The sequence below is a fragment of the Pedobacter sp. N36a genome (assembly GCF_014472395.1).
Lineage (GTDB): Bacteria > Bacteroidota > Bacteroidia > Sphingobacteriales > Sphingobacteriaceae > Pedobacter.
The window spans coordinates 403,700-461,370 of sequence record NZ_JACSZW010000004.1 but is presented as its reverse complement, the minus strand read 5'-3'; the positions used below and the strand labels follow the sequence as shown (position 1 = coordinate 461,370).

Sequence of the window (57,671 nt, the reverse complement as noted above, 5' to 3'; positions counted from 1 at the left end):
AATGCACGATTACCATTTCTATTTAGTGGCTTTCGCGATTTTGAATGCGCTAGTAGGATTTTACTATTATTTCAAAGTAATTGTAGCGATGTATTTCAAAGAAGGTGCGGAAGTAGAACTGGAAACACCTGTACAGTATAAAGTTGTATTGGCTTTGTCACTGATCATTACCGTTTTCCTTGGGATTTATCCTGCTGTAATTTTAAATCTGATATAGTCATTTCTGTAGATAATTATATGTAGTTTTACGAATAATTGAACTATGCAAGATTTCTGGAACTCATTACAGCAATTCATTGATCCTGAAAAACTACTTAAAGAAGGTGGTTTTTATGTTGTAATGTTTGTGATCTTCGCCGAGACAGGTTTGTTTTTTGGTTTCTTCTTACCAGGGGACTACCTGTTGTTTCTTGCCGGCATGTTCGTTGCTACAGGCAAATTAGACGTCAACTTATATGTGTTGATCCTCGGACTAATTATTGCCGCCGTATCAGGTAACTTTACTGGCTACTGGTTTGGTCGAAAGACGGGCCCCGTACTGTACGAAAGAAAGGACTCTTTCTTCTTTAAAAAACGCTATTTGAAGGCTGCCGAAGATTATTATAATAAACAGGGGGCCTTTGCACTGATCATGGGGCGCTTTGTACCAATTGTAAGAACTTTTGCACCGATTTTTGCTGGTGTAGTAAAATTAGACTTTAAAAGATTTGCATTATATAACTTTGCAGGTGCAATTATTTGGATTGCTTCCTTAACTTTGCTGGGTTACTTTCTTGGCAAAAGATTTGAAAAAGAAATTAACGATTATTTATTATACATAATTATAGGTTTTATTGTCATCACCACCATTCCGCTGGTTTACACATTCGTAAAGAAGCAAGTAGTGAAAGAAGACAAGGACGATATATCAAACACTGAACATTAAAAATGATTAAAGACGAGCGTCATCCGTGGCATTTTGTTTCTCCAGGTGAAAACTTACCTGAAACAGTAAATGCAATTATTGAAATTCCTAAAGGATCTAAAGCAAAATACGAAATCGATAAAGATTCCCACCTGATTAAATTAGATAGGGTACTTTTTTCTTCTGTAATGTACCCGGCCAACTATGGTTTTATTCCACAAACTTATTGTGATGATAATGACCCTCTGGATATCCTTGTACTTTGCTCTGTTGATGTTTACCCAATGTCAATCGTAGAAGCAAAAGTTATTGGTGTCATGCACATGGTGGATAATGGTGAACAAGACGATAAAATTATTGCAGTAGCAAAAAATGATATGTCTGTAAACTACATCAATGATTTAGCAGAATTGCCTCCTCATACGATGAAAGAAATTGTAAAGTTCTTCCAGGATTATAAAGCCTTAGAGGAAAAACAAGTTACTATTGAGCACCTTTTAGGCGTTCGATATGCGCATAAAGTGATACAAGAAAGTATCCTACTTTATGACCAGAAGTTTAGAAATCAAACATCTTAATGGAAGGATTCAAGATATTTTTAACATTCTTCTTAGTAGCACTGAACGGATTTTTCGTTGCAGCAGAGTTTGCAATTGTAAAAGTTCGGGCATCACAAATTGAAATTAAAGCAAAATCAGGAAACAGGGTAGCAAATATTGCAAAATATATTACTCAGCACCTGGATGGATACCTAGCTGCCACGCAGCTAGGTATTACTTTAGCCTCTCTGGGCTTAGGTTGGGTGGGTGAATCTGTGATGCACAGCCTGATCCACGACATGTTAGTTGGCTTTAATTTTTCTGAGATTTACATCTCTTCCATCTCTACCGCAATCGCCTTCTTATTTATCACCGTAATGCACATTGTATTTGGTGAGCTGGCGCCTAAATCGGTTGCAATACAACGCCCGGTAGCGACAACACTGTTTATTGCAGTGCCATTACAAGCGTTTTATTTGATCTTCAGACCCTTCATCTGGGTATTGAACGGATTTGCAAACATGATCCTTAAAATCTTTGGAATCTCAACTGTAGGAGGCCACGAGTCTGTTCACAGTACTGAAGAACTTCATTATTTATTAGATCAGGGTAAGGAAAGTGGGGCCTTGGATACCAATGAGCATGAATTGATTAAAAATGTCTTTGACTTCAACGAAAGAGTTGTAAAAAATATTATGGTTCCAAGAACCAAAATATCAGGTATAGAATTGTCTACTCCTCCAGCAGCTGTGATTGATAAAATCATCGGAGACGGATATTCCAGATTACCGGTATATGATGGTATTATTGATAAAATCATCGGTATTATTCATGCCAAAGATATCTTACCACTCCTGGCTTCTAAAAAAGACTGGGTATTACAAGACATCATCAGAAAACCTTATTTCGTTCCTGAAACGAAAAAAATCAATGACCTGCTGAGTGAACTTCAGCAGAAACGCATTCAGATCGCAATCGTCATCGACGAGTTTGGTGGTACCGCAGGTATGGTTACACTCGAAGATATCGTAGAAGAGATCGTTGGAGAAATCCAGGATGAGTATGATGAAGAGAAACCAACAGTAGAGAAAATCTCTGAAACTGAATTCATTATTAATGCTTATGCCACAGTTTATGATGTGAATGAGCATTTACCGCACGACCTTCCCGAGGATGAGGATTTTGATACCGTAGGCGGATTGGTGTCACATGCTTTTGGTAAAATACCGGAAGTGGGCGACAGCGAAGAATGCTACGGATACTTATTTACCATCCTAAAGAAAACAGAGCAAAATATTGAAACCATAAAGCTTGAACTTGTGATTGATAAAAGCGATATGGTAGACAACCATTAAACCTTTTACACAATGCACGTTTTTTATACCCCTGATATTGAGGCCACCGAGTATTCTTTAAATGAAGAAGAAAGTAAACATTGTCTGAAGGTCCTGAGATTAGGCATGGGCGATGTGGTGAACCTGATGGATGGAAAGGGAGGTTTTTATGAAGCGGAAATCATCGGAGAAGGAAAGAGAAATGTCCAGCTCCGTGTGATTAAATCCATTCAGGAATATCAAAAACGAAATCACCACCTGCATATCGTAGTGGCCCCTACAAAAAATATCGATCGACTGGAATGGTTCCTTGAAAAAGCAACCGAGATAGGGATCGATGAAATTACTCCGATCATCTGCGAGCGTTCTGAAAGGAAAATCATCAAAGAAGATCGGCTTAATAAAGTGATTACATCGGCGGTGAAGCAGTCTTTACAGGCTTACCACCCAGTTTTAAATCCACAGATCTCCTTCATAGATTTTCTTAAAATAGAAAATAACTCCATTAAAATGATTGCGCACTGCATCGATGGAGAACCTCGTTTGTACATCAGCCAGGTGGTTGAACCTCATCAAAAATACACCGTTTTAATTGGTCCGGAAGGTGACTTTAGTCCGAAAGAAATTGAACTCGCTTTGCAGAACGGCTTTAAACCATTAACTTTAGGTAATACACGTCTTAGAACAGAAACTGCTGCATTAGCAGCTTGCTTTGAGGTGAATTATTTAAACAGATGAAATTAAAAATAGGCCTGGTTGTCGGATTGATGTTTTTGTTGTGTGGCTTTAAGCCGCCAACTTATAAGATGGCGAAGCTGAAATATAATGGAGGAGGGGATTGGTATGCCAATAGAACCGCACTTCCAAACCTCATCGAGTTCTGCAACAGGAATCTGAACACCAATTTCGCCCCTCAGGATGCTACTGTTGAAGTGGGCAGTGCAGAGTTGTTCAATTACCCTTTCGTATACCTGACCGGACATGGGAATGTGGTTTTCAGTGATGCTGAAGCACAGAATCTGCGAAAATACTTGAGCGGTGGCGGTTTCCTGCACATTGATGATAATTACGGACTGGATAAGTTTATCCGCAAAGAAATGAAAAAGGTATTCCCCGAGCTTTCTTTTGTAGAACTTCCGCCAAATCATCCGCTCTATCAGCAAAAATTTAAGTTTCCAAATGGCTTACCGAAGATCCACGAACATGATGGGAAAGCACCTCAGGGCCTGGCAATAATCAGGGAGGGGAGAGTGATTTGTTATTACACCTTTGAATGCGATTTGGGCAACGGTTGGGAAGATTTCGGCACCTATCCAGATGACACACAAGATAAGCGCTTAAACGCGCTAAAAATGGGCGCTAATTTAGTTCAGTATGCACTAACACAATAACAATGAAGGTAAAAGTAAATGAGCAATACAATTTTGAAGTCGCCGTTTCTGCAAATACATTAACGGTAGATGGGCAGGCACTGGAGATGGATGCCAAAACGTTATCAGGAACCACTCAGCATATTATTTATCAGCATAAATCCTATAATGTAGAAGTCTTGGAGCGTGAAGAAGGAGGAAAACAGGTGAGCATCAGGGTTAATGGAAATATATACCAGGTGGAAGTTGAAGACCAATATGACGAATTACTGAAGCAATTGGGAATGGATAATGCTGCAGGGACTAAGGTTCAGGAACTGAAAGCACCTATGCCTGGCCTGGTATTACAGCTAATGGTGGCCGAGGGACAGGAAGTCAATAAGGGAGACAGCTTGCTTGTATTGGAAGCCATGAAGATGGAGAATATCATTAAATCACCTGCGACAGGAACTGTAAAGCGAATCTTGGTGCAAAAAGGAGATAAAGTAGAGAAGAACGGAATTCTGATTCAGTTTGCTTAAAACATAAAATATCAGGCATAAAAAAAGGGAGCGATCAGCTCCCTTTTTTTAGGTATCTATCGTGACTTGAATGCCCTTGCTGGTTTTGGTTTAAACTGCGGTTTTCCGGTAGACCTGATTTCAGATGCACCTAACATCGTCATCGCACAGCGGAAGCCTATATCAGCAGTAGATTCATCCTGCTGCAGGAATCTTCTGGTAGCTGGGTTTAACCATAAAGCCTGATCATCCCATGATCCACCTTTATAAACTCTTGATTTATCTGTAACCAGGGTGATTTCGCCATATAACTCATTCGCTTTATCGCGATACCCTCTTTGGTCAGCGTAGGTATTTGAAGTAGGCGTAGTGGCAGCAGGAGCTGCAGCTTGTTTTTCTGCCCAGGTTTGTTTCTTATAAGACTTGGCATCAGTCAGCACAGGCCTATTGTATTTATCAATTTCTATCTTTCCACTAATGGGATCAGCTACCTTTTTATCCTGGTAATAGTTACCTCTATATGGATTGAAGGCATCAGCAGCTTCGAAGGTTTTTGCACGGTAAACGTCGGCAACCCATTCATTTACGTTTCCAGCCATGTTGTACAAGCCAAAATCATTCGGCATATAAGACCTTACCCCAACGGTTAAACCACCTTTATCATTCAGTGATCCACCAACACCCATATAATCTCCTTTAGTTCTCTTAAAGTTCGCTAAAATCAATCCTCTGGTATTTCTTTTGGCAGAGCTTAATCCCAGGCCATTCCAAGGATAGATTTTATTGGCATTGATGTTTTCATACTGGGTGTTACCAATTAAGCCAAGGGCAGCATATTCCCATTCTGCTTCTGTTGGTAAGCGGTAAGGCTGTTTGATGATCCCATCTTCCAATCTTACATTTCTGGTTGCACCAGATCTACCGCCTGTATTTGCTGCTCCGGCTGCATTTCCTGCATTGGCTGGATTCAGGTCTTTCATTGCTTTTTTTCCTTTATCATCGTATTGTCCACTCAGATAAATTTCAGTGTTGAAAGCGCCTCTTGAGTTGTTGGTTGAGGCCGCTGCTGCATTAGAATTCCCAGTACCATTCAGGTCTTTAAAGCTCGTCATATATCCCTTTTCGCGGAGTAAAAGCTCATTTACACGATCGGTTCTCCAGGCGCAATATCTATCTGCCTGCTCCCAGGTAACACCTACAACCGGATAATCCTGGTAAGCAGGGTGTCTTAAATAGTTGTCTACGTAAGGTTCGTTATAGGATAGGGGTCTGCGCCACACTAAAGTGTCAGGGAGTTCGTTATAATAGTATTCGTGATCTGCTGGGTAGTTGGTGCGAATCCAGTTCAGGTACTCGAGCCAGTTGGTGTTGGAAACTTCAGTTTCATCCATATAAAAGGAAGAAACAGTAGTCTCTCTTTTGTGATTGTAATTGCTCAGTTCTTCCCCAGCAACGTTAATTGCGCTTCCGCTCATCACAAAAACACCGCCTTCAATTTCTACTAATCCTGGACCGGGGCCACGTTTAAATTTTTTATTTACTTCAAAGCCACCAAACTCTCGCTTGTTATACGCCATTCCTGTCTTCTCCGAAGTTCCTGATTTTTTGCTGCAGGAAGAGAGAGAAGCTACGATTACAATAGATGCAATCGAATAATATAAGTATGATTTTTTCATATTGAGGGATCTCATAGTGCTTTAACTGTTAAAATTACATAAAAAAAGACTTATTGAGCAATAAAAAATTTGAGTTAAGTAAAAAATAATCTTTATCAATATATGTTTTGCGCATATCTGAGGGGGTTTTTGCCATAATTTGTCGTAATTATGAGATGTTTTCGGCCAATAGGATCAGGTAATATCTGGTGATAAAATGGAATCTGTTTCTTTTCAGCTTTGAATAATTACGGTAGAATCCTCAATAATTCGGCTGAATACATATTAAGATGGGCTTTATTGCTTAATTTCGAAATCCGGCTCAGTAACCTTAAAATTGAACAAGAAACCGGGATAAGAAAATAGGAATACGTAGAAACTAACAGATATAGAAATGAAGATTAAGGTAGGATTTGGCTTTGATGTGCACCAGCTGAAGGATGGACATCATTTTATGGTAGGTGGTGTAAATTTGGAACACCATAAGGGTGCTTTTGGTCATTCAGATGCGGATGTATTGCTGCATGCGATTTGCGATGCATTACTTGGTGCCGCAAATCTGCGCGACATCGGTTTCCATTTTAAAAATACGGATCCACGTTGGAAAGGAATCAGCAGCCTGATCCTGTTGCAGGAAAGTGTGAAACTGGTTAAGGAAAAAGGATTTGAAATTGGGAATATTGATGCGATGCTTTGCTTAGAAGCACCGAAAATAAATCCTCATATTCCAGCGATGCAGCAGCACATTGCCACAGCAATGGGAATGGATGTGGAGGACATTTCAATTAAAGCAACCACCAACGAACAAATGGGATTTATTGGGAGAGAAGAAGGGGTAGTCGCTTATGCGGTTTGCCTGATTCAAAAAGTATAAAAATGAAGCAGCCGGTAATCAAGGTTACTGGCTGCTTAAAAATCAAACTACTCCTCTAAATAACCAAATCTCCCTTGGTTATAATCTGCAATAGCTTGCTGAATTTCTTCAGGCTTGTTCATTAAAAACGGTCCGTAATGCGTGATAGGCTCATGGATTGGCGCTCCGCTTAAGATGAGTACTACGCTATGCTGAATGCCTTCTACCGCAATTTCCTCGCCTTCATTTTTGAAATAAACCAATTGATCTGCCTTCGCAATTGAGAAGTTATTCACCTTAATTTCTCCTTCAATGACCATAAAAGCGGTATTAAAATCAGCAGGGAAGTTAAAACTTGCTTTTCCATCTTTATGCAGACGAAGATGGTAGACATGCATTGGTGTAAAGGTACTTGCTGTTCCTTTGGTACCCTGATATTCACCAGCAATGACCTCCACTAAGCCAGACTGATCAGGCAATTCATGTTTAGCAATCGATGCCTGACTAAGCGCCTGATATTTCGGCTTACTCATCTTGTCTTTCGCCGGCAAATTGACCCATAGCTGAACCATTTGGAAAGCGCCGCCCATTTTACTGAAAGCCTCTTCGTGATACTCTTTGTGTAAAATACCACTTGCTGCTGTCATCCATTGTACACCTCCAGGGTAGATCACGCCGCTATTTCCAGCGCTATCGTGATGAGCGACGGCCCCATGATAAGCGATGGTGACGGTTTCAAATCCACGATGTGGATGCACACCTACACCCCTAGGCTCATTTCGTGCAGAAAACTGGATTTTGGCATTGTAGTCCAGCAGGAAAAAAGGACTCATTTGGAGCTTATACCCACTGGGAAAAAAATTATGAACCCTAAATCCGTCTCCAACCATTTGAGGTACCGGCGGATTCAACACCGCCGATACCTGTTTTATATTTTCATTCATTTACGTCTCCATTCTAAATTAAGATGGACGTGATGTTTTTAAGCTTGTTTTACAAACTGTAATTCGCCTAATATTCTTACGTCCTCACTCACCATCACACCACCAGTTTCTAATGCGGCATTCCAGGTTAAGCCAAAATCAGTTCTGTTGATTTTACCGCTGATGGTAAATCCTGCTTTTGTATTTCCCCATGGATCTGTTGCAATACCGCCGAATTCTACATTTAATTTGATCGGTTTAGTAATTCCTTTAACGGTTAAATCACCTTTTAAAACGTAATCACCACCGTCTTTTTCAAATGAGCTGGAAGTAAATGTCATTTTAGGGAATTGCTCAGCATCAAAGAAATCACCGCTTTTTAGGTGGTTATCTCTGTCTGTATTTCCGGTATCAATTGAGCTTAGTTCTGCTTCAAAAGTAACTTTAGCATTTTCAAAATCATCGGTGTCTGAAGTTAAAGACGCCGTTAATGAATTGAAACTACCAGTTACTGTAGTGATCATTAAATGTTTTACTTTAAATTGTAGTTCACTGTGAGTTGGGTCTAATGACCATTGAGTAGTTGCCATAATATTGTTGTTTTTAGATTTTCTTTATTTACAACACAAAATTACGGCCACAAAGCTAGACATACATTGATGTATGATAAGAAAAGATTAAACTTTAAAATGCTTGTGTGCGAGGTCTTTACGAACCCTGCTCAGCGACTCTGGTGTGATGCCCAAATAAGAAGCAATCATCCATTGCGGTACCCTTAAGGTGAGGTTTGGATAAAGCTGGATGAAGTTCAGGTACCTTTCTTCGGCAGTCGCACTGAGCAGCATATTGATCCTTTTATGCATGAAACGAATGGAATTGTTCAGCATGGTGTTGTTAAAATCATACATACAAGGCACATGTTTTGACGCTTCATCAATGAAATTTTTAGGCATGACTACCGCCAGAGTTGGCTCAATGGCATCAATGAAAAATTCTGAAGCTTCATTAAACATCCCATTCCGGTCGGAAAGCCACCATTGCTCAGGGGCAAACTGGATGATATGTGTTTTTCCTTTTGCATCTATAGAATAGCTACGCAGCAACCCGTTCAGCACAAAATAACCATGTGGAGATACTTCTCCTTTCATCAGGATCATTTCATTTTTATCAAAGCTCTTTACTTTTAAGCGGTCGGAAATTAAGTCGAATTGCTCGTCTGTAATGGCAACCTTCTTCTGTAAATAGAGTTTGAACGGCTCAAGCATATATGATATAGATAAAACCTATTTTTTACTAGGTTCGATATTGGAGAAGTCTACACCGCATTTGCAATTAGACGCACAGCCTCCTTTTTTAGGAGATACTGATCTGAGGATCATACGCCCTATGTAAAATAGAGCAGCGATGAAAAGAATGACAACTAATATGGTTTGAATATCCATAATACAAAACTAGTTAAAGCCTGCATTAGGCAGGTCTGTTAAATGTAAATTTACTTTTCCACCAGGCCAACCGTTCCGCCAACCCAATCGAAATCCTGGTTATATCTCACGCCAATCATTTTCCCCCGACTTAACCGGGCAAGGCTGATGCAAAGTACAGGTTCTTTTCCTTCCGGCCAAAGGTACATGAGCCTGATTTCTACCTTAATGCCACCATCTGGTGCCTGGACAACCGGCTCATAGCTTACTTTCCTCTGTAGGATCCAATTTTCAGGGTCAGAAATATTTTCAATGTCTTTCTTTTGAACATCAATCAGGACGCCCATACCTGCAAATGAAAACAATGGTTTGAGTACATAATTTTCTAAATCTTCAGGGATGACCTTCAAATCTTTTAAGAAATGAGTGAGCGGTACAAAGTCACTGGTTAAAAAAGGCATGGTGTATTTGCTGATTCGGTAAAACCAGTTTGGATGTGCGACCCATTCTATGTCCAGTGCAGCTCTTGGATCAAAACTATCTTTGAAAATAGCGGTATTCTGACCAATTTCATCAAAGATTAACCGGTTGTAAATTCGCTTTAAAAAGACCTGTTTACCCTCTTCCAGGTAGTAAAGCCGGTTTCCTTCCTTTTTTATGTCGCGAAGGCTCAATACTTTTATACCCAGGTATTCTGCGGTGATGAAAAAATCAATTGCCGTTTTCTGATGTGGAGCGTCAATGTCCATCAAGGCTACTTCATGGGCCTGATGTCTGCCAACGATGACCTCTTTCAGCAGTTCAAGATAACTTTGCTCATTGAGTCCGCTGAAATAAGGGGTCAATGCGGTGGATAAACTGAAAGAGTGTTGAAAGGTCTTTGCTAAATGATTCTGAAAACCATAAAGCGAAGGGAATCCTTGCAGCTCAATTAATTTGGGAGTCAGTTTTCCCTCCTCATCTTTACAAATCCCAAAGTCGAAGGTGAGAAAATGAGGATGGGAGTTTTCTGCAGGAACATACCATTCGCTTGGAATTGACTTTTCCGTCAGTTTTTTAAAGTTTTCCGCTTTAATCAAAGCTATAATCTCTTCGCCAGCGGCGATCAGCTGATCTTTTAAGCGCTCAGGAAGAAAAACCGGGCTTTCTGCCACTCTAAATGGGATTTCAATAAAGCCCTTCTCCAGTTCCTTCAAGAATAAAGCATACTGTTCCGTCGTAAATTGCTCATTAAAAGAAGTCCTGTAACTATTGATCATACTTTGAGTTCTTGGTCTTTTACTGCGGTTAGGCTTATTCAGCCTTTTTAAGCTTCTTGAAAAGCATTCAAGGCTTCATTTAAAAAGTTGGGTAAGATCAGGCTTTGGGTCAGGCTGATTCTATTTGGATCGTCTACGCTATTCAGCATGTCCAGGTATTTTTCTTCCCCATGGTTTTCAATAATTGCTTTTTTCTTATCTTCCTGCAGCAGATATAGTTTCATGCCTACAGGATCTGCTTCCGGATGAAATTGTGTGCCCACAATTTCTGGTGTAAAGCGAATGGCCATCACACAGCGCTCCAGATGTACATGCGGACGTTCTTTTTCTATGGCCAAAACCTCGGCTTCATTGTTAGAAAAGAAAATATCTTCCGGATTAACCACCTGCCAGTCTCTGCTGTCTACGGTGTAAAAAGGATTTGGCAAGCCATTGAATACCGCATCATTCTCGCCTTCTTCTGTCAGGTAAATTGGAAAGATCCCGAAAGCCGTAGAACGTCTTTTGATCACTTTTCCAACCCCAAATTTCCTGCAGGCCATTTGAAAAGAATGACAAATTAAGAAAACATGTTTCTTTTGATGTTCATTTTTCTGATTGAAAATCTCCAATTCGTCGATTAATGCAAAGAAATCATTTTCCCACTGCAGGCCAATACCATCAAAAGGGCTTCCTGGGCCACCACTCGAAATGTAAATGTCATAACTGCCATCAGGAATTTCCCCTTTTAGCCTCAAATCAAAAAGGTCAAAAGATAGGTTGATCGCTGTTTCTTTTTGATAACGAAGCAAAACTTCTTGTATCCCGCGCATTCCCTGATTTGCGACTCCATTATTCATGTCAATTACAGCAACTCTAATGTTGTTTTTATCCCTGGTCATATTTATCTGGCACCGATTAATGTTTGTGAGGTAATATAATCTACTACCGATTCAAAGTTACCATTTTGTTCGTAAACAGCCAATTGCCTGTCTGCACCAGTTCCATTAGCCAATATCGTATGCACATATTTCAGGTCTTCTCTGCAGCCCAGATCATCCACCACATCATCTACAAAATCGAGTAATTCCAAGACCAGATTTCTGCAGTTTACTTCCATTTCTTTTCCAAAATCGATCAGGTTTCCATCGATTCCATATCTTGCTGCTCTCCATTTATTCTCATTTATCAAGGCCCTGGAGTAACTGATGAATTTCATGTTTTGCAGGCGCAGCTTGTATAATTTAGCGCATAATGCCTGAAATAAGGCTACAAATGCCATTGTCTCATCAATTAACATCGGACAATCGCAGATCCTGAACTCTATAGTTTCAAAAAATGGATGTACCCGAATGTCCCACCATATCTTTTTAGCATTGTCAATACTATTGGTTTTGATCAGTAACTTTACGTAGTTGTCATAGTCTTCAATACTATTGAAAATATCAGGGATTCCTGTTCTCGGAAACTTGTCAAATATTTTCGTTCGAAAAGATTTATAACCTGTATTTCTGCTCTCCCAGAAAGGAGAATTTGTGGATAAAGCGAATACATGAGGTAAGAAATAACGGACCTGATTGGCAATATGGATTGCCAATTCCCTGGATTGAAAGCCCACGTGTACATGCAGACCAAAGATTAAATTAGACCTGGCTGCTTCCTGCAGTTCATTGACAATCTCGCTATATCGCGGATGCTCGGTAATCAATTGCTTTTCCCAATGTGAAAATGGATGTGTGCCTGCGGCACCAATCCTTAAGCCTTGTTCTCCTGCCAATTGGGATACCGTATACCTTAATTGCGAGATTTCTGCGCGTGCCTGCTCTGTATTTTTACAGATGCCGGTACCCACTTCTACCACTGCCTGGTGCATTTCTGCCTTCACCTGGTCTTTGTGTATTTTTTGTGCCGCCTCTACAATCTTCTGGTCATGAGAGGTCAATTCGCGTGTTACAGGATCAATGACCATGTATTCTTCCTCGACGCCAAGTGTGAAAATATTCATCGTCTAATTTTTAGCTGTTGGTTCTTGGTTATTTATAGCTGATACTTGTTTATGTCACCATCCCTAATTGCTAATGACCTGCAGCATGTTAATGGAATTTATCCATGCGCCTCTTAAACTTTCGCTTTTTCAATTAATGGAACACCGGCTGCAGAAGTGCGGATATATTCACCCCAGGTCAGGTTGTCCCGACCCTCAATATGTGCTTTTGCGCGTTCTATAGCATACCTTGCGGAGGTTTCAACGACCCATTCAAAGTTTTCCAATCCTACACTTGATACGTCAGCATCCGGTGCCGGATTACAAAAATCAATGGCATAAGGAACCCCATCTCTCACTGCAAACTCAACCGTGTTGAAGTCGTAGCCCAGGTATTCATTCAATTGAATCACATAATCATGAATGGTTTTCAATAACTTTTCACTGGAAGGTGGAGTAGCTACTGAATACCTTAAATGTGCCGGATTTCTAGGCTCATACTGCATGATTTTTACATATTTCCCACCGATACAATAACATCTGAAATATTCATCAAAAATGATTTCTTCCTGGAGCATCATGACCGTTTGCTTGGTTTTACTGTGTTTCTCAAAGAAATCTTCCTTATCGGTAAGTTTATAGACTTCTTTCCAGCCACCGCCATCGAATGGTTTCATGTAAGCGGGGAAGCCTGTATACTCAAAAATTCCTTCCCAATCCATTGGGAAAGCGAGGTTGCTGAAGGAAGCTTCAGAAGTGTCTTCAGGTTGATCGTAAGAGGGGATTAAGGCGGTTTTTGGAACGGGAATTCCGAGTTTAATCGCCAGCGCATTGTTGAAAAATTTCTCATCTGCACTCCACCAGAATGGATTATTGATGACAGCTGTTCCGGTAATTGCTGCATTTTTCATGGCTGCACGATAAAAAGGAACGTCCTGAGAAATACGGTCAATGATCACTGCATAATCTAATGGTTTGGCTTGAAAAATCTTGTCTATGCTCACAAATTCAGCAATGATATCTTTTCCTTCTATTTCATTTACGCGTTTTATAAAGGCCGCAGGAAAGGATCTTTCCTGTCCGAATAAGATTCCGATTTTTTTCATTCGTTTAATGGTTATATAGGTTTTTTACTGATGTCTATGCTGGATGTAGGTTAAATTCCATCGCTTTTTAAACAAAACAAATAAGTTAATGTTCTGTATGGTATTTGTTTACTATTTCATTTCGTCATGAATTACTGATGCTTCATCATGGAATATGCCCGGGTTATAGGATCAGAGTTGTGAAATATATGCCGGAAACATTTCCCGCCAGATGGGCCAGTCATGGTCCGCATGGTCACGAATATCCAGCCAATGGTCAATTCCTTTGGCCGTTAATATTTTCGAAAGCTTTTCATTGTCTGGCTTACATGGATCTCTGTCGGTGGTTCCTAATGCAATTTTCATGTTCCACAATTCCCTGTTTTGATCATGAGGTAAAAAGTCGATTGGGTTATTGAAATAAGCATCATCATTATAGAAGCCGTCCAATTGTCCGCGAATGTCAAAAATACCGCTCATGCTAAATAAATGGCTCACCAGCCATGGATGTCGGAAGGCAAAATTTGCCGCGTGGTAACCGCCAAAGCTGCATCCGGCAGTAATGATTTTTTCCTTCCCGGTTTCTTGTCGGGCAATAGGGGCAAGCTCTTTCAGGATCAGCTGGTCGTACCAGATGTGGTTTCTAATCCGATCCGCAGGGCTGAGGCTTTTATTGTACCAGCTCAGTTTATCAATACTGTCTACACAGTAAATTTTGACTTTTCCAGCATCTACAAACTGCGCCACAGATTCCAGTAATTTGAAATCTTTAGGCTCGTAATACCTCCCCATACTCGTGGGAAACAACACAATCGGATAGCCACTTTCTCCAAAGGTCAACAGCTCAAAATCTGCGCTCAAATGCGGACTATACCATTTTTTATAGGTCTCAACCATAATACAGAAATTAGCTGCTTTAAGGTATAAAAAAGTATTTTCAAACGCAAGGCAATATTTGCATTTCTTTCTATAAATCTGTGGGTTAAGTAAAAATATTGGCAGTACTAAGGATGTTTTAGGAAGAATAGTACCTTTGCAGGCTATACCATTGTTATGTTACTTTCCAAAGTTGCCCGTACTCCGCATTCCATGAAGTCTGCCGTTTTAAAGAGAGAAGTCCTGATTGATCTTTTTATCCCAAATAACTTACTCGGGAATGAAATCTTAAACCTGCTGCTTTTAAATGACGGGCAAGATGCGACAGCCTTGGGGCTGGAGCAGACTTTGAATGGGCTTTATGAGAAAAACAGGCTGGAGTCTTTGGTTCTAGTTGCCATCCATGCACCTGAAAACCGTACTCGGGAATACGGAATTGCAGGTGCTCCGGATTTTCTAAACAGAGGTGCCTCCGCGAATTTATACCGTGATTTCATCCTCACAGAACTGCTGCCTTACATTCAAGAGCAGTTGGGCATGCCAATTCTCGGGAAAAAAGGATTCGCAGGATGTTCGCTTGGTGGGATTTCAGCATTTGATATCGTTTGGAACAATGCGGAATATTTTGACTTCGCAGGTGTGTTTTCAGGTGCTTTCTGGTGGCGTAAAAAAGACCTTAAAGACGGATATACAGATGAAGATCGTATTGTACATCAAATGATTCAAGAGGCCAGCAGTGTTCCTGAAATCGGGGGCAGCCCGAAGCTAAAATTCTGGCTCATGACCGGCACAGAAGACGAAACTGCCGATAGAAACCATAACCTGATCATCGATTCCATTGATGATACTATCGATATCATCAAAGCGCTGCTAAAAAAAGGATACCAGCGTCCGGAAAATATTACTTATTACGAAATGGTAGGAGGTAAGCACAATGTCGAAACCTGGTCTAGCGTCATGCCTACTTTTCTTTGCTGGGCTTTTGGTCGGAAAAACGCCCTGTAGCGATATTTTCAATCTCATCAGAAGGATAAATAAATACGCCCTCTTTGGTTGTTAAAGACATTTTTAACATTGCCAAAGCCACATTTTCAACCTTTATACTTCTGTATTTTCGTAGGCCGCCAACCATTATGGGCTTTAAAAAACGCATCAGCCCGATCATCAATGCTTCTGCCGGACGGTGTTCCTGCCTGTCGCCATCTAATACAGATGGCCGGTAAATATGAATGCTTTTGAAAGGAATACTTTGCAGATCGCGCTCTGTTTCTCCTTTAGTGCGGGAATAAAAAATACTTGAGTTGGGGTTCGCGCCCATGGAAGAGACCAAATGATACTGGGAAGCACCATTTGCCTGCGCAATCGCCGCCGCATCTAAAGGATATAAGTAATCAATTTTCCGGTATTGTGCCAGATCCGGTGTTTTACTTTTTGTGGTCCCAAGGCAGCAGAAAACTACATTTCCCTGGATTTCTGGGCCATAATCGTTCAACCGGTCGAAATCTACCACCAGCTGTTCCAGTTTTGGGTGTTCCTGATTCAATTTCTTTCTAACCAGCACCAAGACAGCCGTATAGTCCGGACTATCGAGCAGCTGTGTTAACAAACTCGTCCCTATTAAGCCACTCGCACCAAGTATTACTGCTTTTTTCTTCATATTGAATTTTTATAGGCCGGTTTCGTTTTTAGGACAAGCCCCGTGATTTTTTGAGAATAAATACCAATTGATTTTTCTGATGTACCAAAATACGAATTCCTGCCTGTAGCTGCAATAAACCTTAATAATAAAACGGTCATTGTTATGGTAATATAAAACGCGGGTTATTTTTCATTATTTGCTCTTAACTAATTGATTGATATGTCGATAATAAACTGTATCTTTGCGCAAAAATTTACACGCATTTTATGCAAAAAATAAGAAATATAGCTATCATAGCACACGTTGACCACGGCAAAACTACACTGGTTGATAAGATCTTACACTCTTGTTCAATCTTCCGTGATAACGAACAATCCGGAGATTTAATACTTGACAATAACGATTTGGAACGTGAACGTGGTATTACCATCGTTTCCAAAAACGTTTCTGTGATGTACAAAGATGTAAAAATCAACATTATTGATACCCCTGGTCACGCCGATTTTGGTGGTGAAGTAGAACGTGTATTGAAAATGGCTGATGGAGTATTGTTATTGTGTGATGCGTTTGAAGGTGCAATGCCTCAAACTCGTTTCGTTACACAAAAAGCTTTAGCCCTTGGTTTAAAACCGATCGTTGTTGTAAACAAAGTAGATAAAGAAAACTGTCGTCCAGAAGAAGTTTATGAGCAAATCTTTGAATTGTTCTTCAACCTTGAGGCTACAGAAGATCAATTAGATTTCCCTGTAATCTACGGTTCATCTAAACAAGGATGGATGAGTACAGACTGGCAAAAACCTACTACCGATATCTTCGCATTATTAGATGCTGTAGTAGCTAACATTCCTCCTGCACCGACAAATGAAGGTACACTACAAATGCAGATCACCTCTCTAGATTATTCATCTTTCGTAGGTCGTATCGCAGTTGGACGTGTTCACCGCGGTTCAATCAAAGAAAACCAACCGGTTACTTTGATCAAACGTGACGGTAAAACTGTAAAATCAAGAGTAAAAGAATTATATACTTTCGAAGGTCTTGGAAAAATCCGTGCTACTGAAGTAAGATCTGGTGATATCTGCGCTGTTGTAGGTATTGAAGGATTTGATATCGGTGATACTATCGCTGATTTTGACGCTCCAGAGCAATTGCCAGTAATCAAAATTGATGAGCCAACAATGAACATGTTGTTCACCATCAATAACTCACCATTCTTCGGTAAAGAAGGTAAATTTGTAACGTCTCAGCGTATCAAAGAACGTCTGTACAAAGAAATGGAGAAAAACTTAGCCCTTAAAGTGGTGGAAACGGAATCTCCAGATGCTTACTTAGTATATGGTAGAGGTATTCTCCATTTATCAGTATTGATCGAAACGATGCGTCGTGAAGGTTATGAGCTTCAGGTAGGTCAGCCACAGGTGATCATTAAAGAAATTGATGGTAAAAAATGTGAGCCTATTGAAACTTTAATCGTTGACGTTCCTGGTGAAGTTGCGGGTAAAGTAATTGAATTGGTAACACAACGTAAAGGTGAATTGTTGATCATGGAGCCTAAAGGAGATTTACAGCATTTAGAGTTTGAAATCCCTGCACGTGGTATCATCGGATTAAGAAATAACGTATTAACTGCTACTGGTGGTGAAGCGATTATGGCTCACCGTTTCAAAGCTTATGAGCCTTGGAAAGGTGTAATCCCTGGAAGATTAAACGGTGTTTTAGTTTCAATGGAAAAAGGTAGTACTACTGCTTATTCAATTGATAAATTACAAGATCGTGGACGTTTCTTCGTTGATCCAGGTGTTGATGTTTATGAAGGTCAGATTATGGGTGAGCACATCCGTGACAATGACTTAGTAGTAAACATCGTTAAAGGTAAAGCTTTAACCAACATGCGTGCTTCAGGTACTGATGATAGCAACCGTATTGCTCCGGCAATTAAGTTCTCTCTGGAAGAAGCTATGGAATACATCCAGGCTGATGAGTACATCGAAGTTACTCCATTGAGCATGCGTTTACGTAAGATTCACTTGACTGAAGCTGCACGTAAAAACAACAAAAACTAATCCGCTTTTTAGCAAGATTAATAGGTTGAAAAAGCCCCTGAACAAAATGTTCAGGGGCTTTTTCTATTTATAAGTCATAAGTCACGCCCCATCCTCCATAGCCCCTTCTTTTTTCTTAATTTTGTACCATATAAAACATAAATACAAGCTCAGATGGAATCATTGAAAGGAAAAAATGCAATCATTACCGGTGCCGGAAAAGGACTTGGACGTGCGGTAGCTATCGCTTTAGCACAAGAAGGTGTGAACGTAGGTCTAGCCGCAAGAACAATTGCCGATTTGGAAAAAGTTGCTGCAGAATTGGCACAATATGGTGTCAAAACTGCAATCGCAGCTATGGATGTCTCCGATATCAATGGCGTAAATATCGCTGTCGAATCTTTAAAATCGGAACTGGGTGCAATTGATATCCTGATCAATAATGCCGGAATCGGTGCCTTCGGTTCTTTCATGGAACTGGAGCCAGCGAAATGGGAAGAAATTATAAAAGTGAACCTGTTGGGGCCTTACTATGTCACTCGTGCCGTACTCCCTGAAATGATCGAAAGAAAAACTGGTGATATCATCAATGTATCTTCAACCGCAGGAAAAAATGGAGCAGCAGTAACGAGTGCCTACAGTGCTTCGAAATTTGGATTAATCGGAATGTCTGAATCCTTAATGCAGGAAGGTCGCAAACACAACATTCGTGTCACGACTTTAGTACCAAGCACGGTGGCTACAGATATGGCAATCGACTTGAAACTAACAGATGGTAACCCTGATCGCGTGATGCAGGCAGAAGATTTTGCAGAACTGGTAGTTTCTCAATTGAAACTTAACCGCAGGGTCTTTGTGAAAGAAGCTGCATTGTGGTCTACTAATCCTTAGTTTTCAAAAGAAACATCATAGAGGGAGGAGCGCTCAGCTTTTCCCTTTTTTGTGGAAAATGAAAAGAAGACTTAATCGTTTGTTCGGCGATGGCGGATATAGTACTGCCCTAAGTTCACTGCAATGAAAAGATGGTTGATGACATTGGGTATGAAACCATAATATTTAGTGAAGATCTTGAAACGCTCTTTCAAACTCGCTGCGTGTTTCTTTTTAGAAATTCCGCCAACCAGGTATTTGGCCACATAACTGTGCGTATTGACAATACTGGAAGCATTTTTAGCAGCCCTGATGATCCAGTCGATATCTGCGCTATACTTATATTGTAAATCAAAAGGTCCCGCCAGACTGCGTTTCACATAGATCGCCTGGTGGCTGATACACATGCCATACCTAAAACTTCTCCAGCTAAAAGTTTCCGGAGCCCGGTGCCTTCTTTGTCCCAGGCTATGCCAGTTCTCATCGTACATTTCTGTCTCACCATAATAAATGTCAGCCGCAGAAGTACTTTCAAATACCTCCGCAACTGTGACCGGCGAATAGATTTCATCACCGGAATTCATGAACAGCACATAATCACCAGTAGCCAATGCGAGCCCTTTATTCATGGCATCGTAAATCCCTTTATCAGGCTCCGAAATAAACTGCGCCAGGCGAGATTTATAATTGTAAATCGTGTCTTTAGTGCCATCCGTAGAAGCCCCATCAATCAAAATGTATTCAATATTCGGATAAGTCTGATTCAACACAGAAAGCATGGTGCGCTCAATATCCTTTACATTATTATAAACGATGGTGATGACGCTGAGCTTTGGTTGCATAGGGTGATTTTTTTAATGAGGCTGTGAATTAATCAGCGATTGATACAATAATAAGTGTTTTTCTGCAATAACTGACTCCGAGAATTTAGTTAATATTGTTCTTCTGGCTTCTTTCTGGATATCAGGAGCGTTTTCGTCGTGGTACAGCCACTCGATTCCCGTGGCCAGGTCTTCCGAAGATTTGTACTCCGCTAAATAGCCATTTTCAAGGTGTTTCACCATGTCGGGTATACCACCTGTTTTAAAGGCCACCACCGGCGTTGCGCAAGCCAAACTCTCCATCACCGTATTCGGTAGGTTGTCTTCCAGGGAAGCCGTAATAAACACATCTGCGGCGGAGTAACATTTGGCCAGGTGATTGTCGTTGCTGATGGTTCCTAAAAACGTGGTTTTGAAAGGAAAGTCTGGCATGTTTACATGGTCTTTATTGCCAAAAATGACCAGTTCAATGTTTTCTTTTATGATCCCAGGTCTCCTGGCCAGGTCATTTAAAGCATCAATCAAATAAGAAGTCCCTTTGTGTTTGTCATTCTTGGAAGGCATAAAACCACTCATCAGTACAAACTGATCAGGATTTATCTTTAATATTTTCTTGGCTTCCGATTTTACATAAGGCTTGAAAACCTTGGTTTCAATGGTGTTTGGGATCACAGTCACTGCTCTGGTTCCCATTAAACTGCTCAACTTTACAGAATCTGCCATCCAATGACTCGGTGCCACAATGTGGAAATTCAATTCAGAGTACGCCTTTTTCTTTTGTAACCAGTTTCTATGAGAAAAATCATCTTTGCCGCTAAATTTTAACAGCGGACAATTGCCGCATTCCTTATGGTAATTCTCGCAGGAATAACGCACATGGCAACCACCAGTAAACGCATTGCTGTCGTGAAAAGTCCAGACCACCGGTTTCTCCAGCTCATCAATCTGTGCCAGGAATTTTGGCGATAAAAATCCATGGTTGATCCAGTGGATGTGAATAACATCCGCGGCTTTTACTTTAGGGTGATGAATGACGGATCTGCCGAACCATTGTAAAGAAAAGGGGGTTTTTAGCGCTTTAGAGAAAGCTTTCGACAAATATCGCTCCGCCAGAATCTTCACAATAGCCACCGCTTTCTGAAATGGACTCCTGTTAAAAGCAGTTGTCAGTTTGCTTTCTTTAAATTGAAAATAAACCATCACTTCAGAATCTATGTCATGCGCCTTTAACGCCTCACTTAGCCTCAGACAAGCCCTTCCGGCACCGCCATTTCCTTCGTATGTATTTAAGTGAACTACTTTCAATCTATCAAAATTAGCGGTTATTGTTAAATTCTTCTGTATTTTCGTTCCAAACTTGTAAAGCCGGTTCGCCTGCCGATAAATTTAATTTAAAAATTGAAACAATCCTAAGCCCTAAGCTGACAAATGGTATATGATGATAATATGACATTAAATCGGGACTTTGAAAACAATTAAATGAGCAGAAACCAATCATAAGATAATTAAATAGCTAAAAATATAATATGGAAAACCTGTTAACCGACAGACAGTTTTGGGTGAATTATTGGGAAAGTAAAACCGATTTATTGGTTAATATTCCATCAAATTATTTGTTTCATCAGGAACTTGGCGAAATTATCAACAAACAGGGCGTAAAAACGGCAATCGAACTGGGAGGCTTTCCAGGATACTATGCCGTATTTCTGAAAAAATATTTTAAGCTGGATGTGACACTGCTCGACTATTTTGTGCACCAGCCGGTGACCAACGCACTGTTGGAAGCCAATCAGTTGAAATCTAGTGACATCAATATTATCGAAACAGATTTGTTCAACTATCAGCCCGTTCAGGAGTTTGACCTGGTCTTGTCCTGTGGACTGATCGAACATTTCAATGATACCGCTGACATTATCAATCGTCACATTGCTTTTGTAAAACCTGGAGGAACCTTATTCATCACCCTTCCGAATTTTAAAGCCCTGAATGGCTGGTTCCAAAAGTCTTTCGACCGCGAAAATTATGATAAACATAACATAAACTGCATGGATCCTAAGCTGCTGGCCAGTATTTGTGAGCAGGCAGGCCTGGAAGTCCTGCAATCCAGATATTTCGGAAATTTCAGTCTCTGGCTGGAAAATGAACAGCAAAAACCGTTAAGTGTTCGTGTTTTGAAGAAAACCCTTTGGTTTGCAGGAAAAATATTTACTAAAATCATCCCTTTTAATTCCCAAGTATTGTCTCCTTATATTATCTTAGAAGCAAGAAAAAAGTAAAAAGATAATGGGACTAAGCTGGGGCTACTCACCTAAAGTTGAAAAATATATACCGCTAGGAGATTATCCGGCAGATCAGTACCTCATCATTGCGCAGCAAGTGATTGAAAATCTGGGCTGGAAGCTAAGCCATGTTTCAGAATCCGGTTTAATAGCCTATACCGGGCTTTCTTTTCAATCCTATAGCGAAGAGATTTCCATCCGCATCAATTATAACTTTGCCGTTTTCAAAAGCGAATGCGTAGGTGTTCAGCTCTTGTTCAATGATTATGGGAAAAATGAAGAGAACCTTCAGAAATTCTTTGATGAGTTTGAATATGTTCAATTTCATCTGAAGGATGTGTGGAAACAAAAACTCGAACAATTTCATGAACATATTGCTTCTCAGGACGACCAGTATTTTGAAAAAGCGCCCTTAGCCATTAAGAATAAGATCAAAAACGTACTTTACCTGTTTATCCCACGAGCAGGATATATGGTGACACCGCTGCTTTTAATCGCCAATATATTATACTATCTATTCATTATTGCAGCCTTTACACTACAGGTCCTTAAATTTAAAGACCTCAGTTTAACGCCTTTTGAATGGAAGGAAATCGGAGAAAAACTCTTTTTAAATCTGGGTGCAGACTCCAGAGATGCGGTTTTAAAGGGGCAGATTTGGCGATTGCTGAGCCATCAATTCATTCACTTTTCTTTTACGCACCTGTTCTTTAATATGTATGCACTCATTTATATCGGCCTCATGGTGGAGAATAAATTGGGCAGCTGGAAAACATTAGCCGTTTACCTGTTGAGCGGTGTTTGTGGTGGGTTGATCAGTGTGGTGCATTATAAAACAGGGATTATGGGGGGCGCATCCGGCGCGATTATGGGGATGTTCGGTTCCTATCTTGCCTTACTCCTTAGCAATGCCTTTGAAAAAAATGCCAATAGAGCATTGCTGATCAGTACCCTGATCGTTACTGCTTTTATGCTGTTAAATGGGTTGATGGGCAAAAAAACAGATAATTCTGCACATTTTGGCGGCGTAATATCTGGATTTGTACTTGGTTACCTCTTTTATAACTCAGTGATTTTCAAAATTAACCTGCCAATATATTGGAGAACAGCCACTGCCTTTCTCCTGGTACTGATCTTAGGAGCAGGAGTCATGCGATTTTCACCCATCTATCAGATCAAGGAATATGCTAAGCTTCGCGAAAAATTGATGGGTAATGAACTGGCATTTAATGAAATTTATAGCCTTCACCAGGGAATGTCTAAAGCTGAAAAGTTGCAGCTCATTAAAAGATGCGCCCTTGATTCCTGGAAAAGGAACCTTGCAATGGTCAAACGCACGGAAACGATGGTGTTATTAGATAAAGACAAGGTTGATCTGGAGTTTAGAACAAAAAAAGCGAAAAAAGGCTATGAACTTGGATTGATGCTATATCAAGATTATCAATCAGATGACCGGCCCCTAAAATCTAAAATTCAGCGGAAATTAGATGAGCTGACCCACATAAACCAGGCGGAAAGAGAGCAGATCACTATGGAAGACTAGAACGGCCTGTTTCCAGGACTAGCCTAAACGCTGTTTAACATATCTTTTGACCCTTTCCCATAAACTACCTTTACGGGTAGACAAGAAATTTTTAATGGTCTCATAAGCAGTATTGTCCTCTTTAATTTCCTCTGGAAACTGCTGAATCGGCTTAGGATTAATGATCACATTATAGATGTCGTTGATCCCGGAATGGATTCCAGTTCCATCATGGCCAATATTATTCACCAGCGACTGTGAAGGATTCAAAGTCAGTCCCCCTTTTAAGAAGATGGAAGCGTACCAGCGGATTGCCCAGGAGTTATTCTTCCCATTTTTAAAATCCTGCATCTGCTTCCAGAAATTCATTTTATGCTCAATAGAAAACTCAGACTTCTTTTTTGCATCAAACTGACCCATTAAAGTATCAATATTAGGTTCGAAATGCTGCCATGCACGATCCCAGGTCGCCCATCCCCAACTGGTTGCTGCACGATAGAAAAACGACTCAGGAAGATTATTCTCTTTTAGCGGATACATGTAAGCCCCGATGTGCATTACCTTCTCTTCCTCGCGGTAGCGGCTTAAAGCCTCGTTGAAATAAGTAAGGGTAAAAGGGGAAGTGATCAGGTCATCTTCCATTACAATCACCTGCTGGTAATCTTTTACCAGTCGGCTTACACCAGCGATGACCGAATTTGCCAATCCCATATTCTCCGGACGCTCAATAATCTCCACAGATCTGAACCCATCAATGCTTTTCAGCAGCTCGCGAACCTCCATGACCTTTGCCTGATCTTCTGCGGATTTAAATCCATCAGAAAATACAAATAACCGGCTTTCTGAAGCCAGTTGATTCTGCTGCAAAAATTTAATAGTACGTTCCGTATGCTGTGGACGGTTATAAACGAATAAAGCAATGGGTGCAAAAAGCTGCATATTAGAAGATCTCCAGGTTTTGGTTTGACTTTTTAGTGAGCACAGTATAGGCGTTCCCAAATTGTTCCCGCTTATTTTTTCCTAGAATGGCACCTAAAATATTTTTAATGCGGTGCTCCAGCTCTATTTTTAACGTAGGCAGTAATGTTTTAGGTGTTTTCTTGACTTTGAATTCGCAGAATTTAATGGTGTCAATAGGGGTAAGGGTGGTTTTATCTGCTTCTATTACAAAGCCTTCACTTTGCAAAAGAAAACGAATCAATGTGGGGGTGTACATGTTGATATGGCCATAATCCAGGAAGTGTTTCATCCTTTTATCGACACCAAAACGGTAGTCTAAAGGCACTTCAATAACCAAATATTTAGCAACTCTTTTTAGCTCTCTCAGCAGTACTCTTTCATGCTCCACATGCTCCAGAACATGGGAAAGGATGATGAGGTCAAAACTGTCGTCCGCGTAAGGAATGCTATAGCCATCAAAGCGGTTTACCTCTTTTAATTTGCTCAAATTGCGTTTCCTGATGAGCTCAACGCCACTATCCGCTATTTCCAGTGCATAGAGCTCTGTGCCAAAATTCCACTCATTTAGGTAATGTAAAATACTGCCATCTCCCGCGCCTACTTCCAATATCTTCTTTGGCTGAATTCCCTGACATACCTCTATCAGGTTTTTTGCTTTGGATTTTGCACCAAGCATACGCCATTCTACATCGCTACCCGTGTAAAAGTCGTTGTATGAGGCTACGATATCTTCTGTGATGATGGCCATTTGATTAGTCTTTTATACCGTCAATGATCAATGAAGAATAACCCAGGGGTTCATTAAAGCGCTTATCGAACCTTCTGGACCTTAGAATATGGCCGTCTTCACTTTTCCAGTCTACAAAATGAAACTGTTTGTTCTCATCATAGTATTCTAAAAGTTTCACACGGAAACCTGCATCTTCCAATACTTTGCTCAGCTTCTTATAGTCGTATAACAACTTATGGTCATGGGAACCTTCACCATGACCGCCAGGTTTTACCTGTTCGATATAAGCTGGATTAGGGTGAAAACCATCTGGAACCGCGATCCTGATACTGCCGCCTTTCTCCATAAAAGTATAGCAGTTTTTTAGTGCGATCAGGGCATCCGCATAGCTGATGTGTTCAAAAACATGTTCTGCGAGGAATTTTGAAGCTTTCTTTTCGCCTAATAAATTTTCAAAGGAACTCTTTTCTAATAAATTTAAACTCTCAATATTAGTCGGTAACCAGTTTTCATAGTCGGTATTCTCTGAACCTATGATGATGTTCAAAGGGCCGGACGATTTCTTGATTTTGGACTTCAATTGTAGGAGATCCAATATGTTTTTTGGTTTTAATACGATTGATCTTACTACCTTTCTTAAGGAATTCATCTGTATAATGTGTTTTTGTAAGAGGAAACGGTCATGAAATCATGTGTCGGTTCACCTGTATGGCTTAAATTTGTCCCTGCAGCTCAATGATAGGTTGCAGGTCATTTGAGTGTCAAAGTTAAAATGTTAAACGCAAAAAGCTAATATATCCGTATAATTATTGGATCAGATAATTTTCTTAAGCTTACTTAATTGCAGCGGGCCTGTTTTTGATCTTTTCAAACAGGGTAATGAGGAATAGAGATTTAAGCATCATGATGCCCTGCTGCCGTGTTTTCGGAACAAATAAAATCATGAAATTGGAACTCGCATAGGCAATTAATGTAGCCACTGCCGCACCCATAATCCCATATTCTGGAATCCACAAGATGTTTAAAACAATATTGATAATAGCGCCAGCGCCAGTACGGAGCATGGAAAGCTTAGTGTAACCTTCCGCAATGAGGAATTGCCCGCTGGCAGTGCCAAGAAAAGTGAAAACCCCTGCCCAGATATGGACCGACAATACATGCGCTGCCGGCCAGTAGTCAGGAGTATACAATATTCTGTAGATCAGAGGTGAAGCAAAGGTCATAAAAAGCGCAATGCTCAAACTGATCCAGACCATTAAGTCGTACATGTTCTGCATCCTGCGCTGATACCTTTCCGGATCATCCCTTTTCGCATTCATAATGGCCGGAAAAACAGCCGTTACAATGGCTACAGGGATGAAATACCAGGCTTCAGAAAATTGGGCTACCGTGGCATAAATCCCTTGCTGTGCAGAACCTAAATATCCCTGAATCATCAGCGTATCTATCTTCATATAGATAGAAATCAGGATGGCCGAAAAAGCCATTGGCCAGGAATTTTTTAATAGAAAACGTGCTAGAGGACTTTCAAATTTCCATTCAAATATAGATCCTCCTTCTTTTTGGTATAGATAAACGTAACCAAGTGCCAAGGCAATCACATCAAACAATAAGGCGGCGATAAACCAAGTCAGGCTCATGCCTAGTACAATCAATAGCAATTTGAAGGCAGCAGACAATAGGTTTCCCATCACCTGCACCGCCATTATAAATTTTCCTTGAGCCCTGGATTGAAAATAGCTATCAATGATATTAAATGCTTGAACAAGCCCAGTAAAACTGACCACCATGATATAAGACAAGGGTGCGTCTACGGTAGTTAGGTCTACCGCAAAATGGTAAGCGAGATAAATCAGGGGGAGCACAGCGATACCGCCGATGAGTTTTAAAGTAAAAGCCGTCCCGAGTAATTCGTTTTTCTTCTCCGGGAAACGCAGGAGCTCCCTGGTTACAAAACCATCTAATCCCAAAGCTGCTGCGGCAATAAAAAACGTAATAAATGCAAGTGGGTAATTATAAACTCCGAATACTTTTGGACCTAAATAATTACCAACAGCGATACTGGCCACTATTTTTATGCCCATGCTGCCCACTCGGGCAATCATCAGCCAGCCTGCATTTTTTGCGTATTTCTCTATCGCTCCCTGGTCAAAGCCAGGAATACTTGGGATTTTCATGCTCGCCTGTTCTTGCTGAAATTAACTTAAGGGTGCTCCAACAGGAACCGCACAATCATGACCTGGCAGGCCATGTGCCGGGTTTATTTTCGCTTCTTTCTGGTTGACAGGAGTACTTGGAGGCGTTGCTGCAGGTGCTGCCGTTTGTGGGACAACCACTGGTGCAGAAGCTGCTGTTCCTGTGCTTGGCGCTGTTGATGCGCTGGCATTCAATGGTGCTCCAACTGGAAGTGCACAGTCATGAAAAGGTTGTCCATGTGCTGGATTGTTTGCTGGTTTTTCTCCGCTAGCCATAGTTGGACTAGCCGAAGGAAGGCCAGCAGGTGTAGGAGTTACTACATTCTGACTTTGCTTAGGTTCACTGTTACAGGCGGAAAGTGCCAGAACAAAACAACTGATATAAAGGATCCTTTTCATATTTATACATTTATTAACCTTCTAATAGAGATAAAAGATAAGCAAAGATGTGAAATTTGTTGGGTTATCGCAGGTAGCTTTGATCAATCCTATGTAATTGTTGCAAATGGTGGTTCAGGTGGATTTTAATAAAACTCAGCCAATGAAACGGATTCAGATAGCCAAACCTTGGGTGCGGCATTTTTAAGTTTTTATTTGCATTTGGCAGCAGTAAAGTATCCTTCTCCAGTTGTTGAACGAAGTCATCTATTAAGGACGTAGCCTCTGCCTTGCTGATTTTTTTCAGCCTTTCCGCCAGTCTTTTCGGTGCTTTATACCTTCTTCCCGGTGGAAGGCTGCCTAAAAATAAGATCAGCTTGACCATAAAAGCGGTAGGCTTTTGCTCCCCCTCACCAGTAATCGCAGCCCTCAGTTGCTTTAAAGAAAGGATACTGGAATCAAAAATATGAAAATATACTTCACTGTAGGACCAGCCGCCAATAGGAGGGGTTTCGAGAAAACGATCTTCCTCCAGCTCATTTAGTTTCTTTTGATAAGCCAGCACGATTTGCTGGATCTTTTTATAGTCTCTGCCAGTACTCATTTGTTCTAATTTTGTGTAGCGATATAGTCAATGAATGCTGATTTGTCTGTCGGGAAGCGAAAAAGATTCGCCATTCTCATGGCATTTTTTTTATCAGCAATGAAAGGATAAATATATTTTGCAAAGGCCAGTTGATCTCCGCCAAATTTCAATAACCTCAGTAATTCATAAGCCTGATCTGCAGTTATCCAAGAGCTCTTCAAAGCTATTTTTACTAATTTCACTTGGCCATCAGCCCAGCTTTCCCTATTTATCATAGATAATAATTGCTTGAATTCATCAGCAGTCATCACCTCAGGCCTGTCCTCGATTTGCCCTGGACCAGGTCGGTCACTGAAAATTGCGCGGTCCCAGTTGTCCAATGCATACTGACCACGGTCGTATAAATTTAAGGTACTGATGTTTCTCCAACCCCCACGACTACTATAACCGGCCAATAAACGGGCATTCATCGGTAAATTGATGCGTCTGCGGAATACCTCCGCATTGTCTTTCATCACGACTACCGTAGGAGCGCTATTGCGGATTTCATAAAAACGGAATCGCCCTTTTGAGGATCCGGCAAATTCATCATCTACATACACAACGTAATTTCCACGTTCCGGGATTTCTATAAATAATTCAGCAGTACTGCGGGTATGTTGTGCAAAGATAAAATCGCTCTGCAAGAGCAGCACAAGGAGGAACAATAGTTTTCTCATAGGGTTTTGAGCAATAGGTTTCAGGACTTGTTCTGATAAGAATAAGCAATTAAAAATGATTTAACAAATCTTCCAAATGATTAATTTGCCAGGCTACATCCTGTGGCTTTTCCTTATGCAGTGGATTAAAAAAGATGGCCTGAATCCCGAAGTCCTGTGCTCCGCGAATATCCGCCTCCAGACTGTCGCCAATCATGATACTTTCCGGTTTTGTCGCTTTTGCCTTGGCTAGGGCATATTCAAAAATGGCTTTGTCGGGTTTATTCACACCTACATCTTCAGAAATGATCACATTTGAAAAGTATGGATTTAAACCGGATTTGTCCATTTTCGTCAGGGTACTCTCTTTAAATCCGTTAGAAATGATATGTAGCGTGTATTTCTCTTTCAGATAGGTCAATACCTTTTTCGAACCTTCAAACAGGTGGGTTCTAATGGGGGTAAGGCGTACGTAATCGTCTTCAAACTGCAGAGGAATCAATTCCGGGGAGACACCCAGCTGCGTAAAAGTCTTACTGAAACGTTCAGACCTTAAGGCTTCTTTAGTAATCTTTCCTAAATGATATTCAGCCCATAACAAATGGTTGTTCTCAGTGTAAGTTGCAATGAAGGCTTCCGGAGAAGTGAGCCCCAATGCGGCAAGTTTATACTGATGGTACAATTCCATAAGGGTCTCCTCTGCGTTTTTATCAAAATCCCAAATCGTATGGTCTAAATCGAAGAAAATATGTTTAATCATGCTGCTGTTCCTTTATCCTAATCATCAATAATGTATGGTTATGCTGATGAGCGTTGCAAAGATAACAACAACCAGAACTTTTAAGTATCTAAGTAATTTTGTAGCCAATGTGTACTGTCGATGTGCATTTTCTGGGGTAATAGGGGTTAAATAATTGAAATAATGAGGGAAATTGTTGACCATCGTCAGCAAAATATAAAAGGCAGTGGCCACCATTGGCAGGCTATAAATATCAGAACGATGGCCAAAACTATCGGTCGTGCCCGAAAAATTAAAATGAACAGGAATGTCCTGCATATTGAAAATACACACATAACCATAGACCCATCAGCAGAAAAAGGCCAATTCCTTCAATTATTTTAAAGCGGATTACTGTTTTATGCCATAAGCAAGATCTCCTGCGTCGCCTAATCCAGGTACAATATAAGACTTACTAGTCATTTCTTCATCAATAGCACCAAACCATAATTTTGCCTTCGGGAGGTTGGCCCTCAGGTGGTTAATGCCTTCTGTGCTGGCAATGGCGCACACAATATGCAACTCTTTAATGCGGTACCGGTTTAACAATTCCTTACAGCAAAGTACCATACTCATGCCTGTCGCCAACATTGGATCTGCTATAATTACTACTTTGTCGTTCAGATCCGGCGAATAGATATTCTCCACTTCTACTATAAAATTGCCGTTTTTATGAACTTTTCGGTAAGCGGTGATAAAAGCAGATTCCGCCTGGTCAAAAACATTCAATAAACCTTGATGTAAAGGGATTCCTGCCCTTAAAATAGCCGCTAATACAGGCTGATCCACCAGGGAGGCAGTTTTTGCCATTCCAAGCGGTGTTTGTGTTTCTTTTCTTTCATACTCCAGCGTTTTGCTGATTTCATAAGCGAAAAATTCACCCATTCGCTCCATATTTTTACGGAAACGCATGGTGTCTTTCTGAATATTTTCATCACGAAGTTCGGCAAGGAAAACATTAGCAATGGAGTCGGTTTTGTCTAGGTTAAAAATCATCGGACTGGGAATTAAAATTAGGAGAATAAAAAATAAGGGAATAAACGGCTAGGAGAATAAAAAGAACTGAAATGAGCAGCATTAAGTATGAAAAATTGCTCCGCATGAAAAGATACAACGAAAATTGAAAACTATCAACTACGCAAGGGCGATGACCTTGTGCTGCCAAAGGCTGTAAAAACTGCCATCTACAAATTTTACATGGTCCATCAGTTCATTAAGTAACAGCAAGGGGTCTTTATTAGTTTTCTTTCCAGTCACAATTCCAGCATAACTCACTGCAAAAGGAAATATTTTCAATTGCGACTGTTTCTCTATTTGTAAATCATACCAATAAAAAGGGCTGCAGGTTCCTGCTCTAAAACCTGGTGTATCTGGATAATACATGCTGTAATCGCAGGCTATATGCTTTGCGGAAAGCTGGATATAACTTTTCGGCAGGTTCAATTTCTCCTGCCAGTTGGTGTGCAGCTGTGTATTTGGCAAGAGAAACTCTGGCGGAGCAGCATGGCCGTCTTTCTCCATCCTTTCGATCAGCTGACGGATCCTGGACATCTGTTCTTCTTTTCTTTTTCCACCAAATTGCGCTGTGATCATCTGATTCATGAAATTAAAGGCCCTTCTCATTGGTTTCGCCAAAGATTGGTGTTCCGGGTTCAGCGAATAAGCGACTTTAAAGCTAAAATCCCTTTTTGGAAATTTAAGTGATGGGAAATGCTGGTGTAAGATGTTTTTTAAAATGATTGCCCATTCATCAATGACCGGGATTTCTAAGAGTCCGAGTTTATACTGCAGACTTAAACGCGCCCGATAACCCTGCTCTTTCCGGTCCTCAAAGGGCAGGTACTCCTCATATCTGCTCAAAAAATAAAAAGCAGCAGCAAAAGGATCGAAAGGTAGGGTGCTGCCTTCTACGGCAAAGGGTACCTGATGCGCTCCAAAGACCGTGGTTTTAATCTTTTGACGCCTGATGGAGCGGTCGGTCAATAAACCTGAGCTCTTAAAAAATAGGCTGTTTGAAATAGGATGCTTCCCATAACAAAGTTTAGGATCCTCCGCCTGTGTAAATTCTGCTAAATTTTTAGGGTATTCCAACTCCAGCCCTAAAATCCCGGCAAACATGAAGTTAAAAATGTATTTGATGCGAGGGCTGATCAATGGTGCATAAACCTGGAGCTTCATAGGGTGTAATTTTAAAGTAATTGATCACCTGGATTCTGGTCATCAGGAATCCGCAGCAGGCAAATACCTTTTAACATTACTTATACACTTGAACCTCCAAATTGTTTGATGAGCGCTGGTGTTTTTGTAAGGTGTATGTTGCTGTAAAATAATGTCTTAAATTGAATTTCTGCCAGATGGAACCAGGCTGGCAGATCAGGATCGATCTCTGTAGGAATAGCGATCGCTTCCCTTATCCAAGCAAATAATTCCTTATCTTTACGTCTTTCGACCTCAACATCAAGATAAATAAGGAATCTGCACATGAAGTTTCAGCTCGTATCAGACTATAAGCCAACAGGAGACCAGCCCAATGCCATTAAGCAATTGGTAGATGGAGTGAATAACGAAGAAAATTATCAGACACTTTTGGGCGTAACAGGATCGGGTAAAACCTTTACGATTGCCAATGTGATCGAGCAAACTCAAAAGCCAACGTTGATTTTAAGTCATAATAAAACATTGGCTGCGCAGCTTTACGGAGAATTTAAACAGTTCTTCCCGGAAAATGCGGTCAATTACTTCGTTTCCTATTACGATTATTACCAGCCTGAGGCATTTATGCCCAGCACAAATACCTATATAGAAAAAGACCTGAGTATCAATGAAGAAATAGAAAAACTCAGATTAAGAACCACCTCCGCTTTAATGTCCGGACGTAGGGATGTGATCGTAGTTTCCTCCATTTCCTGCATTTATGGTATGGGGAATCCAGAAGATTTCTCTAGATCGGTATTCCGCTTCTCTGTAGGCACCAGAATTTCCAGAAACAGCTTTTTACACAGCCTGGTGGAAATCTTGTATGCCAGAACAACAACCGAATTTAAAAGGGGTACCTTCCGCGTAAAAGGGGATACTGTAGACATTTTTCCTGCTTATCTGGATGAAGCCTACCGCGTTTCCTTTTTCGGTGATGACATTGAAGAATTGAGCCTGATTGATCCGGTAACCGGAAAAACATTGGATAAGATGGAAGATATGGCCGTTTATCCTGCCAATCTTTTCGTGACGCCAAAAGACCGATTCACTTCCTCCATCTGGGGGATTCAGGAAGAACTGGAAGTTCGAAAAACGCAGCTAATCAATGATGGCCATCTGCTGGAAGCAAAAAGACTGGAAGAAAGAGTCACTTTCGATATAGAAATGATGAAAGAACTCGGTTACTGTTCAGGAATTGAAAATTATTCGAGATTCTTTGATGGACGTTCTCCAGGTATGAGACCCTTCTGCCTGCTGGATTATTTCGCCGATGATTACTTAATGGTGATCGATGAAAGCCATGTGACGGTCCCTCAAATTCGCGCCATGTATGGCGGGGATAGGTCCCGTAAGATGTCGCTGGTAGAATATGGGTTCCGCCTGCCATCCGCATTGGACAACAGACCGCTGAATTTTGATGAATTTGAAAACCTTGCACCGCAAACGATCTACGTAAGTGCGACCCCTGCAGATTATGAATTGCAGAAAACGGAAGGGGTAGTCATTGAACAGGTAATTCGTCCTACAGGACTACTGGATCCACTGATACAAGTGAAACCGGCAGTCAACCAGGTGGATGATCTGCTCGACGAGATCGATAAAACCATTAAAATGGGCGATCGCGTTTTAGTGACTACCCTGACCAAAAGAATGGCAGAGGAACTTACTAAATATATGGACCGCCTGAACATCAAATGCCGTTACATCCACTCCGAAGTGAAAACTTTGGAAAGGGTAGAGATCCTTCGCGGTCTTCGCCTTGGAGAATTCGACGTGTTGATCGGGATCAACTTACTAAGAGAAGGACTCGACTTACCAGAAGTTTCTTTAGTGGCGATCCTGGATGCCGATAAAGAAGGTTTCTTACGCTCTGATCGGGCTTTAATCCAGACTATTGGAAGGGCGGCACGTAACGACAGAGGTAGGGTAATCATGTATGCAGACAGAATCACGGATTCCATGGAAAGAACGATCAGTGAAACCAACAGACGCCGCGACCGACAAATTGCCTATAACCTGGAGCATGGCATCACGCCAAAAACAGTCGGCAAAAGCAGAGAGGCGATTCTCGAACAAACTTCCGTACTGGACTTCTCCGGAAATGCGACAAGAGCAAAAGCGTATGTGGAAGTAGACGAAGTAAGTATGGCCGCAGATCCGATTGTTCAGTTTATGAGCAAGGCGGAAATGCAGAAATCAATTGATAAAACGCGTAAAGATATGGCCAAAGCGGCCAAAGAAATGGACTTCCTCATGGCTGCAAGGCTTCGTGATGAGATGTTTGCCATGGAAAAAGTATTTGAAGAAAGATTTAGTAAATCAGCAACCGCTGATCATTTAAAATAACAATGGACGGAAAAAATAGAAAAGATATATATCCAGGATTGGAAGTCGAGATTATCCTTAAAAAGGACCAGAGAACAGGAAAATTAACGCGAGGAATTGTAGCCAATCTGCTCACTTCATCCGCCTTCCATTCCAGAGGAATAAAAGTGCGTTTGGAAGATGGACAGGTAGGTCGTGTAGCCGAGATCATAGAAGATTAAGCCCTTATTGTAATGAAAAAGCAATAATCTACGGAATTTTGTAATAATGAAATCCCAATTCCGTCTATATTTGTAAACATTAATTTAACACAATGGCATTTTTAAAATTTATTGTAGTCACCTTTTTAGTACTGTATCTCCTGCGCTTAATTTTGCGCCTGATATTTCCTATGGTATTGAAAAGTATGTTTAGCAAGGTTCAGCGTCAGGCTGAAAACCAAGCCAGACAAGCTCAAGGCCAGGCCAGACAGCAAGACAGCAAACCGGAGGGCGCGATTACTATCGATTATATGCCGCCGCAGACTAAAGGTGGTAAAACAGACAAACTCGGCGATTTCGTAGATTACGAAGAGGTAAAATAAAGTATTTTAGGCTAATCGATAAATTTCCTTCCTAATCTGTATCAATTTTATATTTTTGGGGTTAGTTTAAATCTTAAACAAACCTTAATGAATAATTGGTTAAAAGCGAATGGCATCCACCTGGCCATCATTGGATTTTTTGTGATCATCTGTTTTGTCTATTTCAGTCCTGTTATGCAAGGAAAAGCCCCTGCACAAAGTGACGTCATCCAGGCAAAAGCTACTGCTAAAGAAATTATGGATTACAAGGCTAAAGACGGCAAAGGCCCTCTTTGGACGAATCAAATGTTTGGCGGTATGCCTGCATATCAAATCTGGGTGCAGCACCCAATGAATGTAGGAACTTATGTAATCTCTACAATTAAAGCAGTTTTCCCTGACCCTGTAGATGCAGTATTACTGTATCTGGTAGGTGCATACCTGCTGTTTTGCGTACTTCGGGTAAATCCATGGCTCGCCGCAGTTGGCGCAATCGCATTCGCCTTTACCTCCTATAACTTTATTATTATCGCCGCCGGGCACAGCAATAAGGCATTAGCCATTGCGTTTATTGCCCCGATTATTGCAGGCGTCATCCTCAGCCTAAGGGGTAAATATTGGCTGGGAGGAAGTCTAACCGCTTTATTCCTGGCCCTGGAAATCAGAGCCAACCACATTCAGATGACTTATTACCTGATGATTGCGCTATTGATTTTCATCGGTATCGAAGTTTATCATGCGGTAAAAGAGAAGAAATTAGCTGCTTTCGGAAAGTCAATGACCTGCTTAGGATTGGCATTATTGGTCTCTTTAATGGTCAATGCCGGTAAACTATGGACGACTTATGAGTACGGATTAGAGTCTAACCGTGGAAAATCTAACCTCACTACCGATAAGTCAGAAGAGAAAAACGGCTTGTCAAAAGAATATGCGTACGGATGGAGCCAGGGTGTTGGCGAAAGTTTAACCTTCCTGATTCCTAACCTTTATGGCGGTGCAACAAGTATCGACGAAATCGTAAAACCAGAAAGTCATACCTATAAAGCATTACAGGCCGTAACCGGTGGTGACCCTACCCAGGCCATTCAGCAATTGGCCGGACAAATCGGTCTGCAGCAATACTGGGGTGAAAAACCTGGAACTTCAGGTCCGTATTACTTCGGTGCCATCATCTGTTTCCTATTCGTTTTCGGTCTTTTGATCGTGAGAAGCAGATTGAAATGGTGGATCGTAGGTACTACAGTGCTATTTATGTTCCTCTCTTTCGGTAAAAATGCACCATTCGTGTCCGATCTGTTCTTCGAATATTTCCCAATGTACAACAAGTTCAGAGCAGTAGAATCTATTCTGGCGCTAGTGGGATTAATGGTGCCAATATTGGCCGTTCTTGCCATCAGAGAAGCACAAGAAGGTAGTTACGACCAGAAAACACTGACGAATAAGTTAACTATTGCAGCAGGAATTACTGGTGGTCTTAGCTTATTGGTGGCTGTTATGCCTACCGCTTTCTTTAGCTTTACCTCATCTATGCACCCTCAAATGCTGCAGGCATTGACGCAAATGCTGGACAATAACAGCGGTGTGGCACAAAGTATTACCAATGCCCTCATCAGCGACCGTGCAGACATCGCTCGCGCAGATGCTTTACGTTCTTTAGTGTTCATCGCCATTGGTTATGCACTGGTATGGGCATTCATCAATAAAAAACTAAACGCACAAACCGCCATCATTATCCTTGGCGTAGCGACCTTAATAGACCTTTGGCAGGTAGATCGCCGTTATTTAAACAACAGCAATTTCGCCAGCAAAAGTGACTTAACAAACCATTTCCAGCCTCGTGATGTAGATACGTTCATCATGTCAGATAAAGATCCTAATTATAGGGTACTGGATCTTTCGATCTCTACTTTCTCTGACGCAAGTACTTCACAGTTCCACAAAACTATCGGTGGTTACCATGCCGCTAAATTGAAACGTTACCAGGAATTGATTGACAGCCAGCTCTCTAAGAGCGTGAATCAGGATGTGCTGGATATGTTGAATACGAAATATATCATCACTCAGGATCCAAAAAATGGTTCCTATAAAATGCAGCGCAATCCGACAGCTGCAGGTAATGCCTGGATCGTTCAGAATGTGCAGTTTGCAAAAGATGCCGATGAGGAAATGAAAGCAATCAGCAGCTTCGATCCTAAGAAAGAAGCGATTGTAGATGTACAATACAAACATTTAATCGATACCAAACGTCTGGGTGCAGATCCATCCGCATTGATTAAATTAGATAGCTACCACCCGGATCACCTGGTTTACTCTTATAGTGCGCCAAGAGATGTGATTGCTGTATTCTCCGAAATCTATTACGATAAAGGATGGAATATGTATGTGGATGGGGTTAAAAAACCTTATTTCAGAGCAGATTACGTACTTCGTGCGGCACAGCTGGAAGCAGGAAACCATAAAGTAGAATTTAAGTTTGAGCCGGTTTCTTACTATACGGGTGAAAACATCTCCTTAGTAGGTTCCATCTTACTGATTGCAGGTTTAGGTTTTGCCCTCTACTCAGAAAATAAAAAGAAAAAAGCAGCATAATGCTTTTAAAATAAATAGAAAGGCCTGATGTTGAAAAGCATCAGGCCTTTCTTATTTCATCAATCATAACGATTTCTTAACCTGCTGTTTATCTTAGTATTGCATTTTTGTATCATAAACTGTTAAACATGATGCAGGAATTGTTATTGATCATTTGTTTAGTCGTTGGGCTCGCTTTCTTTTTCAGCCCTTACGAACTCTGGCTGGAGGAAGATGATGTCTAAAAGAGCAGTGGATATCGTAGTCATCTCCGACGTTCACCTTGGAACCTATGGCTGCCATGCCAAGGAACTCTTAAAATACCTGAAAAGTATTAAACCCAATCAGATTATTCTCAATGGTGATATCATTGACATCTGGCAGTTCAGCAAGCGCTACTGGCCGGAAACACACATGAAAGTATTGCGTAAGCTCATGAAATTCGTGGTAGAAGGCGTTCCGGTGTATTACCTGACCGGCAACCATGACGAGCTGCTGCGCAAGTTTGCAGATCTGCACATGGGCGCTTTCCACCTCCAAAATAAGCTGGTTTTAGAACTGGACGGTAAAAAAGCATGGTTCTTTCATGGCGATATTTTCGATGTCACGATGCAGCATTCCAAATGGCTGGCCAAATTAGGTGCGGTGGGTTACGATTCCCTCATTCTGATCAACAGTCTTGCCAATTGGTTCCTCGGACTTTTCGGAAAAGAGAAAATGAGCTTCTCCAAAAAAATTAAAGCAGCTTTTAAAGATGCCGTTAAATTCATCAATAGCTTCGAAAATACAGCCGCAGATCTTGCCATCGAAAATGGCTATCAATATGTCATCTGCGGACACATCCACCAACCGGAAATGAGAATCATCAGCAATGATGGAGGCGAAGTATTGTACTTGAACAGTGGGGATTGGGTGGAAAATCTGACCGCCTTGGAATACCAGGACAAAGCATGGAAGATCTTCAAATATGACCCTAAAGATTTTGAAAAAGAAGAACTCGAAGAGGGTGAATTGTCCGATAGCGAAGACCTTCACAGCAAACTGGATATCAATGTGCTGCTTCAAAAGATTAAATTAGAAATTGTCTAAAGCGTAAAAATTGTAGATATTCGGTGCGGATGAAAATACTATACGCTATTCAGGGTACAGGAAACGGACATATTAGCAGAGCAAGGGAAATCGTTCCACTATTGCAGCAATATGGAGACGTAGATTTACTGATCAGCGGTACGCAGGCAGATGTTCAATTGGTGCAGCAAGTCAAGTACCAGCTTCATGGATTTAGTTTTGTTTTTGGGAAAAAAGGTGGCGTAAACCACTATGAAACCTGGAAAACAATGAACCTTCCACGTTTTGTCAAAGACATGAAGACCATTCCTTTAAAAGAATATAACCTGATTCTGAACGATTTTGAGCCAGTAACGGCATGGGCTTGCCGCATGCAGGGAGTGGAAAGCGTAGGCTTAAGTCACCAGGCCTCTTTTCAATCCAGAAAGGTGCCAAAACCGATTAGTATCGACTGGGCACAGCTGGTGATGAAATACTATGCGCCCGCCACACATTATGTAGGTTTCCACTTTGAACGATACGACGATTTTATCTATACCCCGGTGATCCGCTCGGAAATCCGCAATATGAAGGTCAGCAATCTAGGCCATTATACGGTTTATCTGCCTGCAATTGACGATAAATACCTGGTGCCTATTCTTAAACAGATTCCACAGGTGAAATGGCAGGTGTTTTCAAAACACACCAAATTGAGCTATATGGATGGCAATGTAGAAGTCTGTCCGATCAATAACGAACTGTTTAATAAAAGCCTGGCTTCCTGCGAAGGATTGTTTACCGGAGGTGGCTTTGAAGGTCCTGCTGAAGCATTATTCCTAGGAAAAAAACTCCTGGTAGCCCCGATGAAATTTCAGTACGAACAGCAGTGTAATGCCTTTGCATTGAAGAAATTCGGCCTCCCGGTGATCTGGGCAAGTAATAAGAACTGGCTGCCCATCATCAAAGACTGGGTGCAGAACCCTCAGGAACACCAGTTCCACTTCCCTGATGAAACCGCTGCGGTAATTGAGAAAGTAGTGAAGGATTTTGCCAGATAATTTGCTTTACTTTGCCTTAATATACAGGCATGATCAATCAATTTAGAAATTTAAACCCTATAAACCTGCTCCTGTTATTCGCATATACTTTTTTTATGCGCATGGCGATTTTTGCAGACCCGCCAGAACACCTGAATTTTGAATTCCTGGAACCTTATACCAAGTTTTTTATTCAGATTCCAGTTCAAAATAGCTTTTCACCCATAGGAAACGCATTTTTTGCCGCGATCATCATTTATGTTCAGGCGATTTTATTCAATAGGGTAGTCAACAATCATGGCTTATTGAACAAGCCGAATTTCCTGCCAGCTTTAATGTATGTGACTGCCTCAGGCTTGTTCATGCCCTTTCTGGTCCTGAGCCCAACCTTAATCTGTAATTTTATACTGATCTGGATCATGGACAAATTACTGAAAGTTGGCAAGTCCTCCAATGCCCTGATGATCATGTTTGATATTGGGATGCTGATCGCCATCGGTACCCTGATTTACTTCCCTTTTATTGTGATGCTGGTGATGATCTGGTTTACACTCTTGTTGTACCGTTCCTTTAACGGTAAAGAGTGGATTGCTGGTCTGGTTGGCTTTTTAACCATATTTTTCTTCGTCTGGGTCTTCTATTACTGGAACGACAGCCTTTCGATGTTCTACAAAATCTGGCTGCCATTGGGCAATAAATTCCCTTCGGTGTTCAAGATCAATTACAACGATTACCTGGTATTGGTGCCGGTATTGGTGATGATGGTATTGGCCATGATCCAGCTGCGGGAAAACTTCTTCAGGAGCTTTATCAGTACCAGAAAGGCCTTCCAGATGCTCTTCATCATGTTCGTGGTGGCCATCCTCAGCTTTTATACAAAACCGGATTTCAGACTTTACCATTTCCTGCTCTGTGTGCCTCCAGGTTCGGTATTGCTGGCCTATTATTTTTCTAATGCTAAAAAACGCTGGTTTTATGAAAGCTTATTCCTGATTCTGGTTTTAGCCATCCAGTACTTTTTGTTTGTTTAACTTTTTTTAACAATTTGGTCCCTTGAAACTTGCTAAAGATTAATAGCTTTGTGCCATGAGGGTTGGAGATGCATAATCTGGTTATAGATATCGGTAATACAAACAGCAAAATTGCTGTTTTCGACGACAGAACGATTGTTCATACCCAGGTGTTTAAACAGCTTGATCCGGAGGTATTGATGGATTTGATCGAGAAATACCAGATCAGCTGCGCTACCATCTCCAGTGTCGGACCAGAATTAGAAGAGGTCATCACCCTGTTGAAAAAGAATACGGTTTATATCCCTTTTTCGACTGCTGTAAACACCGGAATAAAGAATTATTATCAAACTTTAGCTACACTGGGACTGGATCGATGGGCAAAAATTATTGCGGCGAACCATTACTATAAAGGCAAAAATTGTTTCATAATAGATGTAGGTACCTGTATTACTTATGACCTCCTGAATGCCCAGAGTGAATATTTTGGGGGTAGCATCAGCTTAGGAATAGACATGCGTTTCCAGGCATTAAACCATTATACCGGGCGTTTGCCATTGGTTGCATGGGACCGGGAAGAAGGAACAGTACCGGAGGGTACTGATACCACCACCGCCATTCAAAATGGAGTTTTACAAGGCGTAATTAACGAAGTGGAGGGCTTTATCGCTCTACAGAATAATAAATATAATGACCTTACGGTACTGATAACAGGAGGTAATGCTGCATTTTTGCTGAAACAATTAAAAAACAGCATCTTTGCGCCTCAAATTATTCACGATCCGTATTTGGTGATAAAAGGATTAAATGAAGTCATTGCTTTCGAATATGTACAAAAAAATTAATTATATAGCAGCAGTATTGGTGTTGTTTACCGGCATCACTGCCCAGGCACAGGTTACATTGCAGTCCCCATATTCCAGATATGGCCTTGGAAATGTGAAAGAATTAGTGCTTCCTCAGTTAAGGGCGATGGGTGGAATTTCTGCCGGTGTATATAAACCGAATGGTTACAACAATGTCAACATGCAGAATCCCTCTTCTTATGCAGGGATTTCCATGACTACTGCTGATATGGGCCTATCCGGTACCTTTACTAAACTGAGCAAAGGCGACCTTTCAGAAAAAGATTTTAACGGTTCCTTAAATCATATCGTTTTCGCATTCCCGCTGATTCAAGGAAAAACAGGCTTGAGTTTTGGTTTAATGCCATTTACACAAGTAGGTTATGATTATCAGACGGTGAGCAGAGTGGATACCACAAATGCCATCAATAGATTTACCGGTCAGGGTGGTCTTTCTAAAGCTTATTTAGGTATTGGTCAGGCAATTGGCGACAATTTCAGGATTGGTGCGAATGTGGAATACATCTTCGGAGATATAGAAAACAGCAGCTCCTACGAATTGCAGAGAGTCAATGCCTTGTATACCAGAATTCAGGATAAAAATAGCGTAGGTGGCGTAAGCTTCTCTTATGGTGCTCAATATGAAATTAAATTAGGCGGCAAAAAGAGAATCACCTTAGGGTACTCAGGATCTGCCTCTTCTAACATCAATTCTACCCAAACTTACGTAGCTTCTCAGTTCGTCAGAACAGCTACAGGTGAAGATACCGGTGTTTCAGATACCACGACCTTCATTGATGGCGGAAAATCAAGCTTAAAACTTCCATTGACACATAACTTCGGGTTTACTGTTCAAAAAGACAATAAATGGCTGATTGGTGCGGACTATAGAATGGGTGGATGGAAAAAATTAACGATTGGTGGTGTGAATCAAGGTTTACAAGACAGCTGGGGTTTCTCAGCAGGGGGTCAGTTCACTCCTGATATCACTTCGATCAATAACTACTTCGACCGTATCGATTACCGTGTAGGGTATACTTACGATAAAACATACATCCAGAGAGGTGGTCAGGACATTAAACAGCAAGCCGTTACTTTCGGTTTAGGATTGCCGCTGGCTTCCAGCAGATACTCGATTTACAAAATGAACTTTACTACGGAAATCGGAAAAAGAGGTTCATTGATGAATGGATTGGTCAAAGAAAATTATATCAATTTCCACCTTTCATTTACACTTAATGATACCTGGTTCATTAAAAATAAGCTTTATTAAGCGAGGTATGAAATCCTTGAGCATACCTACTGGTCTGGCTATATTGTGCTTATTCCAGCTTTGCTTGAGTTCCTGTGGGGAAGACGACTTGAAAAAAGCCGCCCCACTTTCAAAAAAAGACCTGGTGCTCAACCGCGACCGTACCATTGAGGTAGAGATCACTTACAGTGACTCCTCCAAGGTGAAAGGGATCGGTAAAGCACCCATCATGGATAAAATCACCCCAACCAGCGGCGCCACCTATCAGGAGATGCCAAAAGGAGTGAAAATAAACTTCATGAACGACAGCCTCAAGGTCAAAGGCTCCATCACTTCCGATTATGCCATCTCCAAAGACACGGAAAAAATCGTGATCTTTAAACGAAATGTGGTCGTTGTAGACGAACAGCTGACTTTCAACACAGAAGAATTAACCTGGGATCAAAATAAACGGATGTTCTATTCGCCGCAAGGCGTCATCACGAAGCCTGATGGTACCGTAATCAATGCCGTAAACTTTAGCGCAAAGCAGGATTTCAGCGTTTTCAACTTCGAACAGGGCTTTGGGGAGACTTATGTAGACAAAAATTTCGGCGAATAATCAGCGGTTTTAAAAGCCCATATTTCCTTAATTTTTAAATACTTAATCAAAAACAATTTTATATTTTCTTTTTTTCCCAAAAGTTGTATCTTGCGCCCTCTTAAAAAGGATTTATAAATAAGAATATTATGGGATTAATGACATTTTTGCGGAATCGCGCAGGGTACATTTTGATCGGTGCCATCGGTTTTGCAATTGTTGCATTTTTAGTTGGTGATGCAGTTAACGTAGGTAAGCCTTTCTGGGCCGAATCTCAAAAGGTTGTAGGATCGATTGACGGTGAAGATATTAGCATTGATACTTTTGGTCCTAAAGTAGACCAGAGTTTAGCGCAGTTTAAACAACAATATGGTGGCTCAGGCAATGCCCAAATGCAGGCAATGGCAGTAGACAACGTTTGGAACGGTGAAATTGCAACGGTTCTTTTAGGTAAAGAATACAGTCGCCTAGGTTTAACCGTCTCTGGTGATGAATTATTTGATTTATTGCAAGGTAAAAACCCAAGCCCACTGATCGTTCAGTACTTCGGTAATCCGCAAACAGGTCAGGTAAACCGCGCTGAAGTGATCGCTTCATTAAAGCAGCAGGCAAAAAACCCTCAGTTGAAACAACAATGGGATATGCTGCAGGCGGAAATCGAAAAACAAGCTTTACAGCAAAAATATGCGAACCTGGTTCGTAATTCAGTATATGTAACGACGCTTGAAGCAAATGATGAATACATCAACCGTAATAAATTGGCGAACTTTAAATATGTAGCCCTTGATTACGCAACCATTGCTGATGCCACATTAAAATTAACAGAATCAGATTACACTGATTATTACAATGCCAACAAAGCACGCTTTGAAAGCCCTGCAGAAACCCGTTCATTCGAGTATGTAACTTTCAGCGTTAACCCAACAAAAGAGGATTCTGTTGCAGTAAGAACACAAGTAGAAAAATTAGCGGCAGACTTCAAAACTGCGGTAAATGATTCTTTATTCGCTGCATTGAACTCAGATGTGAAAGTTCCTTACGTATATATGTCGAAAGGTAAATTAGATCCTGCAGTTGATTCAGTAGTATTTAACCTTCCTGCAGGCAGCTATTACGGCCCTAAATTCTCTGGTAACTCTTACAAATTGCTGAAAGTTGTAGATACTCGTTTCTCTCCGGATTCAGTAAAAGCAAGCCATATCTTGATCGACCCAGCGAAATTAGGTGGTGTAGATAAAGCCATCAAATTAGCAGATTCCTTAAAAGGATTGGTTCAAGGTGGTGCGAACTTCGCAGTATTGGCAAAACAATACAGTGTAGACGGTTCGAAAGATAAAGGCGGTGACCTTGGTACTTTCAGCCGCGGACAAATGGTTCCAGAATTTGAGAACGCGGCCTTCAACGGTAAACCAGGCGATCTTAAAGTGGTTACTTCTCAGTTCGGTGTGCATTTGATCAAAGTGGAAAAACAAATTGGTAACTCTAAAGTTGCCAAACTGGCTTATATCGAGAAAAACCTTTCTCCAAGTAATAAAACTAAAGATGCAGCTTACAAAAAAGCAAGCAGCTTCCTAGCTGAAGTGAAAGACAATAACTTTAGTGAGTTGGCACAGAAAAAAGGTTACACTGTTGGTGTAGCTGATAAAGTAACTGCTTCTCAAGGTTTCGCTCCAGGTTTAGATAACCCTCGTCAGTTGATACGCGATGCGTATGCTGCTGAAAAAGGTGATATCCTGAAAGAAATCTACCAGATGGACAATGCTTTTGTAATTGCTCGTGTAACTGGTGTAAATCCAAAAGGTACTTTACCACTGGAAGCAGTTAAAAAAGACATCGAGCCATTGGTGCGTAATGCTGTTAAAGCAAAACTATTGATAGAAAAAGCAAATGCAGCTTTACAAGGTGCTGGAAATATTGATCAGGTAGCTAAGAAATTAGGCCAGCCAGTAAACCCAGTTCAAAATATTGTGTTTGCTAACCCAATCATCCCAGGTGCTGCTCAGGAAAATAAATTGGTAGGTTCCGTATTCGGTTCTCAGCCAGGTAAAGTTGCTCAGCCAGTAGACGGTGAGCGTGGTGTGTACGTGTTCTCAGTAGATAATTTCGTGAATCCAGCGCCTTTAGCCAATACCTATAAACAAAAAGAAGCCATGATGCAGGCAATTGCACAGCGCTCTTTAGGTTCAGCTTTCCAAGCCTTACAGGATAAAGCCAAGATAAAAGACAATAGAGTGAAATTCTATTAATCTTATTTTACGTAATTTTGTAACCGGAAGTATTTTTGCTTCCGGTTTTTTTATTTTATAAGCATGGACATTCAAGAAAACTTCGTTAATAAAGTAGCTGCAAGTGGCTTGATCACTTTCAATCTGGAAGAATACTACCATACCGGTGAAAGAGTGGTTTATGATATCAAAGACAATCTTTTTCATGGCCTGATGCTGAGAGAGAAAGATTTTAGAGCGTTTATTAAAACCCACGACTGGGCCAGTTATACCGGAAAAAATATCGCAGTCATCTGTAGTGCCGATGCCATCGTGCCTACCTGGGCCTATATGCTGCTTGCCAATAAATTAAAGCCTTATGCCCATGAAGTGGTATTCGGAAGCCTGGAAACCCTGGAATCGGTGCTTTTTACCAAAGCATTGGCTAAAATAGACCTGAATGCCTTCGCAGGAGAACGCGTGGTGGTAAAAGGATGCGCAGATATCGACGTGCCCATCTCTGCCTATGTGGAGATTACCAGCCTGCTCACACCTGTGGTAAAGAGCATGATGTACGGTGAACCTTGTTCTACCGTGCCTATTTATAAGCGAAAGGATTAAGTTTGGAGTGTTTTTTGTTTAAACCCTGATATGAAGAAATCATTATTGATCATCACTATTGCATTATTAAGTTTCAGGGGCATGGCTCAAGAACTTCCTTTTGTTAAAGAACCTGTTTTTCAGGTAGGGGAAGTGTTGAAATATAAATTGAGGTATGGTTTCATCACCGCAGCAGAAGGAACCTTAAAAGTGCTGGATACTGACCTTAAATTTGATGGTAAACCCACCTATCGCCTGTCGGTAGACGGAGAAACATCTGGTACATTCGATGTTTTTTATAAAATAAGAGACCATTATGATTCTTATATAGACCGTGTAAACCTGAAACCTTATTTCTACCAGGAGAACATCCGCGAAGGCAGTTACCGAAGAGAAGATAAAGCAAGATTTTATCAAGGCGAACAAAAGGTAGTCGCCACGAAAGGGACTTTTAAAACTCCGGATAAACAAACATTCGACCTGGTATCTACCTACTATTTTGCCAGAAGTCTGGACATTTCAAAATTGAATCCCGGCGATGAAGTCAAACTGAATTACTTTTTAGGGGATGAAATCAACCAGCTGAAAATACAGTTTGTCGGCCGTGAAGTGGTGAAAACGAAAATGGGCAAAATCAGGTGTTTGAAATTTAGTCCTTCTATTAAGTCTGGAAGGATCTTTAGAAAAGATAGTAGATTATACCTGTGGATCACAGATGATGGAAACAGGGTGCCTGTAAAGGCGCAAGTGGAGATCCTGGTGGGCGCAGTGACAATGGAAATTAAATCAGCCGATGGATTGAAGTATCCTCTGGCGATCGTAAAATAAATAAGATGATAGAAGTACAAAATACACTCGTTCACGAGGACCTGATCAGCGAAAGCTTCGTCTGTAACTTAAACAAGTGTAAAGGCATTTGCTGCGTCGAAGGTGATGCAGGTGCCCCTTTGGATGTCGCCGAAACCGCGATCCTGAAGGATATTTATCCGAAAATTAAACACCTGCTGGAAGCAAAAGGGATTCAGGCCATCGAAGAACAGGGTACTTCCGTGGTAGATGCGGATGGCGACCTGACCACGCCTTGTGTGGATGGAAATAAAGAATGTGCCTACGTGACTTTCGAAAATGGCATCACCAAATGCGGTATCGAAAAAGGGTATGAACAAGGTCTGGTAGAATGGCAAAAACCAATCTCCTGCCATTTGTATCCGATCAGAGTCACACAATATCCGGAATTTGAAGTGTTAAACTACGACAGATGGCACATTTGCCATGATGCCTGTTCCTTCGGAAGAGAGCTGAAAGTACCGGTATACCAGTTTCTGAAAGGTCCGCTGATTAGAAAGTATGGTGCGGAATGGTACGCAGAACTGGAAAACAGTGTGGCCACAAACCCGTAAGGCATAGCGGAAATTCCGGAGCCTGACACCCAAAATAATTTGAACCAGAATTCAAAACATATACTTACAAAAACCAACCTACGGAAGTGAAAGGAATAATTTTAGCAGGAGGAAGCGGGACAAGACTGCACCCTCTGACTCTAGTAATGAGCAAGCAAATGATGCCGGTTTATGATAAACCGATGATCTATTACCCACTGTCGACTTTAATGCTTGCAGGAATCAGAGAAATTCTGATCATCTCTACGCCGCATGATTTGCCAAACTTTAAGAAGTTATTAGGTGATGGAAAAGAGCTGGGCTGTGAGTTCTCGTATGCAGAACAACCAGATCCGAATGGCCTGGCACAAGCCTTTGTGATCGGTGCTGATTTTATCGGTACAGACAAGGTAGCCTTAGTGCTTGGCGACAATATTTTCTATGGCGATGGGATGTCTAACCTATTACAGGCAAGCTCAGACCCTGAAGGTGGAGTAGTTTTTGCCTACCGCGTTTCTGATCCGGAACGTTATGGGGTAGTAGAATTTGATGCCGAAAACCGCGCCATCTCTATCGAAGAGAAACCGGCAGCACCGAAATCTGACTATGCAGTTCCTGGACTTTATTTCTACGACAATAGCGTAGTAGAAATTGCTAAAAATATCAAACCTTCGCCTCGTGGTGAATATGAAATCACTGATGTGAACAAGGTATACCTGGAGCAGGGGAAACTTAAGGTAGGGGTATTGAGCAGAGGAACAGCCTGGTTGGATACCGGAACTTTTGCGTCCTTAATGCAGGCCGGGCAATTTGTTCAGGTAATCGAAGAACGCCAGGGACTGAAAATCGGATGTATCGAAGAAGTCGCTTACCGGATGGGCTTTATCGATAAAGAACAGTTACGTAAAATCGCTACACCATTGCTAAAAAGTGGTTATGGCGCGTACTTGTTGAAAATGATCAAGTAATACTCAAATCATAAATCATAGAAAACCCGGCCATTCGCCGGGTTTTTTTATGCGCAAGGCTTTCCTAATTTGGTCTCTTTTAAAAAGTAACAATTAGGCTGATGCCAAAATCATTTAATCTTTTGACAATTTCAACAACGTATATCGCGGTTTAATCTGCTTTCTTTGAGTTTATTGCTTTTTATTACCTTAAGCCCTTGAGACGGCTTCAGAACAAAATATAAACTCCAATGACAACGAAACAGAAATCAGGAATTTTATTCCTTCTACTCCTTTTATGCAGCAGCGTTAGTTTCTCACAGCAGCAACAGCATGATCCTAAAGCGTTAAAAGCCTGGCAGGACCAGAAATACAGCATGTTTATCCACTATGGGATTTACTCCGTATTGGGTGGCGTATGGGAAGGCAAAGAGATTAGCAAAGGCCTAAGCGAGCAGATTCAGGCGCATGCAGGGATTTATAGTGATACTTATGCCCGTGTTGCTAAAAGGTTTAATCCTAAGGATTGGAATGCTGATTCTATCGTTTCACTGGCTAAAAAAGCCGGAATGCGCTCCATTGTGATCACTTCTAAACACCATGATGGTTTCTGTATGTTTAAAACGGCAACTACTGATTTCAATGTGGTGGATGCTACACCTTTTAAAAGAGACCTTTTGAAAGAACTTTCGGATGCCTGTAAACGTGGCGGCTTAAGATTCGGACTATACTTTTCCCTGATCGACTGGCATTATCCACAGGCCTCTCCGATTTCCAGCAGTAACTCGGATTACATTACTCCAGAACATGTTCAATACAATAAAAAACAAATCACAGAACTGCTGAGCAATTATGGCCCAGTCTCTGAATTGTGGTTCGATATGGGCTCTCAGAATGCTGCAGAAAGCAAAGAGCTGAGAGATTTAGTACATAAATTACAGCCTGATTGTATGATTGGCAGCCGTATTGGAAACGATATGGGCGACTTCAATGTAATGGGGGACAACCAGGAACCGGATTATGCGATTGGCGTACCTTGGCAGTCGCCAGCTTCTTTCTTCGACGACACCTGGGGTTACAGGTCATGGCAGGACAGGGGCAGCGAAGCGGTTAAAACCAAAGAAAAGTTAACCAGTCTGATCCGTGTAGTGAGCAGAGGAGGAAACTTCCTGTTGAATATCGGCCCAAAAGGCGATGGATCAGTAGTCGGTTTTGAAAAAGATATTTTACTCAATATTGGAAAATGGCTCGACAAAAATGGAGAAGCAATTTACAGTACAGCAGCAGATCCTTTTCATGTTTCCTTCAAATGGGGCAGCTTAACCTCAAAACCAAATCAGCTTTATTTACACGTGATGAGTCATCCGGAGAACGGACAGATCATTTTGCCAGGCCTTAAAGGCAAGATCAAAAGCATCGGCGTATTGGGCGAAAAAAATCAAAAGATCAGTTTTACGCAGAACGATCAAGGGCTTAAAATCAGTGTTCCTGCAAGTATCAACCCAGATAAAGAATTCAAAGTGATCAAGATTACTTTTGCCAATGGGTTCAGTGTACCGCCGGCTAATGTGATGAAAGTGCCTGCGGACGGGTTAAACGCAGATGCAGCCGCTCCTAAAAGCGCCCCCGGCATTGACTTAAATTCCCACAACGCGTTTAAACATTACAGCAGTTCCGGCGTAGATTACAATACCAGATTCCAAAGTACAGTTAAAGAATCCTGGACATTGCAGCCCTTGAAAAATGAAAATTATACACCAGTCATCTATTATTCTGCCCAAGAAAAAGGAAAAACGATAGACCTGGAAATCAATCGAAAAGTAAATCCGCTGACTTTTGCCGATGGTAAAACCATGCCGATCAAACAGCAGGGAACACTTCAGTGGGGGCCAATTTATCTTTCTGATGCCCAATGGACCGGGATTGAAGGTTTTCCAGAGGAGGTCAAAAATATAGATCCAAGCCAGACATGGGGCAAGGGTAAATTAACCTGGACTAAGAAAACAGATTGGAAAAACAACCAGAAATATACCCTGGCAGCAGATCGCAGCACTGCAGTTTATGTACTTCAGGAAATCACAGCAACGGAAGATCAGCCTTTCCTGGCCAGTATCACCAGCACTGATGGTTTGGTAGTGATGCTCAATGGGGAGGTTCTGGCCATCCATAACAACCCTTTCAAAGAAAACCAGCTGAATGACCTGATCTTACTTTCACTAAAAAAAGGTAAAAACCAGTTGCTCCTGAAGATTTACAATGGTTATCAAAAGAAAATAGACCTTGGAATTGATACGACTCAGCCGCAGGAATTATTTTCAAAAGCGCTTCCTTCAATCTCCTTGGAAAAAGGAAAATATTATCCTTTCAGCTGGCAGCTCTATCACCCGAATTCTCCGCATAGTACGCTTGGATTGTCAAATGTTAGCCTTGTTTTGCTGGAAAACTAGCCAAAATCATTTAATGATATGATCATATCATTAAATAAAATGTAAGAGAATTCGCGTCCTTTGGGTAACCAAATAAATTAAACCGATGACTAAGAATAAATACCTGTTTCCGTTTATCATGATTACGTCCCTCTTTTTTATGTGGGGCTTTGTCCATAATCTTGATCCGATTTTAATCCCTCACCTGAAGAAGTCATTTAGCCTGTCTACTTTACAAGCTTCATTGGTGGATTCAGCGGTGTTTATCGCCTATTTCCTGATGGCTTTACCGGCAGGGTTTCTAATGAAAAAATACGGATACAAAGCAGGGATCATTATTGGTCTGATCTTATTCGCCATTGGTTCATTTTTGTTTATTCCAGCCGCAAATACGCAATCTTACTTTTTCTTTTTGATTGCACTTTTTATCATTGCCTGCGGATTAACCATCCTGGAGACGGCAGCAAATCCTTATGCTTCTTTATTAGGACCTGAGGAAACTTCTACTTTCCGTTTAAACTTTGCACAATCTTTCAACGGTCTGGCCGCAACTTTAGCCCCAATTATCGGTGCTAAAATTATCATGACCAAAGGAAATACAGAAGAAGAATTAAATGCGATGACGGAGTCGGCCAGACAAATTGCCCTGGCTTCCGAAGCCTCCAGCGTGAAAATGCCGTACTTCATTTTGGGCAGTATCATCCTGGTCATCGCCATCATATTTGTCTTCCTGAAACTTCCTGAAATTAAAGAAACAGCGCAAAAGGAAGGAGAAAAAACAGGGATCATTCCTGCACTGGCACATAAACACCTGAGCTGGGCGGTAGTCACTCAATTTTTCTACGTAGGTGCACAAGTATGTGTATTCAGTCTTTTCATCCTTTATGCGACTAAAGCTGCCGGAATTGACGAACAAGAGGCCGCAAAATATGCCGGATTAGGTGTAGGAATGGCCTTTATGATCGGCAGGTTCTTTGGAACATTCCTCATGAAGTTTATCGCCCCGCCAAAATTGCTGTCGATTTACGCGGCAATCTGTATCCTGCTATCCGCAGCGGCAATGACAGTGACCGGTATGATGGCTATTTATATCGTGATTGGAATCGCATTCTTTATGTCAATTATGTTTCCATCGATTTTCTCGCTGGGCATCAGAGAACTTGGTAAAGACACGAAATTTGGCAGCAGTCTGATCATTATGTCGATTGTTGGTGGTGCAATCCTTCCCTTAGGAATGGGGCATATTGCCGATCTAACAGACAACATTCAACTGGGTTACATCGTTCCTTTAATATGTTTTGTCGTGGTATTCCTATTTGGAATCAAAGGTCATAAAGTGGTGCCCATCACCTTAAATAGTTCAAATTAATCAGGCAGGTCAAATTAATTTTATGAGTAAAAAGTATTATTTAACACTGGATTTAAAAGCGGACGATCAATTGATCGCAGAATATGAAGCAATGCACAAGGCCGTATGGCCGGAAATCATAGAAAGCATCACTTCATCCGGGATCCAGCATATGGAGATCTACAGGGTAGGAAACCGCCTGTTTATGATCATGGAGGTGAGCGACGACTTTAGCTTTGAGCAAAAAGCGGCCATGGATGCCAGCAATGAAAAAGTGCAGGACTGGGAAACCCTCATGTGGAAATATCAACAGGCCTTACCGGGTGCTAAACCCGGAGAGAAATGGATGATGATGGATAGAATATTTCAATTATAAAGGCCAATGTCAGCAAGCAATAACAACAGTTTTTTACAAATCCATCCGGATGATAATGTGCTGGTAGCCCTACAGGATTTACCAAAAGGACAGGTCATCGAATGGAACAATTCGCAGATTATCTTACAGGAGGAGATCCGCGCAAAACATAAATTCTTTATCCAGGACATGAACGTGGACGATGAAGTATTGATGTATGGTGTATTAGTCGGAAAAGCAACCACCCCAATTTTAAAAGGTGGACTCATGACTACAGATAATATCCACCACGCTTCTCAGGATTATAGCTTCAGAGACATGAATTATCAATGGCAGAAACCGGATGTATCCAGGTTTGCCAACCGTACATTCAATGGCTATCACCGCAAAGACGGCAGGGTAGGTACGGCCAATTACTGGCTGTTCATTCCTACCGTTTTCTGTGAAAATAGGAACCTGGATGTAATTAAAGAGTCTTTATACCATACTTTAGGCTACGCGGTAACAGATAAATACAGGTCATTTACCGATCAGCTCTTAACTGCATTCCATGAAGGTGCCGCTTTGGAATCTTTCCAGCTGGACCATATCGCTGCTGCAGAACCTGTGAAAAACAGGGTGTTTAAAAATGTAGACGGGATCAAATTCCTAAACCATCAAGGTGGTTGTGGTGGTACAAGGCAAGATTCTACCTTATTGAGCCATCTGCTGGCTGCATATGCAGACCATCCAAATGTGGCGGGAATTACCGTATTGAGCCTGGGTTGTCAGCATTTGCAAACCCAGGACCTACTGAATGATGTCAAAAAGAGAAACCCAGCATTCGATAAAAACATCCTGATCTTTGAACAGCAGCAAAGTCAGAGTGAAGAACAATTGATCAAAGCAGCGATTCTGAAAACCTTTGTCGGACTGACAGAAATCAATAAAATAGAACGTGCACCTGCACCTTTAAGTGCATTGTGTGTTGGTGTGAAATGCGGTGGCAGCGATGGTTTTAGCGGTATTTCTGCAAATCCTTCTGTAGGATATACCTCAGATTTATTAGTCGCGCTGGGTGCAAAAGTCCTGCTGGCAGAATTCCCGGAATTGTGCGGTGCAGAACAGAACATCATCGATAGGTGTGTAGATAAAACTACCGCGGATAAGTTTATTCGCCTGATGCAGGAATATGATGCGCAGGCACATGCCGTAGGTTCCGGTTTCCACATGAACCCTTCCCCGGGAAATATTAAGGATGGCCTGATCACCGATGCCATTAAAAGTACGGGAGCAGCAAAAAAAGCAGGTACTTCGCCAGTAGTGGATGTGCTGGACTATACAGATCCGGTTACGAAACCAGGATTGAGCCTGGTATGTACACCTGGAAATGATGTAGAAGCGACCACAGGAAAAGCAGCAAGCGGTGCAACACTGATCTTATTTACTACCGGATTGGGAACGCCGACAGGAAATCCAGTATGTCCTGTGATCAAAATTGCGACAAATACTGCTCTGGCCACTAGAATGGCTGATATCATCGATATAGACACCGGGGCCATCATCCGCGGAGAGAAAACAATTGAAGAAATGGGAGTGGAGATCCTGGAATACTGTATCAAAGCGGCAAGTGGCGAAATCACTCCGAAAGCAGTATTACTGAATCAGGACGACTTTATCCCTTGGAAAAGAGGGGTATCACTGTAAAAAATATTTTCATTATTTAATCATATTATGTTTAGTTTAAAAGGAAAATCAGCAATTATAACAGGTGGAGGCAGTGGAATAGGAAAAGCAATTTCCATGCTCTTTGCTAAACAAGGGGCAAATGTCCACATCATTGAATTAAATGCCGCAGCAGCGGAACAAGCGGTAGCCGAAATACAGGCCTCAGGGGGTACCGCTGATGCTTACGGCTGCGATGTGAGCAATCAGGAAGCAGTGCTGGAAGTGTTTCAAAAGATCGGTGCAATTGATATCTTAGTGAATAACGCTGGTATCGCACATATCGGGAAAGCAGACACGACTTCTGAAGAAGATTTCACTAAAGTATTCAACGTAAATGTAAAAGGTGCTTACAATTGCTTATATGCAGGAATCCCGGCATTAAAGAACAGCAGTTCTGCAGTAATTCTAAATATGGCCTCTATTGCTGCTGTAGTAGGCATTACAGACCGTTTTGCTTACTCCATGAGTAAAGGTGCCATCTTCGCAATGACGCTTTCAGTAGCGCGCGATTATATGGCAGAGGGCATCCGTTGTAACAGCATTTCACCGGCAAGGGTACACACACCTTTCGTAGATGGCTTTATCGCTAAAAATTACGCCGGAAAAGAAGCAGAGATTTTTGAGAAGTTATCGAAAAGTCAGCCAGTAGGCCGTATGGGGAAACCAGAAGAGGTGGCTTCATTAGCACTTTACCTGTGCTCGGAAGAAGCAGGATTCATCACCGGTAATGATTATCCGCTCGATGGCGGTTTCATTAAATTGAATAATTAAGAAAACACATCGTATTTTAGGAATGCGAATTCATCCATACCAGGAGTGATCAAGCCTATCATCGGTAGGGATGAAATGATATATACAATTGAATACACACAATATTTAGCTAACTAACAATGAAATTAATCAGATGGGGACTTGCCGATCAGGAAAAGACCGGTGTAATTATAAACGATATTTGGTATGATACTTCTGCTTTCGGAGCAGATTATAACGAGCAGTTTTTTCAAAATGACGGCCTGACAAAACTGGCCGCTTTTCTAAAAGAAAATGAAGGTAAACTGCCTGTCGTTCCTGCAGATACCCGTCTGGGATCACCTGTAGCGCGGCCTTCAAAAATTGTATGTATCGGCTTAAACTACGCAGATCATGCGAAAGAAACCAATGCACCAATACCGCCTGAACCCGTAATTTTTATGAAATCTACAACGGCGCTTACAGGTCCTAACGACCATATCATCATCCCTAAAAACTCTGTAAAGACGGATTGGGAAGTGGAATTGGCAGTAGTCATCAGCAAAAAAGCATCTTATGTAGATGAAGCAGATGCCCTGGATTATGTAGCGGGTTATGTGCTGCACAATGACGTGTCAGAGCGTGAGTTCCAGATCGAAAGAAATGGTACCTGGGATAAAGGAAAAGGCTGTGATACTTTCGCCCCTTTAGGCCCATTCCTTGCCACTCCCGACGAGATCGCTGACCTTAACAACCTTCGCCTGTGGCTGACCGTAAACGGGGAGAAAATGCAGGACGGAAATACGTCTAACTTTATTTTTAACATCCCTTTCGTGATTGCTTATGTGAGTCAGTTTATGACTTTACTACCTGGCGATGTGATTTCTACAGGTACGCCTGCAGGGGTTGGCTTAGGCTTTAAACCTCCGGTATATCTAAAAGCGGGTGATGTTGTGGAGCTTGGTATTGACGGCCTTGGAACTTCAAAACAGCTGCTGGTAGACTATGTTAAAAATTGATTCACACCAGCATTTTTGGAATTATGATGAGCTAAGAGACAGCTGGATCAGGGACGATATGGACGTGCTTCGGGATGATTTCCTGCCGCAGCACCTCAAGTCTATTCTGGAGTACTATGGCTTCGATGGATGTGTAGTGGTACAGTCGGATCAAAGTCCGGCAGAAAATGTTTTTCAATTGAAACATGCCGCAGCACATCCCTTTATTAAAGGGGTAGTCGGCTGGGTAGATCTTCAAGCAGCAGATATCGATGCTCAATTGAAGGAATTGAGTAAAAATGAAAAGTTAAAAGGGTTCAGGCATATCCTCCAGGGAGCGCCTGACCCTGCCTTAATGCTCAAACCGGAATTTGTCAATGGGATCAGTAAACTCAGTACCTACGGCTTTACCTACGACATACTCATTTTCCCTCAGCAGTTGAAATATGCCTCAGAACTAGCCAAAAAGTTTCCAAATCAACGATTCGTATTAAACCACCTCGCCAAACCCAATATCAAAGATGGCCTGATCGAAGAATGGAAACAAGACATCATCGAACTCGCAAAACAAGAGAATGTGAGCTGCAAGGTGTCTGGCATGGTCACTGAAGCCGATTGGAAAAAATGGAAAGACAAAGATTTTACCCCCTATCTGGATGTAATATTCGACGCTTTCGGCCCTAAAAGAGTGATGTATGGCTCTGATTGGCCAGTATGCCTGTTAGCTGCAGACTACGGAAGGGTGCTCAGCCTAATCGGTAACTATACCGAAAAACTCCCGCAAGAAGCTCAGGAAGACTTCTGGGGAAATAATGCAAAGCGCTTTTATAACCTATAATAATCACCTAAACTAAGCAATCAATGGATTTGCAATTAAAAGATAAGGTAGTCATCGTAACCGGTGGAGCCAAAGGTATCGGCGAAGCAATTGTCAGAGTGCTGGCAAATGAAGGGGCGATACCCGTAATCGTTGGAAGAAATGCAGCCGATAACCAAAGGCTGGCAGATGATATAGCTGCTGATGGGGGAAAGGTGTTTCAGTTGGTCGCCGAATTAACTCAGCCCTCAGACAGTGAAAAGGCGATTCAAACCGTCCTGGAAAAATATGGTAGAATTGATGGTCTAGTCAATAATGCAGGAGTCAATGATGGCGTCGGACTGGAAAGCGGAAACTATGAAAGCTTCCTAGAAAGCCTGCATAAAAACGTCATCCATTATTACCTGATGGCACACCATGCCTTGCCTGCATTGAAGAAATCAAAAGGTGCAATTGTCAATATCGGCTCTAAAGTGGCGGATACCGGGCAAGGCGGGACCTCAGCGTATGCCGCTTCAAATGGGGCTAGAAACGCGTTAACCAGAGAATGGGCAGTGGA

At 41.4% G+C, this 57,671-nt stretch carries 61 protein-coding genes (2 of these 61 running past the window's edge); 37 read left to right on the top strand and 24 right to left on the bottom strand.

Annotated elements, in window-relative coordinates; translation table 11 throughout:
* The 7 genes in view from H9X96_RS10840 to H9X96_RS10810 are tightly spaced (at most 45 nt apart) and all read left to right on the top strand, a layout consistent with a single transcriptional unit that may run on beyond the window.
* Positions 1-217, top strand: the 3' end of a protein-coding gene (locus H9X96_RS10840; protein ID WP_187666285.1) for an NADH-quinone oxidoreductase subunit N. The gene continues 1,157 nt to the left of window position 1, outside the view; only the last 217 of its 1,374 coding nucleotides appear in the window; its start codon lies off the left edge, out of view; the stop codon is at positions 215-217.
* A gap of 45 nt (positions 218-262) precedes the next feature.
* Positions 263-925, top strand: a complete 663-nt coding sequence (locus H9X96_RS10835; protein ID WP_187666284.1) for a DedA family protein — start codon at positions 263-265, stop codon at positions 923-925.
* Between the two features lie 2 nt (positions 926-927).
* Positions 928-1,482: an inorganic diphosphatase gene (locus tag H9X96_RS10830; protein ID WP_062546557.1), complete on the top strand. Its 555-nt coding sequence runs from the start codon at positions 928-930 to the stop codon at positions 1,480-1,482.
* On the top strand, positions 1,482-2,798 hold the full coding sequence (locus tag H9X96_RS10825; protein ID WP_187666283.1) for a hemolysin family protein: 1,317 nt from the start codon (positions 1,482-1,484) through the stop codon (positions 2,796-2,798). Before H9X96_RS10830 ends, H9X96_RS10825 begins: the two co-directional genes overlap by 1 nt.
* 12 nt (positions 2,799-2,810) lie before the next feature.
* Entirely contained in the window at positions 2,811-3,515 is a 705-nt protein-coding gene (locus H9X96_RS10820; protein WP_187666282.1) for a 16S rRNA (uracil(1498)-N(3))-methyltransferase, read from the top strand.
* Positions 3,512-4,168 carry a DUF4159 domain-containing protein gene (locus H9X96_RS10815; RefSeq protein WP_187666281.1) on the top strand — a complete coding sequence of 219 codons (657 nt, stop codon included), beginning with the start codon at positions 3,512-3,514 and terminating at the stop codon, positions 4,166-4,168. The genes H9X96_RS10820 and H9X96_RS10815 overlap by 4 nt, the downstream gene beginning before the upstream one ends.
* A 2-nt stretch (positions 4,169-4,170) precedes the next feature.
* Complete coding sequence (locus tag H9X96_RS10810; RefSeq protein ID WP_187666280.1) at positions 4,171-4,668, top strand: biotin/lipoyl-containing protein; 498 nt, start codon at positions 4,171-4,173, stop codon at positions 4,666-4,668.
* A gap of 56 nt (positions 4,669-4,724) precedes the next feature.
* On the opposite strand, the gene H9X96_RS10805 is transcribed toward H9X96_RS10810, so the two are convergent.
* Positions 4,725-6,323: an SUMF1/EgtB/PvdO family nonheme iron enzyme gene (locus tag H9X96_RS10805; protein WP_187666279.1), complete on the bottom strand. Its 1,599-nt coding sequence runs from the start codon at positions 6,321-6,323 to the stop codon at positions 4,725-4,727.
* A 373-nt stretch (positions 6,324-6,696) separates the two neighbouring features.
* On the opposite strand from H9X96_RS10805, the gene ispF reads away from it, so the two are divergent.
* Positions 6,697-7,176, top strand: a complete 480-nt coding sequence (gene ispF, locus H9X96_RS10800) for a 2-C-methyl-D-erythritol 2,4-cyclodiphosphate synthase (protein WP_187666278.1) — start codon at positions 6,697-6,699, stop codon at positions 7,174-7,176.
* Positions 7,177-7,223: 47 nt separating this feature from the next.
* On the opposite strand, the gene H9X96_RS10795 is transcribed toward ispF, so the two are convergent.
* The 9 genes from H9X96_RS10795 to H9X96_RS10755 all read right to left on the bottom strand — a co-directional run bounded on the left by H9X96_RS10795 (position 7,224) and on the right by H9X96_RS10755 (position 14,703).
* On the bottom strand, positions 7,224-8,099 hold the full coding sequence (locus tag H9X96_RS10795; protein WP_187666277.1) for a pirin family protein: 876 nt from the start codon (positions 8,097-8,099) through the stop codon (positions 7,224-7,226).
* Between the two features lie 38 nt (positions 8,100-8,137).
* Positions 8,138-8,668: a YceI family protein gene (locus tag H9X96_RS10790; RefSeq protein ID WP_187666276.1), complete on the bottom strand. Its 531-nt coding sequence runs from the start codon at positions 8,666-8,668 to the stop codon at positions 8,138-8,140.
* An 87-nt stretch (positions 8,669-8,755) separates the two neighbouring features.
* Positions 8,756-9,343 (bottom strand): Crp/Fnr family transcriptional regulator, encoded by a 588-nt coding sequence (locus tag H9X96_RS10785; protein WP_187666275.1) that lies wholly within the window; start codon positions 9,341-9,343, stop codon positions 8,756-8,758.
* An 18-nt stretch (positions 9,344-9,361) separates the two neighbouring features.
* A complete protein-coding gene (locus H9X96_RS10780; protein ID WP_187666274.1) occupies positions 9,362-9,520 on the bottom strand; it encodes a FeoB-associated Cys-rich membrane protein in 159 nt (52 codons plus the stop codon).
* 50 nt (positions 9,521-9,570) lie between these two features.
* Positions 9,571-10,758 (bottom strand): hypothetical protein, encoded by a 1,188-nt coding sequence (locus tag H9X96_RS10775; protein ID WP_187666273.1) that lies wholly within the window; start codon positions 10,756-10,758, stop codon positions 9,571-9,573.
* Positions 10,759-10,805: 47 nt separating this feature from the next.
* Positions 10,806-11,639 (bottom strand): type 1 glutamine amidotransferase, encoded by an 834-nt coding sequence (locus H9X96_RS10770; protein ID WP_187666272.1) that lies wholly within the window; start codon positions 11,637-11,639, stop codon positions 10,806-10,808.
* Between the two features lie 2 nt (positions 11,640-11,641).
* The gene (locus H9X96_RS10765) at positions 11,642-12,742 is read right to left on the bottom strand and encodes a carboxylate-amine ligase (protein ID WP_062546571.1); all 1,101 of its coding nucleotides are present in this window, start codon (positions 12,740-12,742) and stop codon (positions 11,642-11,644) included.
* Positions 12,743-12,855: 113 nt separating this feature from the next.
* A complete protein-coding gene (locus H9X96_RS10760; protein WP_187666271.1) occupies positions 12,856-13,827 on the bottom strand; it encodes a RimK family alpha-L-glutamate ligase in 972 nt (323 codons plus the stop codon).
* A gap of 171 nt (positions 13,828-13,998) precedes the next feature.
* Entirely contained in the window at positions 13,999-14,703 is a 705-nt protein-coding gene (locus H9X96_RS10755; RefSeq protein ID WP_187666270.1) for an esterase family protein, read from the bottom strand.
* 156 nt (positions 14,704-14,859) lie between these two features.
* On the opposite strand from H9X96_RS10755, the gene H9X96_RS10750 reads away from it, so the two are divergent.
* On the top strand, positions 14,860-15,687 hold the full coding sequence (locus H9X96_RS10750) for an esterase family protein (protein ID WP_187666269.1): 828 nt from the start codon (positions 14,860-14,862) through the stop codon (positions 15,685-15,687).
* Here the strand turns inward: H9X96_RS10750 and H9X96_RS10745 are convergent.
* Positions 15,644-16,339 carry an oxidoreductase gene (locus H9X96_RS10745; RefSeq protein WP_187666268.1) on the bottom strand — a complete coding sequence of 232 codons (696 nt, stop codon included), beginning with the start codon at positions 16,337-16,339 and terminating at the stop codon, positions 15,644-15,646. The genes H9X96_RS10750 and H9X96_RS10745 overlap by 44 nt on opposite strands.
* Positions 16,340-16,587: 248 nt before the next feature.
* On the opposite strand from H9X96_RS10745, the gene typA reads away from it, so the two are divergent.
* Both typA and H9X96_RS10735 read left to right on the top strand, forming a co-directional pair.
* Positions 16,588-18,384 carry a translational GTPase TypA gene (gene typA, locus H9X96_RS10740; RefSeq protein ID WP_187666267.1) on the top strand — a complete coding sequence of 599 codons (1,797 nt, stop codon included), beginning with the start codon at positions 16,588-16,590 and terminating at the stop codon, positions 18,382-18,384.
* A gap of 153 nt (positions 18,385-18,537) precedes the next feature.
* Complete coding sequence (locus H9X96_RS10735) at positions 18,538-19,254, top strand: 3-ketoacyl-ACP reductase (protein ID WP_187666266.1); 717 nt, start codon at positions 18,538-18,540, stop codon at positions 19,252-19,254.
* 71 nt (positions 19,255-19,325) lie between these two features.
* Here H9X96_RS10735 and H9X96_RS10730 read toward each other — a convergent pair whose 3' ends face one another.
* Entirely contained in the window at positions 19,326-20,075 is a 750-nt protein-coding gene (locus H9X96_RS10730) for a glycosyltransferase family 2 protein (protein WP_187666265.1), read from the bottom strand.
* Between the two features lie 12 nt (positions 20,076-20,087).
* The gene (locus H9X96_RS10725; protein ID WP_187666264.1) at positions 20,088-21,359 is read right to left on the bottom strand and encodes a glycosyltransferase; all 1,272 of its coding nucleotides are present in this window, start codon (positions 21,357-21,359) and stop codon (positions 20,088-20,090) included.
* Positions 21,360-21,580: 221 nt separating this feature from the next.
* Here H9X96_RS10725 and H9X96_RS10720 point away from each other — a divergent pair, with 221 nt between their 5' ends.
* Positions 21,581-22,330, top strand: coding sequence for a bifunctional 2-polyprenyl-6-hydroxyphenol methylase/3-demethylubiquinol 3-O-methyltransferase UbiG (locus tag H9X96_RS10720; RefSeq protein WP_187666263.1), 750 nt, complete (start codon positions 21,581-21,583; stop codon positions 22,328-22,330).
* Positions 22,331-22,337: 7 nt separating this feature from the next.
* Positions 22,338-23,876, top strand: coding sequence for a rhomboid family intramembrane serine protease (locus tag H9X96_RS10715; RefSeq protein WP_187666262.1), 1,539 nt, complete (start codon positions 22,338-22,340; stop codon positions 23,874-23,876).
* A gap of 18 nt (positions 23,877-23,894) precedes the next feature.
* Here H9X96_RS10715 and H9X96_RS10710 read toward each other — a convergent pair whose 3' ends face one another.
* The 8 genes from H9X96_RS10710 to H9X96_RS10675 all read right to left on the bottom strand — a co-directional run bounded on the left by H9X96_RS10710 (position 23,895) and on the right by H9X96_RS10675 (position 30,162).
* Complete coding sequence (locus H9X96_RS10710; RefSeq protein ID WP_187666261.1) at positions 23,895-24,794, bottom strand: glycosyltransferase; 900 nt, start codon at positions 24,792-24,794, stop codon at positions 23,895-23,897.
* 1 nt (position 24,795) lies between these two features.
* The gene (locus H9X96_RS10705; RefSeq protein ID WP_222943878.1) at positions 24,796-25,563 is read right to left on the bottom strand and encodes a class I SAM-dependent methyltransferase; all 768 of its coding nucleotides are present in this window, start codon (positions 25,561-25,563) and stop codon (positions 24,796-24,798) included.
* Between the two features lie 4 nt (positions 25,564-25,567).
* Positions 25,568-26,194 carry a hypothetical protein gene (locus tag H9X96_RS10700; protein ID WP_187666260.1) on the bottom strand — a complete coding sequence of 209 codons (627 nt, stop codon included), beginning with the start codon at positions 26,192-26,194 and terminating at the stop codon, positions 25,568-25,570.
* Between the two features lie 184 nt (positions 26,195-26,378).
* Positions 26,379-27,722 (bottom strand): flippase, encoded by a 1,344-nt coding sequence (locus tag H9X96_RS10695; protein ID WP_187666259.1) that lies wholly within the window; start codon positions 27,720-27,722, stop codon positions 26,379-26,381.
* A 21-nt stretch (positions 27,723-27,743) separates the two neighbouring features.
* Entirely contained in the window at positions 27,744-28,139 is a 396-nt protein-coding gene (locus H9X96_RS10690) for a hypothetical protein (RefSeq protein WP_187666258.1), read from the bottom strand.
* 64 nt (positions 28,140-28,203) lie between these two features.
* Positions 28,204-28,722 (bottom strand): DinB family protein, encoded by a 519-nt coding sequence (locus H9X96_RS10685; protein ID WP_187666257.1) that lies wholly within the window; start codon positions 28,720-28,722, stop codon positions 28,204-28,206.
* A 5-nt stretch (positions 28,723-28,727) separates the two neighbouring features.
* The gene (locus H9X96_RS10680; RefSeq protein ID WP_187666256.1) at positions 28,728-29,423 is read right to left on the bottom strand and encodes a DUF4476 domain-containing protein; all 696 of its coding nucleotides are present in this window, start codon (positions 29,421-29,423) and stop codon (positions 28,728-28,730) included.
* Between the two features lie 49 nt (positions 29,424-29,472).
* Positions 29,473-30,162 carry a YjjG family noncanonical pyrimidine nucleotidase gene (locus H9X96_RS10675; protein WP_187666255.1) on the bottom strand — a complete coding sequence of 230 codons (690 nt, stop codon included), beginning with the start codon at positions 30,160-30,162 and terminating at the stop codon, positions 29,473-29,475.
* A gap of 162 nt (positions 30,163-30,324) precedes the next feature.
* Here H9X96_RS10675 and H9X96_RS10670 point away from each other — a divergent pair, with 162 nt between their 5' ends.
* Positions 30,325-30,525 carry a hypothetical protein gene (locus H9X96_RS10670; RefSeq protein WP_187666254.1) on the top strand — a complete coding sequence of 67 codons (201 nt, stop codon included), beginning with the start codon at positions 30,325-30,327 and terminating at the stop codon, positions 30,523-30,525.
* A gap of 6 nt (positions 30,526-30,531) precedes the next feature.
* Here the strand turns inward: H9X96_RS10670 and upp are convergent, their stop codons facing one another.
* The 3 genes from upp to H9X96_RS10655 form a co-directional block, all read right to left on the bottom strand.
* A complete protein-coding gene (upp, locus tag H9X96_RS10665; protein WP_187666253.1) occupies positions 30,532-31,176 on the bottom strand; it encodes a uracil phosphoribosyltransferase in 645 nt (214 codons plus the stop codon).
* A gap of 138 nt (positions 31,177-31,314) precedes the next feature.
* Complete coding sequence (locus H9X96_RS10660) at positions 31,315-32,358, bottom strand: hypothetical protein (protein ID WP_187666252.1); 1,044 nt, start codon at positions 32,356-32,358, stop codon at positions 31,315-31,317.
* 80 nt (positions 32,359-32,438) lie between these two features.
* Positions 32,439-32,663: a hypothetical protein gene (locus H9X96_RS10655; protein WP_187666251.1), complete on the bottom strand. Its 225-nt coding sequence runs from the start codon at positions 32,661-32,663 to the stop codon at positions 32,439-32,441.
* On the opposite strand from H9X96_RS10655, the gene uvrB reads away from it, so the two are divergent.
* The 23 genes from uvrB to H9X96_RS10540 form a co-directional block, all read left to right on the top strand.
* Positions 32,662-34,722 (top strand): excinuclease ABC subunit UvrB, encoded by a 2,061-nt coding sequence (gene uvrB / locus H9X96_RS10650; protein WP_281029475.1) that lies wholly within the window; start codon positions 32,662-32,664, stop codon positions 34,720-34,722. The genes H9X96_RS10655 and uvrB overlap by 2 nt on opposite strands.
* Before the next feature lie 2 nt (positions 34,723-34,724).
* Positions 34,725-34,922: a YwbE family protein gene (locus H9X96_RS10645; protein ID WP_187666250.1), complete on the top strand. Its 198-nt coding sequence runs from the start codon at positions 34,725-34,727 to the stop codon at positions 34,920-34,922.
* 92 nt (positions 34,923-35,014) lie between these two features.
* Positions 35,015-35,284: a DUF4834 family protein gene (locus H9X96_RS10640; protein ID WP_182958264.1), complete on the top strand. Its 270-nt coding sequence runs from the start codon at positions 35,015-35,017 to the stop codon at positions 35,282-35,284.
* 87 nt (positions 35,285-35,371) lie between these two features.
* Positions 35,372-37,852, top strand: a complete 2,481-nt coding sequence (locus tag H9X96_RS10635) for a hypothetical protein (RefSeq protein WP_187666249.1) — start codon at positions 35,372-35,374, stop codon at positions 37,850-37,852.
* A 216-nt stretch (positions 37,853-38,068) separates the two neighbouring features.
* On the top strand, positions 38,069-38,920 hold the full coding sequence (locus H9X96_RS10630; RefSeq protein WP_187666338.1) for a UDP-2,3-diacylglucosamine diphosphatase: 852 nt from the start codon (positions 38,069-38,071) through the stop codon (positions 38,918-38,920).
* Between the two features lie 29 nt (positions 38,921-38,949).
* Positions 38,950-39,936, top strand: a complete 987-nt coding sequence (locus tag H9X96_RS10625) for a glycosyltransferase family protein (RefSeq protein ID WP_187666248.1) — start codon at positions 38,950-38,952, stop codon at positions 39,934-39,936.
* Between the two features lie 29 nt (positions 39,937-39,965).
* Positions 39,966-40,946: a DUF6427 family protein gene (locus H9X96_RS10620; RefSeq protein WP_062546598.1), complete on the top strand. Its 981-nt coding sequence runs from the start codon at positions 39,966-39,968 to the stop codon at positions 40,944-40,946.
* Between the two features lie 68 nt (positions 40,947-41,014).
* Positions 41,015-41,770, top strand: coding sequence for a type III pantothenate kinase (locus H9X96_RS10615; RefSeq protein ID WP_187666247.1), 756 nt, complete (start codon positions 41,015-41,017; stop codon positions 41,768-41,770).
* A complete protein-coding gene (locus tag H9X96_RS10610; protein ID WP_255431077.1) occupies positions 41,733-43,043 on the top strand; it encodes a hypothetical protein in 1,311 nt (436 codons plus the stop codon). The genes H9X96_RS10615 and H9X96_RS10610 overlap by 38 nt, the downstream gene beginning before the upstream one ends.
* Positions 43,044-43,050: 7 nt before the next feature.
* Positions 43,051-43,623, top strand: a complete 573-nt coding sequence (gene lptC / locus H9X96_RS10605) for an LPS export ABC transporter periplasmic protein LptC (RefSeq protein WP_187666246.1) — start codon at positions 43,051-43,053, stop codon at positions 43,621-43,623.
* A gap of 128 nt (positions 43,624-43,751) precedes the next feature.
* Positions 43,752-45,848 carry a peptidylprolyl isomerase gene (locus H9X96_RS10600; RefSeq protein WP_187666245.1) on the top strand — a complete coding sequence of 699 codons (2,097 nt, stop codon included), beginning with the start codon at positions 43,752-43,754 and terminating at the stop codon, positions 45,846-45,848.
* A gap of 63 nt (positions 45,849-45,911) precedes the next feature.
* Positions 45,912-46,427 (top strand): DUF2480 family protein, encoded by a 516-nt coding sequence (locus tag H9X96_RS10595; RefSeq protein ID WP_187666244.1) that lies wholly within the window; start codon positions 45,912-45,914, stop codon positions 46,425-46,427.
* A gap of 30 nt (positions 46,428-46,457) precedes the next feature.
* The gene (locus H9X96_RS10590) at positions 46,458-47,234 is read left to right on the top strand and encodes a DUF3108 domain-containing protein (RefSeq protein WP_187666243.1); all 777 of its coding nucleotides are present in this window, start codon (positions 46,458-46,460) and stop codon (positions 47,232-47,234) included.
* A 5-nt stretch (positions 47,235-47,239) separates the two neighbouring features.
* Positions 47,240-47,806: a DUF3109 family protein gene (locus tag H9X96_RS10585; protein ID WP_187666242.1), complete on the top strand. Its 567-nt coding sequence runs from the start codon at positions 47,240-47,242 to the stop codon at positions 47,804-47,806.
* 86 nt (positions 47,807-47,892) lie between these two features.
* The gene (gene rfbA / locus H9X96_RS10580; protein WP_187666241.1) at positions 47,893-48,753 is read left to right on the top strand and encodes a glucose-1-phosphate thymidylyltransferase RfbA; all 861 of its coding nucleotides are present in this window, start codon (positions 47,893-47,895) and stop codon (positions 48,751-48,753) included.
* 230 nt (positions 48,754-48,983) lie between these two features.
* Positions 48,984-51,179, top strand: a complete 2,196-nt coding sequence (locus H9X96_RS10575) for an alpha-L-fucosidase (RefSeq protein ID WP_187666240.1) — start codon at positions 48,984-48,986, stop codon at positions 51,177-51,179.
* An 85-nt stretch (positions 51,180-51,264) separates the two neighbouring features.
* Entirely contained in the window at positions 51,265-52,527 is a 1,263-nt protein-coding gene (gene fucP, locus H9X96_RS10570; protein ID WP_187666239.1) for an L-fucose:H+ symporter permease, read from the top strand.
* A 22-nt stretch (positions 52,528-52,549) separates the two neighbouring features.
* The gene (locus H9X96_RS10565; RefSeq protein WP_187666238.1) at positions 52,550-52,882 is read left to right on the top strand and encodes an L-rhamnose mutarotase; all 333 of its coding nucleotides are present in this window, start codon (positions 52,550-52,552) and stop codon (positions 52,880-52,882) included.
* Positions 52,883-52,888: 6 nt separating this feature from the next.
* Complete coding sequence (locus tag H9X96_RS10560) at positions 52,889-54,547, top strand: UxaA family hydrolase (RefSeq protein ID WP_187666237.1); 1,659 nt, start codon at positions 52,889-52,891, stop codon at positions 54,545-54,547.
* A 27-nt stretch (positions 54,548-54,574) separates the two neighbouring features.
* Positions 54,575-55,339: an SDR family NAD(P)-dependent oxidoreductase gene (locus H9X96_RS10555; RefSeq protein ID WP_187666236.1), complete on the top strand. Its 765-nt coding sequence runs from the start codon at positions 54,575-54,577 to the stop codon at positions 55,337-55,339.
* Between the two features lie 119 nt (positions 55,340-55,458).
* A complete protein-coding gene (locus H9X96_RS10550) occupies positions 55,459-56,316 on the top strand; it encodes a fumarylacetoacetate hydrolase family protein (RefSeq protein ID WP_187666235.1) in 858 nt (285 codons plus the stop codon).
* The gene (locus H9X96_RS10545; protein WP_187666234.1) at positions 56,303-57,133 is read left to right on the top strand and encodes an amidohydrolase; all 831 of its coding nucleotides are present in this window, start codon (positions 56,303-56,305) and stop codon (positions 57,131-57,133) included. The genes H9X96_RS10550 and H9X96_RS10545 overlap by 14 nt, the downstream gene beginning before the upstream one ends.
* A gap of 23 nt (positions 57,134-57,156) precedes the next feature.
* On the top strand, positions 57,157-57,671 hold the 5' portion of the coding sequence (locus H9X96_RS10540; protein ID WP_187666233.1) for an SDR family oxidoreductase. The gene runs 274 nt beyond the window's last position; the window shows 515 of its 789 coding nt (coding positions 1-515); the start codon lies at positions 57,157-57,159; the stop codon falls past the right edge of the window.

Bases quoted from the DNA above. Each gene is read 5' to 3' on its own strand.
- H9X96_RS10705 (WP_222943878.1), bottom strand. From the start codon at position 25,563: ATGGCCATCATCACAGAAGATATCGTAGCCTCATACAACGACTTTTAC.
- H9X96_RS10555 (WP_187666236.1), top strand. From the start codon at position 54,575: ATGTTTAGTTTAAAAGGAAAATCAGCAATTATAACAGGTGGAGGCAGT.
- H9X96_RS10720 (WP_187666263.1), top strand. From the start codon at position 21,581: ATGGAAAACCTGTTAACCGACAGACAGTTTTGGGTGAATTATTGGGAA.
- H9X96_RS10795 (WP_187666277.1), bottom strand. From the start codon at position 8,099: ATGAATGAAAATATAAAACAGGTATCGGCGGTGTTGAATCCGCCGGTA.
- H9X96_RS10790 (WP_187666276.1), bottom strand. From the start codon at position 8,668: ATGGCAACTACTCAATGGTCATTAGACCCAACTCACAGTGAACTACAA.
- H9X96_RS10805 (WP_187666279.1), bottom strand. From the start codon at position 6,323: ATGAAAAAATCATACTTATATTATTCGATTGCATCTATTGTAATCGTA.
- H9X96_RS10825 (WP_187666283.1), top strand. From the start codon at position 1,482: ATGGAAGGATTCAAGATATTTTTAACATTCTTCTTAGTAGCACTGAAC.
- H9X96_RS10760 (WP_187666271.1), bottom strand. From the start codon at position 13,827: ATGAAAAAAATCGGAATCTTATTCGGACAGGAAAGATCCTTTCCTGCG.
- H9X96_RS10755 (WP_187666270.1), bottom strand. From the start codon at position 14,703: ATGGTTGAGACCTATAAAAAATGGTATAGTCCGCATTTGAGCGCAGAT.
- H9X96_RS10565 (WP_187666238.1), top strand. From the start codon at position 52,550: ATGAGTAAAAAGTATTATTTAACACTGGATTTAAAAGCGGACGATCAA.
- H9X96_RS10625 (WP_187666248.1), top strand. From the start codon at position 38,950: ATGAAAATACTATACGCTATTCAGGGTACAGGAAACGGACATATTAGC.
- H9X96_RS10675 (WP_187666255.1), bottom strand. From the start codon at position 30,162: ATGATTAAACATATTTTCTTCGATTTAGACCATACGATTTGGGATTTT.
- H9X96_RS10830 (WP_062546557.1), top strand. From the start codon at position 928: ATGATTAAAGACGAGCGTCATCCGTGGCATTTTGTTTCTCCAGGTGAA.
- H9X96_RS10610 (WP_255431077.1), top strand. From the start codon at position 41,733: ATGAAGTCATTGCTTTCGAATATGTACAAAAAAATTAATTATATAGCA.
- H9X96_RS10745 (WP_187666268.1), bottom strand. From the start codon at position 16,339: ATGAAGAAAAAAGCAGTAATACTTGGTGCGAGTGGCTTAATAGGGACG.
- H9X96_RS10585 (WP_187666242.1), top strand. From the start codon at position 47,240: ATGATAGAAGTACAAAATACACTCGTTCACGAGGACCTGATCAGCGAA.
- H9X96_RS10710 (WP_187666261.1), bottom strand. From the start codon at position 24,794: ATGCAGCTTTTTGCACCCATTGCTTTATTCGTTTATAACCGTCCACAG.
- H9X96_RS10735 (WP_187666266.1), top strand. From the start codon at position 18,538: ATGGAATCATTGAAAGGAAAAAATGCAATCATTACCGGTGCCGGAAAA.
- H9X96_RS10715 (WP_187666262.1), top strand. From the start codon at position 22,338: ATGGGACTAAGCTGGGGCTACTCACCTAAAGTTGAAAAATATATACCG.
- H9X96_RS10655 (WP_187666251.1), bottom strand. From the start codon at position 32,663: ATGTGCAGATTCCTTATTTATCTTGATGTTGAGGTCGAAAGACGTAAA.
- typA (WP_187666267.1), top strand. From the start codon at position 16,588: ATGCAAAAAATAAGAAATATAGCTATCATAGCACACGTTGACCACGGC.
- H9X96_RS10640 (WP_182958264.1), top strand. From the start codon at position 35,015: ATGGCATTTTTAAAATTTATTGTAGTCACCTTTTTAGTACTGTATCTC.
- H9X96_RS10545 (WP_187666234.1), top strand. From the start codon at position 56,303: ATGTTAAAAATTGATTCACACCAGCATTTTTGGAATTATGATGAGCTA.
- H9X96_RS10615 (WP_187666247.1), top strand. From the start codon at position 41,015: ATGCATAATCTGGTTATAGATATCGGTAATACAAACAGCAAAATTGCT.
- H9X96_RS10780 (WP_187666274.1), bottom strand. From the start codon at position 9,520: ATGGATATTCAAACCATATTAGTTGTCATTCTTTTCATCGCTGCTCTA.
- lptC (WP_187666246.1), top strand. From the start codon at position 43,051: ATGAAATCCTTGAGCATACCTACTGGTCTGGCTATATTGTGCTTATTC.
- H9X96_RS10750 (WP_187666269.1), top strand. From the start codon at position 14,860: ATGTTACTTTCCAAAGTTGCCCGTACTCCGCATTCCATGAAGTCTGCC.
- H9X96_RS10810 (WP_187666280.1), top strand. From the start codon at position 4,171: ATGAAGGTAAAAGTAAATGAGCAATACAATTTTGAAGTCGCCGTTTCT.
- H9X96_RS10620 (WP_062546598.1), top strand. From the start codon at position 39,966: ATGATCAATCAATTTAGAAATTTAAACCCTATAAACCTGCTCCTGTTA.
- upp (WP_187666253.1), bottom strand. From the start codon at position 31,176: ATGATTTTTAACCTAGACAAAACCGACTCCATTGCTAATGTTTTCCTT.
- H9X96_RS10765 (WP_062546571.1), bottom strand. From the start codon at position 12,742: ATGAATATTTTCACACTTGGCGTCGAGGAAGAATACATGGTCATTGAT.
- H9X96_RS10700 (WP_187666260.1), bottom strand. From the start codon at position 26,194: ATGAATTCCTTAAGAAAGGTAGTAAGATCAATCGTATTAAAACCAAAA.
- H9X96_RS10730 (WP_187666265.1), bottom strand. From the start codon at position 20,075: ATGCAACCAAAGCTCAGCGTCATCACCATCGTTTATAATAATGTAAAG.
- H9X96_RS10560 (WP_187666237.1), top strand. From the start codon at position 52,889: ATGTCAGCAAGCAATAACAACAGTTTTTTACAAATCCATCCGGATGAT.
- H9X96_RS10590 (WP_187666243.1), top strand. From the start codon at position 46,458: ATGAAGAAATCATTATTGATCATCACTATTGCATTATTAAGTTTCAGG.
- H9X96_RS10660 (WP_187666252.1), bottom strand. From the start codon at position 32,358: ATGAAGCTCCAGGTTTATGCACCATTGATCAGCCCTCGCATCAAATAC.
- H9X96_RS10595 (WP_187666244.1), top strand. From the start codon at position 45,912: ATGGACATTCAAGAAAACTTCGTTAATAAAGTAGCTGCAAGTGGCTTG.
- H9X96_RS10815 (WP_187666281.1), top strand. From the start codon at position 3,512: ATGAAATTAAAAATAGGCCTGGTTGTCGGATTGATGTTTTTGTTGTGT.
- H9X96_RS10820 (WP_187666282.1), top strand. From the start codon at position 2,811: ATGCACGTTTTTTATACCCCTGATATTGAGGCCACCGAGTATTCTTTA.
- H9X96_RS10685 (WP_187666257.1), bottom strand. From the start codon at position 28,722: ATGAGTACTGGCAGAGACTATAAAAAGATCCAGCAAATCGTGCTGGCT.
- ispF (WP_187666278.1), top strand. From the start codon at position 6,697: ATGAAGATTAAGGTAGGATTTGGCTTTGATGTGCACCAGCTGAAGGAT.
- H9X96_RS10550 (WP_187666235.1), top strand. From the start codon at position 55,459: ATGAAATTAATCAGATGGGGACTTGCCGATCAGGAAAAGACCGGTGTA.
- uvrB (WP_281029475.1), top strand. From the start codon at position 32,662: ATGAAGTTTCAGCTCGTATCAGACTATAAGCCAACAGGAGACCAGCCC.
- H9X96_RS10670 (WP_187666254.1), top strand. From the start codon at position 30,325: ATGAGGGAAATTGTTGACCATCGTCAGCAAAATATAAAAGGCAGTGGC.
- H9X96_RS10680 (WP_187666256.1), bottom strand. From the start codon at position 29,423: ATGAGAAAACTATTGTTCCTCCTTGTGCTGCTCTTGCAGAGCGATTTT.
- H9X96_RS10770 (WP_187666272.1), bottom strand. From the start codon at position 11,639: ATGACCAGGGATAAAAACAACATTAGAGTTGCTGTAATTGACATGAAT.
- H9X96_RS10630 (WP_187666338.1), top strand. From the start codon at position 38,069: ATGTCTAAAAGAGCAGTGGATATCGTAGTCATCTCCGACGTTCACCTT.
- H9X96_RS10785 (WP_187666275.1), bottom strand. From the start codon at position 9,343: ATGCTTGAGCCGTTCAAACTCTATTTACAGAAGAAGGTTGCCATTACA.
- H9X96_RS10835 (WP_187666284.1), top strand. From the start codon at position 263: ATGCAAGATTTCTGGAACTCATTACAGCAATTCATTGATCCTGAAAAA.
- H9X96_RS10690 (WP_187666258.1), bottom strand. From the start codon at position 28,139: ATGAAAAGGATCCTTTATATCAGTTGTTTTGTTCTGGCACTTTCCGCC.
- H9X96_RS10645 (WP_187666250.1), top strand. From the start codon at position 34,725: ATGGACGGAAAAAATAGAAAAGATATATATCCAGGATTGGAAGTCGAG.
- H9X96_RS10575 (WP_187666240.1), top strand. From the start codon at position 48,984: ATGACAACGAAACAGAAATCAGGAATTTTATTCCTTCTACTCCTTTTA.
- H9X96_RS10600 (WP_187666245.1), top strand. From the start codon at position 43,752: ATGGGATTAATGACATTTTTGCGGAATCGCGCAGGGTACATTTTGATC.
- H9X96_RS10635 (WP_187666249.1), top strand. From the start codon at position 35,372: ATGAATAATTGGTTAAAAGCGAATGGCATCCACCTGGCCATCATTGGA.
- H9X96_RS10695 (WP_187666259.1), bottom strand. From the start codon at position 27,722: ATGAAAATCCCAAGTATTCCTGGCTTTGACCAGGGAGCGATAGAGAAA.
- fucP (WP_187666239.1), top strand. From the start codon at position 51,265: ATGACTAAGAATAAATACCTGTTTCCGTTTATCATGATTACGTCCCTC.
- H9X96_RS10775 (WP_187666273.1), bottom strand. From the start codon at position 10,758: ATGATCAATAGTTACAGGACTTCTTTTAATGAGCAATTTACGACGGAA.